Below are 54,360 nucleotides of genomic sequence, written 5' to 3' on the forward strand. Positions count from 1 at the left end.
GAAGGCAAAATGACTATTGATAAAAAGTCCACTGTATGGATTTGTAAGGATTGTGGGTATCAGCTTTCGGCAGATGAATTTGAAGATGATTATGTTTTTTGGTTCTGTGACAAGTGCGGTGCGTATTCGAATAACCAAGAGGGATTTGACCGTGGCGCTGCTCGTCACATTTGCAGAAACTGCGGCTACGAGAACGATACCACCTTGGATAATGTTAAGGGCATCTGCTCTGGCTGCGGAAAGGTTATAACAGACTCGGAAGCAACGCTTTGCCCAGATTGCAAACAGAACCGTGAGCAGAAAGCAAGGGAGTGGCTTGCGAAAGCGGGAAAGGTTGTAGGCGTTGTTACCGCAGTGGCCGGGGCTGCCGCATATCTGGCATCACAAATCAGTAGTGATGACTCAGCCGAAGATGATGCAGATGGCGTTTCCTCTAAAAAGGACTGGCTGAAATCTGCAAGCGTGGATGAACTCCGAGCGAGAAAAAAGGAAATCAGTGACAGCACAGATTGGCGTTCTGGATCAATCTTGGACGGAGACTTTAACGAAGAAATCGAAGCAATGGATGCCATCGATGAGGAAATCAATCAAAGGGCTTGGGATCAGTACAATAGCGAAGACCACTCTAATGAAAGTTACGGGGTTCACCGTGAACACGGTTGGTATTTACCAAATGATGACTAAAGCGAATGGATGGTAAACCATGCCAACGAAGAGATTGCGATATTCAGCGGAGAAAAAGCGGCACAAAAATGATAGATTATTTGGGAAAGGGCGCTGTGCCCTTTATTCGCATTGAGGGATAAATATGTGATGTCATCGCAGAACGGTTGCTCCATATATAATGAGGAGGAACTTTTTATGGACGATAAAACAAAAGCTGATATCGAAGCAGGCGTTCCGATGGTCATCGTTCATTGGGACAAAGACGGTAATGTGACCTCGCAGGAGGCATTCAATTTAGAAAACATATCCCTGACTGAATGGCAGATGCAATCATTGGCTCGGGCGGCATTAGAAGGGTGCAAACGGTTCTATGCTGACCCGGAGAATGTCAAAAAACTTGACGAGTGGAAAGAAAAAAGGATGCCGGGGCAAAACGGCAGAAATAACACCTAAGTGACCATTTCTGCGGGGCATCTCCGTTGCACCTTTTAACGAAAGGCACACCTTTTAACGATTTATCCGAGGGGTGTGCATTTCGTATCAAAATAGGTCACTACTTTCACCAAAAAGTCTTGAAGCCTAACGGTTTCAAGACTTTTTCTTTTTCCTGCCTTTCCTTTTCCCTATTGACATGCCGTATTTCATGTGCTAATATACTATCCGTTGCCGTGCTCCACAAGTGAGCTGGCAGAAAAAGACGCGCGAGTGGTGGAATTGGCAGACTCGCTAGATTCAGGTTCTAGTGTGCATTACGCACGTGCGGGTTCAAGTCCCGCCTCGCGCACCATCGTCGGAGCAAGTTTGTATCGCTTGCTCCGACTTTTTTTACAAAAGTCAGAGCGCGCTCACGCCGCTGCTCCTCCTCTCCAAATCGAACCCGCTTCGCTGGGCTTCGATTTGGTTTTCTTTGACGGAAGGCGCAAGTTCTGTATCGTCATCCGCACCATCAAAAAGTCTTGAAGCCTAATGGTTTCAAGACTTTTCTTTTTTGTCTCTCAATATGCGCCTTATCCTGCCGTTTTATTCATAAGCTCTCTCCTGACATATTGGGTGCGCAAAATATGGGATTCTTCACACTGCATTCACATTTTTCATCTGCCGCTCTTATTTCCGGCTGTTTTCACCATTTTATTTTTCTTTTCCTATTAGAATCGTATAAAATCTCTGTTGTCAACCGCCGGTCAATGTTATATACTTTTTTATACATTAAAATTTCATGATTGTCGTCTGAAAGGAGCTCCACGCTATGAGCGAGACCGGCGTACAGCCCGGGGTCTGGATTGCCCGCCCCTTCGGCACCACCAGCACAGGTGAACCCGTCACCTGTTACCGCATTGAGAATCCCTCCGGCGCTTGGGTAGAAGTTCTGGACTATGGCTGCACGCTGCGTGGGATCGGCGTCCCGGACAAGAAGGGCCAGATTACCGACGTTCTCCTGGGCTATGACTGCATTGAGGACTACGAGGCTGGCGACGCATATCTGGGCGCTGTGATCGGCCGCTGCGCCGGGCGCATCGCAGGCGCCAAGGTGACCCTGGGCGGCAAGACCTATCCCCTCGCCGCCAACTGCGGTGACTACCAGCTCCACGGAGGCCTTCGGGGCTTTGACCGTCATATGTGGACCGCCAAGGTCCGGGGCGGCGAGCTGGTGTTCCGCCGCCGCTCCCCCGACGGCGAAGAGGGCTACCCCGGCAATCTGGAGGTGTCCGTCTCCTTCTCCTGGAGCAGCAGCAACACCCTCGCCTTGGAGTTCACCGCCTTTGCCGACCAGGATACGGTAGTCTCCCTCACCAGCCACCCCTATTTCAACCTCAACGGCGCGGGCACGGGTACCATCGACAAGCATACCCTCCATGTCTTTGCCGACGAGTACACCGAGCTGGATGAGCGGAATCTGATTACGGGCCGTATTCTTCAGGTGGAAAATACCCCGCTGGATTTCCTGCGGGCCAAGCCCCTGGACATCCCCGTGGACTACAATTTCTGCTTCTCCCGCACCGGACTCCACTCCGCCGCCCAGCTCTCCAGCCGTGAGAGCGGCATTTCCCTGGAGGTCAGCACCACCCAGCCCGGCCTGCAGGTCTATACCGGCGACTTCCTCTCGGGCACCGGGAAGGGCGGCGCGGAATACGGTCCCCGCAGCGGCGTAGCGCTGGAGGCCCAGGGCTGGCCCGACGCCGCCGCCTGGCCCGCCTTCCCCTCCAACATCCTGCGTCAGGATGTCCCCTACCAGCAGCGCATTGAGTTCGCCTTCTCTGTCCGGGGCTGAGCACTTTCTTACCAGTAAAAAAACCGCCTTCCGATCTGAGATCGGAAGGCGGTTTTTTGTTGTGTATTTATCGGGCGGCCTGACGGCGCACCGCGTTGTCCTGGAAGCGGAAAATGCTGGGGTGGTGACGGGACTGGGTGTACTCAAACATCACGCCGTCGCTGTTGTACACCTGGTTGCTCACCACGGCCAGGCAGTTGTACTCCCCCAGGGGGAGCCATTTCTCGTCCTGCTCCGTGGCCCGCTCCACCGTGATGGTCCGCTTGCTGGTGACGATGACCATGCCCAGCTCCTCCTCCAGATAGCGGTAGATGGAGCCGCCGGCAATCTGGGCGGTCAGCTGGGGCATGCACGCCGCCCGCAGGTAGCTCAGGTTCAGAATCATGGGGACGCCGTCCAGGTCGTGGATACGGCACAGTGAAAACAGCTCCGTGCCCACAGGAAAGCCGGTCTGGGCGGAAATGGCCTCGTCCGCCGTACAGCGGTCAAAGGCCACCACACGGGTGGTGGTCTGCTGCCCGGTGCGCTGGGCGGTCTCCCGGAAGGACTCGATGGCGCCCATGGTGTAGGAGGACTGCTCAATGGGCTGGAAGATATTGCACACGCCCTTGCCCTGGCTGGTCTGGACGTAGCCGTCCCGCACCAGCTCGGCGATGGCCCGGCGTACTGTGTTCCGGGAACATTCAAACTCCACAATCAGCGTGTTTTCCGAGGGCAGAAGCTGGCCCACCGGGTAGGTTCCCGACTCAATCCGCTCCTTCAGCGCGGCATAAATCTGCACGAATTTCTGGCGGGGCATGGAGACACCACCTTGTTTAAACAACTATGGATTGGTACATTGTATCACCCTCACTGATGTCCGTCAAGCGGTTGGGGAAAAGAAGGGAAAGACCGTCCTCCTGCCCAAAAACAATACCCTATATTTATTGTCTTTCCCAAATTGGCTTGTTTAAACAAGTGTAGTACCATTTGCTTACAGGATAACCGCTGGCTGTCTCGGGCACGGGCACGGACAGCAAAATCAGAACCGAAGGAGGACAATCCCATGGCAAATTACCAGGCCGATGTGCAGGCGCTGCTGGAGTACATCGGGGGCAAGGAAAACATCCGCGCCGTCTCCCACTGCATGACCAGAATGCGCTTTGTTCTGGTTGACCCGTCCAAGGCGGACTCCGCAAAAATTGAGGCCATCCCCGCCGTCAAGGGCACCTTCACCCAGGCTGGACAGTTTCAGGTGATCATCGGCAACGACGTGGCCATCTTCTACAACCAGTTCACCTCCTATGCCGGGATTGAGGGTGTCAGCAAGGACGCGGTGAAGGCCGCTGCCAAGAGCAACCAGTCCCTGATTCAGCGCATTGTGGGCACCCTGGGTGAGATTTTCGCCCCCATCATCCCCGCCCTCATCTGCGGCGGTCTGATTCTGGGCTTCCGCAATATCATCGGTGAGATCAATTTCTTTGCCGACGGCACCATGAGCCTGGCGGATGTGTCCCAGTTCTGGTCGGGCGTGTACAACTTCCTGTGGCTCATCGGCGAGGCCGTGTTCCACCTGCTGCCCGTGGGAATCGTCTGGTCCATCACCAAGAAGATGGGCACCACTCAGATCCTGGGCATTGTCCTGGGCCTGACCCTGGTCTCCCCCCAGCTGCTCAACGGCTTCTCCGTGGCCACCGCGGAGACCATCCCCGTGTGGGACTTCGGCTTTGCCCAGGTCCAGATGATCGGCTATCAGGGCCAGGTTATCTCCGCCATGCTGGCCGGTTTTGTGCTGGTTTACCTGGAGAAATTCTTCAAAAAGCACTGTCCTGAAATGATCAGCATGATTGTGGTCCCCTTCTGCTCCCTGGTACCCGCCGTCATCATCGCCCACACCGTGGTGGGCCCTATCGGCTGGAAGATTGGCGACGCCATCGCCGCCGTGGTGTACATGGGCCTGACCTCCAACGTGAAGTGGCTCTTCGCCGCCGCCTTCGGCCTGTTCTACGCCCCCATCGTCATGACCGGCCTGCACCACATGACCAACGCCATCGACTCCCAGCTGGTCAATCTCTATGACGGCACCATCCTCTGGCCCATGATCGCCCTGTCCAACATCGCCCAGGGCTCCGCCGTGCTGGCCATGTCGGTGCTCCAGAAGAAGAACGAGCGCGCCCAGCAGGTCAACATCCCCGCCTGCATCTCCTGCTACCTGGGCGTCACCGAGCCCGCCCTCTTCGGCGTGAACATGAAGTACGGCTTCCCCCTGGTGTGCGGCATGATTGGATCCGCCGTGGCCGCCGTCATCTCCATCAGCACCGGCGTGGAGGCCTACTCCATCGGCGTGGGCGGTCTGCCCGGCATTCTCTCCATCAAGCCCCAGTTCTGGCTCAGCTTCCTGGCCGCCATGGCCGCGGCCATTGTAATCCCCTTTGTCCTGACCTTTATCATCGGCAAGCGGAAGCTCTCCGCAGCCGACAATGCCCAGAACAGCGCCCCCGCTGTCTCCGCGTCCCAAACTGAGCAGCAGCCCGCTCAGGCCGGCAGCAGCGCCGTCAAGTCCCCCATCACCGGCCGTATCATCCCCCTGGACCAGATCCCCGACCAGGTGTTCTCCCAGGGCATTCTGGGCGAGGGCGTAGGCATTGAGCCCACCGGAAATGTGGTGGTGACCCCTGGCGACGGCACCGTGTGCTCCGTCATGGAGGACAGCAAGCACGCCTGCGGCATCCAGCTGGACAACGGCGTGGAGGTGCTCATCCATGTGGGCATGGACACGGTGGAGATGGCCGGCGACGGCTTCCAGCTCCACGTGCAGGAGGGCGACCGGGTGCGCCTGGGCGACAAGCTCATCACCTTTGACCCGGAGAAGATCCGCAAGGCCGGTCACCCCGTCACCACCGCCTTTGTGGTGACCGAGTCCGCCGGACACACCCTCCGCTTTATCACCGATGTGGACGCCAAGGCGGGAGAGACCGACGTTATCTGCGAAGAGTGAGGTACTGTCATGCAGGATTTTAAGAAAAGCGTGGTATATCAGATCTACCCCAAGTCCTTCCTGGACACCAACGGGGACGGCCTTGGAGACCTCCGGGGCGTCATCAGCAAGCTGGACTACCTCCAGACCCTGGGCGTGGACTACATCTGGCTCACCCCCTTCTTTGTCTCCCCCCAGAACGACAACGGCTATGACGTGGCCGACTACCGCGCCATCGACCCCCGCTACGGCACCATGGCCGACTTTGAGGACCTGGTGGAGGAGGCCGGACGCCGGAATATCCGGGTGATGCTGGACATGGTGTTCAATCACACCTCCACCTATCACCAGTGGTTCCAGAAGGCCCTGGAGGGGGATCCGGTCTATCAGGACTACTACATCTTCCGCCCCGGCAAGGCCGACGGCTCCGCCCCCACCAACTGGGAGAGTAAGTTCGGCGGCAGCGCCTGGGAGTATGTGCCCAGCTTGGGCAAGTACTACCTCCACCTCTTTGACAAGACCCAGGCCGACCTGAACTGGGAGAACCCGGCCGTGCGCCGGGAGGTGGCCGACATTGTCCGTTTCTGGATGTCCAAGGGGGTCAAGGGCTTCCGGTTCGACGTGGTCAACCTGATCAGCAAGGGAGAGTACGCCGACGACTTCCAGGGCGACGGCCGCCGCTTCTACACCGACGGTCCCCGCATCCACGAGTTCCTCAAGGAGCTCAACCGTGAGAGCTTTGGACAGGACAGCGAGATCATCACCGTAGGTGAGATGTCCTCCACCTCCATGGAGAACTGCTTCCAGTACGCGGGCGAGCAGAGCGGCGAGCTGTCCATGGTCTTCTCCTTCCACCACCTGAAGGTGGACTTCATGGGCAATGAGAAGTGGGTCATCGTGCCCACCGATTTTGGTAAGCTGAAGGACATCCTCTTCTCCTGGCAGGAGGGCATGGCGGCCCACAGCGCCTGGAACGCCGTGTTCTGGTGCAACCACGACCAGCCCCGTGTGGTCTCCCGCTTCGGCGACGAGGGGGAGTACTGGCAGCAGTCGGCCAAAATGCTGGCCGCCATTGTCCACGGTATGCGGGGCACCCCCTACGTCTATCAGGGCGAGGAGCTGGGCATGACCAACGCGGGCTTCACCCGGCTGGACCAGTACCGGGACGTGGAGAGCCTGAATCACTTCCGCATCCTGCGGGACAAGGGCCTGAGCGAGGAGAGCGTGTACAACATCCTCAAAATCCACTCTCGGGACAACAGCCGCACCCCCATGCAGTGGGACGCCACGCCCAACGGCGGTTTTACCACCGGGGAGCCCTGGCTGTCGGTGAACCCCAACACCGCCCGTATCAACGCCGCCGCCCAGACCGGCGACCCGGACTCCATCTTCTCCTACTACCAGGCTCTCATCCGCCTGCGCAAGGAGTACGACGTGTTCGCTCTGGGCGACTTTACCCCCCTGACCCCCGAGCACCCCAGCGTGCTGGCCTACCGCCGCCGCTGGAACGGGGAGACCCTGCTGTGCGTCAACAATTTCTTCCGCAAGGAGTGCACCTGGACCTGTCCCGAGTCCCTGGAGGGTTTCCGGGTTCTGCTGTCCAACTACCCCGACAGTACCCCCGCCCAGGTGTGGAACCTGCGTCCCTACGAGTCCGTCCTGCTGCTGAAGCAGAACTGAGAGATTATAAAAGGAGTGTTCAAAATGAAGTCTTTTTCCTACACCGTTCAGGATCCCGTCGGCATCCACGCCCGTCCCGCCGGTCTGCTTGTAAAGGCCGCCAAGGAGTTTGCCGACACGGAAATCACCATCGCCAAGGACGGCAAGGCCGTCAAGGCCACCCAGCTGATGAAGCTGATGGGTCTGGGTGTCAAGAGCGGCGACACCGTGACTGTGACGGCTGAGGGCGCCTCCGAGGATGCCGCCATCGCCGCCATGGAGCAGTTCTTCCAGGCGAATCTCTAATCTTTACAGCGTAAAAGCCCCCGGACGGAGTTTGAAATATCCGTCCGGGGGCTTTCTTATTTACAGATTGAAAAAGCGGGCTGCGGCAGTGCCGCAGCCCTCTGACGCGCTCCGCGCCGGGAAGCCCCCGGCGAAACAGTGCTTAATAATTCTTGGCCAGAAGCTCGAAATAGGCCTGGGGATGAGCACACACCGGGCACACGCCGCATTCACCCCATCCGGAAACCGGATGGGGACCCCGCGGGGATTAAAAGAGGGCTGCGGCAGTGCCGCAGCCCTCTAATGCGCTCCGCGCGGGGAAGCCCCCGGCGGGACAGCGCTTAATAATTCTTGGCCAGGAGCTCAAAATAGGCCTGGGGGTGAGCACACACGGGGCACACGCCGGGGGCTTCCTTGCCCACGTGGATGTGGCCGCAGTTACGGCACTTCCACATATACTCGTCGCCGCGCTTGAAGACCACGCCCTCCTCCAGGTTCTTCAGGAGGGTCAGGTAGCGCTCCTCGTGCTCCTTCTCGATCTTGCCCACGCCGGAGAACAGGAAGGCCAGGCGCTCAAAGCCCTCTTCCTTGGCCGTCTCGGCCATCTCCTTGTACATCTGGGTCCACTCCTCGTTCTCACCGGCGGCGGCGGACTTCAGGTTGGCCATGGTGTCGCCGATGCCGCCCAGCTCCTTGAACCACAGTTTGGCGTGCTCCTTCTCATTGCCGGCGGTCTCCTCGAAGATGGCCGCGATCTGCTCGTAGCCCTCCTTCTTGGCCTTGCTGGCAAAGTAGGTGTACTTATTCCGGGCCATGCTCTCGCCCGCAAATGCCTTCCAGAGATTGGCCTCCGTCTTGCTGCCCTTCAGTTCCATTGTAAAGACTCCTTTCTAATGTGGTTTTTCTGTTTCATCGGACTCAGTCCGCGCTCTTCCAGTAGCCGTGGAGATTGCAGATCTCATAGGCCTTCACCGCGCCGTCGGCGCTGAAGGTCCGCAGCTCCGGCTTGTCGCCGGGCTTGGGGAATTTCATGGTAACGGTGTCGCCGCTGACGGCGGCAATCAGGGGGATATAGTGCTCGGGAAGCATGGGGTGCTCCACCTCACCCACCTTGACGGTGACGGAGTAGCCGTGGCCGTGGGCGGTCTTCTCCACCACGGGGACATGCTTCTCCATGGCACCGTCGGTGGTGTTGGGCACCAGTTCCTCCATCTTCTCGCCGCAGCAGAACAGGGGTACGCCCTTGTCCACCACCTTGAACGCGATGTTGCCGCAGTGAGCACAACGGTACAGCTTCAGCTCCATCTTTTTTCCTCCTTTTCGGTTACAGAATATCAGGTTTTAGGTTTACGTGCAATAAGGAATATTTCCTTTTATTAACAGTAATGATTACTGATATTATACTATCAGACTTTCCTGCAAAATGCAAGCCCTTTCGAAAAAAATTTTTACCGCTTCTAATCTGAGTGTTTCGGTACATACTACGAGACGGATGGAACACCAGCCAGAAACACAAATTACAGGAGGAAAACAATGAAACGAACTTTTGCGCTCTTTGTTCTGAGCCTGACGGTGGTCCTGGGTGCCACCGGCTGTTCTTCGGAAAAAATGCCTGACGTGACCCCCACGCCCACCCCCATCGTGACCCCCGACATGCCCGACGACACCCACAGCCAGATGCCCTCTGAAAGTCCCTCCGTCATGCCCTCACCCTCTGCCGGTGACGCCGACTACTACTCCGATGAGAACGGCCATGTGGAGGGCGACGGCACAGACAATATGGACAACGCCGGCAACGCCATGGAGGACGCGGTAGACAACGCAGGCGACGCGGCCAAGGACGTCATTGACGGCGCCGGCCGGGCTGTGGAGGATATCGGCAAGGGCGTTCAGCGTGCGGTAAAGTAAAATCTGTACGCCCTGAAATCACAATGAGCCGCGCCGGAATGGCGCGGCTCATTGTCTATATGCTACGGCTCCTGCCGGGAGAAACGAAGCACCAGGGCGGTACGGTCGTCCGGGCCCACCTCCTTGCCGTCGCTCTCCTGGATGAGGGCACAGGCCAGGTCCTTGGGGCTGTCCCCCCCAAAGCTTGAGAACATGTCCCGCAGCCACTGGTCCTCGCCGCCGCCAGCCACCCCGTCACTGACCAGCAGCACCATATCCCCCGGTTCCAGCTTCAGGGTCGTCACATCCGGGCTGCCGCCCTCTCCCGCCGAAAGCCCGGCAGGCAGGGACGCGCCGGTAATCCGGGTCACTGCTTTTCCCTTTCGTACATAGGTGGGGGCCGCGCCGTACTTGTAGACCCACATGGAGCCGGTGAACAGGTCCAGCCGCAGCAGGTCGATGGTGGTGAAGCCGCCGGAGCTCTCCCCCCGGAGGGCAAGGGCGGAGCTGAGGGTTTTCAGGGCGGTCTCCGCCGGGATACCCGCCCGGAGGAACTGCTCCAGCAGCCGCACCGCCAGGGAGGAGTCCTCCCCCGCCGCCGGACCGCTGCCCATGCCGTCGCAGAGGAGCACATACAGACTGCCGTCGTCCAGCTTGAACCAGGCCCCCGTGTCCCCGCTGACGGTCTGGCCGTCCTTTTTCCGGGCTGCCACACCGGCCACCGCCATAAAGGGCTCCGCCTGGGTAAACACCAGCTTGTTCAGCCGCTTTCCCTCCTCCTCACCGGCGGTCCGGAGGGGTACGCCCGCCAGCGCTGACAGCTTCTTCCGCTCCTCAGGGGTCCGCAGGGTGTCCAGCCCACGGCCCTCAATCTCAACCCGCAGGCGTCCCGCCTGGTCGTAAAAGGCGGCAATCTCCCCCTCCAGCCCCAGGGCGGTCAGATGCTGGCGGATGCGCTTCTCCCGCACCGGATCGGGTACCAGCTCCCGGCTGAACTCCGCTGCCGCCGTCCCCAGCACCTCGGCCAGGGCGCCGTACTCCCGGCACACCGCCGACCGGTTGTCCCGCAGGCGGGCGGCGTACTGCCGCCGGTAGAGCAGGCCCACCAGCTCCTCGTTGGCCGCCGCCAGAAAGGCGGAAAACCGGAGACACCGGTTGGAGAAGTGGGGCGGAAAGTCCCCCGGCTCCCCCCGGCCCCGGTCCAGCATGGCGGGAAGAGCGTCGTTGAGGGCGTTAAAGGTGGTGATGTAGTCCCGCTGCCAGCAGGCCGACTGGAGGGCACATTTGCGGCACACCCGGTTGGCCGCCCGGTCAAAGATGGTGGCAGCATCATTGTCGTTGGGGCCTCCGCTGCCCAGGCTCTGCCGCAGGGACTCCTGGAGGGACCGGAAGGCCCCCGCCGCCCCGTCCAGCCGCTCCCGCAGATACTCCTGAGCCTTGGCCGCAGTGTCCCGCCGCCGCTCAGGCACCGAGAGGGCCGCCGCCCACCGGAAGGCCCGCTGAGGCAGCACCATAAAGATGACCGAGGCGATAAAGACCTCGTAGAGAATGGCGATCTGGAGTCCGTTGTCCCAGGTCCACAGTACGGCCACCGCGTTGGCAATGACGTAAGCCAGAGCGGCAAAGAGCTTGCCCTGCCGCCGGAACACACCGGTGATCAGCCCGGCAAATCCAAAGGCCATACTGTAAAAGGGCGCGCCTCCGGCGGCCACATCCATGGCCAGCCCGGCGGACACCCCCACCGCCGCCCCCACGCCGATGCCGCACTGATACCCTGCGATCATCACCGCCAGGGCGGCGGAGAACCGGCCCAGGGAGATGGTGCCGTCAAAGAGGGTGATCTTACTCATGGTGATGAGCACCGTGCCCCCCAGGATGAGGAAGCTGACCATCTGCCGCATGGTCAGCTCCTCACCATCCCCCTTCCGCTTCCAGGGGGAGAATACAATGCGGTAGAAATACACCGCTCCGGCGGTGAGAATCAGCTCGGTGGCAAAAAAGATGGTATCCGCTGTGAACCAGCCCCGCTTGGACAGGTACACAAAGCCGGTGACAAAGTTCATGGCCGCCGACACAGCGGGCATAAACCAGGCCGACCGGTATACCTTCACATCATAGAAGGCAAAGGACACGGAGAAGATGAGAATGGCTGCCGCCACATACCGCAGCCCCTGGGTAAAGCCCTGAAAGGAGAGGTACCCAAAGCAGGCCCCCAGCAGGGCGAAAAAGCCGTCCAGTCCGGAGCCGGAGGCTCCCACCATGGCCAGTCCAAAGGGGGCGCAGCCGCCGAAAATCTCCGCCCCCGACAGCATGGCCCCCAGCAGGAACCGAATCAGGCATTCCGCCGTGCGCACCAGCGCCGGGGCCCGGAGCACCAGGCGGCCGGTGTCCCGCATCTCCTCCCTGGCCCGGGCGGCCCGGGTTTTCAGCTTTTCTTTCGTCGCCATGTTCCGCACGTCTCCTTTTTCCTCCCGGCTTGTCCCACTGGGAGGTGCATCGGAGACAGTATAATCCATTATATGGAAAAACTCAGTCGGAAACAGACGGGGTCAAAAATAAACAGGTTGCAAAAAAGCGCCGTTCTCCCCATTTCAGCCGGAGAAAACGGCGCTTTCTGTCACAAATTCCTGGAATAGCTCAGTGGGTTCCCCTGACGGCGGAGATGCCCCGCGCCTCCAGCAGGTCCGCCAGGGCGGTGACGGTGGGACACTCTCCGCCCTCTTTTCCACGGGTACACGCCCCAAAATGGACTGTCTCAACTCCCTCGGCCTTCAGCCGGTCCAGCTTTTCCAGCATGCCGGCGTCCTTCTCCGGCGGCCTGCCGCAGCCGTTGCAGCGGAGAAAGGCCGCCAGCTCCACCTCTGTCCCGGCATAGCGGGCAAAGGCCGCCCGGCGCTGGTAAAACGCGCTGAGACAGGCGCAGCCGGCGCACACCTCGTTGGCCCGCAGGCAGTTGAGCATGGCAATTTTCATCTCCCGCCCGCCTTTCCGCCCCGCTGGGGCTGGTAGAGGATGCGGAGCATGCCGTCCTCATCGGTGAGCACCCGGGCGTCCACCTCGTAGACCGCGCGGATCAGGTCCTCCGTGAGCACCTCCCGGGGCGTTCCGCCCGCCACCACCCTGCCGTCCTTGACGGCGTACAGCCTGTCGCAGTACATGGCGGCGATGTTCAGGTCGTGGATGGCGGCCAGCACCGTCCGTCCCAGGCCCTTCACCAGGTCCATCAGCTCCAGCTGGTATTTGATGTCCAGATGGTTGGTGGGCTCGTCCAGAATCAGGCAGGGGGTCTGCTGGGCCAGGGCACGGGCCAGAATGATCCGCTGCTGCTCTCCTCCGGACAGGGTGGAGAAGCTGCGCTCCTCAAAGTCGGCCATGCCTACATCGGCTATGGCCTTGCGCACAATGCGGTAGTCCTCGGCATTGTCCCGCTGCAAAAATCGCTTGTGGGGAGAGCGGCCCATGAGCACCACCTCCCGCACGGTGAAATCAAAGCTGTAATAGTTGTGCTGGGCCACCACACCCACCTTCTGTGCCGACTCCCGGGGAGACCAGTCCAGCGCCGGCTGCCCGTCCAGATACACCGCGCCGCCGGTGGGCCGGAGAATCCGGCAGATGCACCGGAGCAGCGTGCTCTTTCCGCTGCCGTTGGGGCCGATAATGCCCACAAACTGGCCGTTTTCCGCCCTGATGTCCAGGCCTTTCAGAATTTCCTTTCCGCCCAGCTCGGCCCGCAGGGCCTGCGCTCCAATGTTCATCCTTCCCGCCCCCCAAAGCCGTATTGTTTGCGAATCATCAGATAGATAAAGACCGGTGCGCCCACCATGGCCGTCAGGATACCGATGGGCAGCTCGTTGCCTGGCAGCACCACCCGGCACAGCACATCGGCCCAGAGGAGAAACAGGGCGCCCAGCAGGGCGGAGAGGGGGATGAGCTTCCGGTGGTCGGTGCCGAATACCATGCGCACAACATGGGGAATCACCAGGCCCACAAAGCCGATCATGCCGGCCTTGTACACCACAAAGCCGATGACCGCCGAGGACACCAGCAGATAGAGCAGCCGCCACCGGTGCATGTCGGTGCCCAGGGTGATGGCGGTCTCGTCTCCCAGCAGCATCAGGTTCAGGTTGCGGGCCTGGCTCCAGAAAAAGAGGACGCCCAGGAGCACCACCGCCCCGATGATGCGGTTGCTCTCCCAGTCGGCGGCGGCCATGCTGCCCATGGACCAGTGGACCACCTGGGTGAGGGCGTGGTCGTTGTCGGCGAAGTAGATGATGAAGTTGGAGAGGGCCCCGCACACCGAGGACAGAGCAGTGCCTGCCAGCAGCAGCTTGACCGCGTTTGCCCGGCCGCCGATGTTGGCGATGGCCACCACGGCCAGGGACACGGCAAAGGCCCCCAGGGCGCCCACGATGCCCACATAGCCGCTGCCCAGGGCTGCCCCCACCCCCAGCAGGATGGCGGCGGAGGCCCCCAGGGAGGCGCCGGAGGAGATACCCAGCACATAGGGGTCGGCCAGGGGGTTTTTCACTACCGCCTGCATCACCGCGCCGCACACCGACAGCCCGGCCCCCACCGCCACGGCCAGCACCAGCCGGGGCAGGCGAATGAGCAGCACCACGTCGTGGATGGCGGTGCCCGGTCCCCAGACCGCCGGGTCGCCCACGCCCAGCAGGGCGTACCCGATGACCCGGTACACGTCCCCCACCGGCAGGGCGATGGTGCCAAAGGTCACCGCCGCCACCAGGGACAATCCCAGCAGCACCAGCAGCACTGCCGCCGCGCCCCAGGCGCTCTTTCCGCCCAATATGCCCTGTTTTCTCCTCATGTTGCCCATGCGTGTCTTACTCCCCTGCTTTTAGTTCAGGATACAGCCCCTGGGCCAGCGTCTTCAGGCCGTCGATGGTTCTGGGGCCGCTGGCGTAGATATCCCCCAGCATGACCAGATGGACCCGGCCGTTCTTCACCGCCGACAGGCTGGCCAGAGCGGGGTCTTCGGTGATGGCGGACAGCTGCTGCTCCATGACGGTCTCCGGATCGTCTCCGGCGTAGGCCATGTAGACCACAAAGATCACGTCCGGGTCGCAGGCCACCAGCTCCTCCTTGCTGATGCTGTTGCCCTCGGGCTTTGCCAGTACGCCCCCCAGCTGGGTGACCATGTCACCGGCCAGGGAGGTGGCGGAGTAATTGCTCAGCTCCCCGTTCAGAGGCTCCACCACTGCCGCCGTCATCTTCTCCCGGCCCTGGGCGGCGGCCAGAGTCTCCTCCACCTGGGCCTTCATCTCGTCCACCAGCGCCTGGGCCCTGTCCTCCACGTCGAAAATCTTGCCGATGTTGAGAATATCGGTGTATTCATTTTCCAGGGTGCGGGTGCCGCCCGAGCTGGTGTTGGTGTTGATGTAGGTGTTGGTGCCCTTGGCAATCCAGCCGTCCACATCCCCCAGCTTCTTGTCGCCGAACAGGGAGCCCCAGGAGAAGATCAGGTCCGGCTGGAGCAGTGTGACGGTCTCCTTGTCCGGCGCAAACACGCTCTCGTCGTAGTGCATGCGGGCAAAGCCGTCCTTCCACTCGTCCTTTACCTCGTTGTCCAGGCCGTAGGACGCGACGACGTGGTCCTCCAGCCCCAGGGCGATCATGGTCTCGATGCAGCCCTGGTAGACCGCCACCACCCGCTCGGGCGCCTTCTCGTAGACGGTCTCCACCGGCTCACCGGCGTAGTTGTAGGTGGTGATGGTCACGGGGTAGTGGCTGCTCTCCTCCCCGCCGGTGAGGGTCCCGGTGGGCGCGCTGGCCGTGGGCAGGGCAGAGGGCGAGGGACTGCCCTGAGCGGCGGGTGTGCCGCAGGCGGCCAGGCTCAGGGCCATGGCCAGGCCCAGCATGGTGCATACGAGCCGTTTTGCATACTTCATGTTCTTCTGCTCCTTTTTTCGCGCAGTGCGCAGATTTCATATCACCGCGTAAAGCGCCCGATAAAACAAAAACGCCTGCTTTTTCAAAAAGCAGGCGTCTGTTTTTGGACAGGGAATCCCCTCTCCAACAGTCAGACGGGTTACTTTTCGCGGAAGATACCCCATCGTTCCTGTCAAGCAGGTTTCCTGACTTACGGATCCACGCGCCCCGCGCCTTCTCACCGGCATACGCCCGGCAATGGCCTGAGAGGTCTCCCTCCCTGCGGTTTGCTCCCCGAATACAGTGACCGGATCGCTCGGGATTCTCACCCGATTCCCTTTCACCTCATCCATGATGAGCACTTGACAAGTACACAGTGTTAAATTGTACGGGGAACACCCCGTTTTTATTACATACAGTATACCCTGTATTTTCTCTCCTGTCCAGAGAAAAATCTCACTTCAGGCTGCTCAGCACCGCACCGGCGGCCTCCAGAGTGCGGCTCAGGTCCTCCTGGGTGTGGGCGGCCGAGACGAACATGGCCTCGAACTGGGCGGGTGCCAGGTAGATGCCCCGCTCCAGCATGCCGGCAAAATACCGGGCGTACATGGCCACGTCGCTACCCTTGGCGTCGGTGAAGGTGTTCACGTCGGTGGGCGTAAAGAAGGGGGCCAGCAGGGAGCCCACCTGGTTGATATGCACCGGTGCGCCGGTGCGCTCCGCCGCCTCCCGCAGGCCGCCGGCCAGCAGGGTGGCATGGTCCTCAATCTGGGTGTACACCTCCGGATGGTCCTTCAGGTAGCGCAGCTGGGCAAGGCCCGCGGCCATGGCCACCGGGTTGCCGCTGAGGGTGCCCGCCTGATAGACCGCGCCGCAGGGGGCCACCTGCTCCATCAGCTCCCGGCTGGCGCAGTAGGCGCCCACGGGCATGCCGCCGCCGATGATCTTGCCGAAGGTGACGATGTCCGCCTTCACGCCGTAGTAGGCCTGAGCGCCGCCCAGGGCCAGGCGGAAGCCGGTGATGACCTCGTCAAAGATGAGGAGTGCGCCGTACTTGTCGCACAGGGTACGCAGGCCCTCCAGGAAGCCGGGGGCAGGGCCCACCACGCCCATGTTGGCCGCCACAGGCTCCACGATGACGGCGGCTACCTGACCGGGGTTCTGCTCCAGCAGCTTCTCCACGCTCTTCAGGTCGTTGAACTGGGCAGTGAGGGTGTCCTTCACCACCACCTCCGGCACACCGGCGGAGGTGGGATGTCCTCCCGCCAGAGCGGAGGAGCCGGCCCCCACCAGCAGGCAGTCGGAGTGGCCGTGGTAGCAGCCCTCAAACTTGATGAGCTTGTCCCGGCCGGTGGCGCCACGGGCCAGCCGCAGGGCGGACATGACCGCCTCTGTGCCGGAGTTGACCATGCGCACCATCTCAATGCCGGGCACCAGCTCCACCATCAGCTCTGCAATCTCCACCTCGCGGGCAGTGGGCGCGCCGAAGGACAGGCCGTCCTTCACCGCCTTCTCCACCGCCTCCCGGATGACCGGGTGGTTGTGGCCCAGGATCATGGGGCCCCAGGAGCCCACATAGTCCAGATATTTTCTGCCGTCCTCGTCCCAGAGGTAGGCGCCGTCGGCCCGGGTGATGAACCGGGGGGCCATGCCCACGGCCCGGAAGGCACGCACCGGGGAGTTGACGCCGCCGGGCAGGACTCGTTTCGCCTCTTCAAAGAGCTGTTCGCTGCGGTCCATCAGCCGATATCCCCTTTCTTCATGGCCTGGGCCAGTTCCTTGGCGTAGTAAGTGATGAGGATGTCCGCTCCGGCACGGAACACGGAGACGGCGCTCTCACACATGATGCGGTACTCGTCGATGAGCCCGGCGGCGGCAGCGGCCTTCACCATGGCGTACTCGCCGGACACCGAATAGGCCGCCATGGGCAGGTCAAAGGCGTCCTTGCACTCCCGGATCACGTCCAGGTAGGCCAGGGCGGGCTTGACCATCAGGATGTCCGCTCCCTCGTCCACGTCCAGGGCGCACTCCTTGATGGCCTCCCGGCGGTTGTGGGGGTCCATCTGGTAGCCCTTCCGGTCGCCAAAGGAGGGCGCGGAGCCCGCCGCCTCACGGAAGGGGCCATAGAAGGCGGAGGCGTACTTGGCGGAGTAGGACATGATGGGCACATTCTGGTATCCGGCCTCATCCAGGGCGGTGCGGATGGCGCCGATGCGGCCGTCCATCATGTCGCTGGGGGCCACCATGTCCGCTCCCGCCCGTGCGTGGGAGAGGGCGGTTTTGGCCAGCAGCTCCAGCGTGGCGTCGTTGTCCACCTCGTGGCCGCACAGGGCGCCGCAGTGGCCGTGGTCGGTGTACTCGCACATGCACACGTCGGTGACCACATAGAACTCGGGGAACTCCTTCTTGATGACCCGGATGGCCTCCTGCACCACGCCGTGCTCGTCCCAGGCGGAGGAGCCCAGAGCGTCCTTTTTCGCAGGCAGGCCGAAGAGGATGCACCGGCCCACGCCGGCGTCCAGGCACTCCTGCACCGCCTCACACACGGTGTCCAGACCATAGTGGTACTGGCCCTCCAGGGCGGGGATGGGGCGGCGGCCCTTCAGGGTCTCGTCCACAAAGATGGGGTAGATCAGGCTGTCGGGGGACATGCGGGTCTCCCGGCACATCCGCCGGATGCTGTCGTTCCCCCGCAGACGGCGGGGACGCTGAATGAGTTCCATCATGCTGCTTCCTTTCCATGGGCGGTGTTCCGCCCGGATTGTTCCTTGATTTTAGAACATATGGCTGATTTTCTCCACCATGGAGTCAATGGTGGCCCGCTGGGACACCACTACGGGGATGCCGTAGTCTCTGGCCTGGGCGGCGGTCTGCTCCCCGATGCACACACCGGTGATGCGGTCAAAGGGGAAGTCCTCTCCCACGGTGGACACAAAGCCCTTGACCGTGGAGGCGCTGGTGAAGGTAACCAGGGTGCCCTCCTCCGCCAGCAGCCGGTCCCGCAGCTCCTCAGAGCGGGGGTTATCGTACAGCGTGCGGTAGACGGCAATGTCGTCATAGGAAATTTTAGCCCCATCCAGGGCGTCCGTCAAGGCCTTGGAACCCAGCTCCGCCCGGAGCAGGAGCACCTTGCCCTGGGTCAGACCGGCCAGACCGGCTCCCAGGTGAGCCGCATCGTACACCTCGGGCACATAGTCAGCCCGCAGGCCCCGGGCCAGCAGGGCCTTGGCGGTGCCGGGGCCGATGGCCGCCAGCTTCACGCTCCCAAGCGCCCGGGCATCCTTGCCCATGGACTCCAGGGTGTGCCAGACGGTCTCCACACCGGCAGCGCTGGTGAACACCAGCCACTCATAGCCGGAGATGGCGTTCAGGGCCGCCTCCATGGCGGGACAGGGCAGGATGGGCACCGTCTCAATGCAGGGGTACTCCACCACCTGGGCGCCCATGGCCCGCAGGCGGGGCGCCAGGGTGCCGGAACGCTCCTTGGGCCGGGTCACCACCACGGTGCGGCCCTTGAGGGGCAGGGAATCGAACCAGTCAAACCTGTCCGCCAGACCGCAGACAGGACCGAAGATGCTGATGGCGGGGCTTTCAATGTGGTGCTCCTCCGCCGCCTGGGCCAGGGTGGCCGCAGTGGCGTTGACCCGGCGCTGGCCGGGGGTGGTGCCCCGCTCCACGATGGCGGCGGGGGTGTCCGGGTCCATACCGGCAGCGGTGAGCCCTGTGCAGATGGCGGGCAGGCTGCTCACCCCCATGAGGAACACCAGGGTGCCCTTGGTGCGCACCAGGGCTTCAAAGTCGATGTCCAGGGCCTTGCCCGCCCGGGCATGGCCGGTGATGATGTGGAGAGAGGAGGTAAAGTCCCGGTGGGTCACCGGAATGCCTCCGTAGGCGGGCACGGCAATGGCGGAGGTCACGCCGGGCACCTCCTGGAAGGGGATGCCGTTCTCCTCCAGCAGCTCCAGCTCCTCGCCGCCACGGCCGAAGAGGAAGGGGTCGCCGCCCTTCAGGCGCACCACGTTCTTCCCCTCCTGGGCCTTGCGCAGGAGGATGCGGTTGATCTCGTCCTGGGGCACCGGGTGGCGGGAGGCCTGCTTGCCCACGTCGATGGCCTCGGCCTTCTCCGGGATGAGGGCCAGGATCTCCGGGGCCACCAGCCGGTCGTACACCACCACTTCCGCTTTTTCCAGGGCCTCCAGGCCCTTGCGGGTCAGCAGGCCGGGATCTCCCGGTCCGGCACCCACCAGCGTTACCATGCCGCTCATTCCGCCGCCTCCTTCATCCTGCGGGCCAGGGTCTCGCCCAGCTGCTCCGCCTCCGTCACAGGGCCGGAAATCCGGTCCCGCCGTCCGTTTTCATCCATTCCGGTGAGAATCAGGGTGTCCCCGTCCACCACGCCGTGGGCCGCCACCGGCGAGGAGCAGCCCCCGTCCAGCACCCGGACAAAGGCCCGCTCAGCCAGGGCGCAGACGGTCCCATCACGGTCGGTCACAGCAGCCAGGCAGGGGTAGTCCTCCCCCGCCCGGGTCTGGACGGCCAGGATGCCCTGTCCGGCGGCGGGGATCATCTCCTCCGCCGTAAAGTACCGGGCAATGCGCCCCTCCAGGCCCAGCCGCTTCAGCCCGGCGGAGGCCAGCACCAGGGCGGAGTACTGCCCCTCGTCCAGCTTCCGCAGGCGGGTCTGCACGTTGCCCCGCACCGGGGCCACTTCCATATCGGGATACAGGGCCACCAGCTGGATGGCACGGCGGCGGGAGGCGCAGCCGATGGGCAGGGACGGGTCCAGCTCCGCCTTTCCCACGGGCAGCACCAGGGCGTCCCGGGGGTCCTCCCGCTTGGAGAAGCCCGCCAGAGGCAGCCGGGGGTCGGTCTCCATGGGCAGGTCCTTACAGGAGTGGACGGTGATGTCCACCCGGCCCTCCAGCAGGGCCGCGTCCAGCTCCCGGACAAAGAGGCCCTTGCCGCCCACCTTGTCCAGGGTACGGTCCAGAATTTTATCGCCGGTGGTCTTCATGGTCACCAGCTCCAGCTCAATGCCGGGGTCAAAGGCCCGGATGGCCTCCATCACCAGCTGAGACTGGGTCACAGCCAGGACGCTCTCCCGGCTTCCGATGCGCAGCTTCATCCTTTCCCCTCCTTCAGGGTCTCCCGGATAGCGGCGGCCGCTCTGGCCACCGCCTTGTGGTCGTTATTGGCGGACACGACGCCGGCCACCAGCTCCTCCCCCAGGCACACCGCCGGGAAGAGGAAGGTGCACTCCTCCCGCCGGTCTGCCACGCTGACAGGGATGCCCAGCGCACGGGCGTCCTCCCCCACCTGGCGGTTCACCGCCCGGTCGTCGGTGGCGGCCACGGCCAGGACCGCGCCGTCCAGGTCTCCGGGTTGATAGGGCCGCTGAAGCCAGCTGACGCCCTCTATCTTCTCCTTCCACTCCGGGGCAATGAGGGTCACCTGAGCCCCGAAGGTCTTGAGCACCCCGGCCCGGCGGCAGGCGATGGCCCCGCCCCCCACCACCACGGCCTTGCGGCCGTTGAGGTCGATGAAGAGGGGAAAGCGGATCTCCTTTTGTTCCATGTCACTCCACCCTTCCGCCGTTGCGGGTGCGGATCTTCTCCTCGCACCTGGCCAGTTCCCCGGCGGTGAGCACGTCCTTCAGGCCGCCGGCGAGCAGCTCCACCGCCCGGCACACCGCGTACTCGGCCACCTCGGCCCTGTCCAGCTCCTCCAGGTCGGGCCGCTCCAGCACCCGGTCGGTGATGTCCGCCTTGAGCCGCTCCAGCAGGGGCAGGCTCTCCCGGTAGTCGGCCCACTGGTAGAAGCGGGCGATCTGGCTCTCCAGAATCTCTTCCACCTCGGGGGGCGCCTGCCGCTCAGGTGCGGCGCCCAGAGCATCCACATTGAAGAGCTTCACGCCGGGCAGGTCACCGGCCTCGGGCTGGATGTCCCGGGGAATGGCCAGGTCCACCAGCAGGGCCGGAGGCGTGCTGAGGGCGGAGAGCTCGGCAGCGGATACGGTATAGTGGGGGCTGGTGGTGGCGGAGAGGAGGATATCCCGTCCCTCCATGGCCGCGTAGCGCTCTTCATAGGGGGCCACAGCGCAGCCCGCGGGCACCACGGTCTCCCCGTGGTTGTAGCTCCGCAGGGTGACGGTGACGGCGCAGCCCGCCTCCCGCAGCAGGGAGGCCGCCAGGCGGCCCATCTCACCGTTGCCGATGACCAGCGCCTTCCGTCCGGCCAGACCGCCGGTCTCCCGCTCCAGCACCTCCACGGCCCGGGAGGCGGCGGAGGTGGGCAGGGCGGTGAGCCGCGCCCTGGTCTTGACCGCCTTGGAGGCGGAGACAGCGGTACGGAACAGGGTCTCCAGCACCGGGTCTGCGCCCCCGTTCTCCCGGGAGGCGGCAATGGCCGTCTTGACCTGGGTGACGATCTGGTCCTCGCCCCAGATCTGGGACCGGAGCCCCGCAGCCACCCGGGCCAGATGCCGCACCGCGTCCTCATCCCGCCGGGTGACAAAGGCGTGGGCAAAGGGGGCGTAGTCCTGACCGGCGGCGGCGCACAGCACCGCGCCGGGCTCCGGGTTCACCCCGGGCTGGCAGGAGAGGTAGATCTCCGTCCGGTTGCAGGTGGAGATGATGACGCAGCCCTGTACGCCGGGCACGGTGCGCCGGATCTCCCCCGACAGCTCCCCCGCCTGATTGCGGGTAAAGGAGAGCCGCTCCCGCAGGGCGATGGGGGCCAGGCCGTAGTCCAGGCCGGACATGGATAGGTTCATATGTTGCACTTCCTTACAGGAGCAATCGCCCCGCTTATGTCTCGTTCCGGTGCTCCCTGACCAGCACCACGGAGAAGTAGCCCTCGCCCTCCTCCAGTTCCTCCAGGCTGTGGTACACCCGCTCGCCCGTCATGCCGCAGTTGGCCACCATCTCGCCGTCCAGGCTCCGCTCACGCAGCTTGTCCCGCAGGGCGGGCAGGCTCTTGCCCGCCTTCATGAAGGCCTTGTTGGCCGGGAAGTCCAGGCAGTCGTCCACGCCCTCATAGGAGGCGGGCACCACCAGCAGCCGCTCGGCGCTCTCGCACAGGGAGGTGCCCAGCTTGGCCGCCACGGCACAGATGGAGGGCACACCGGGAATCAGCTCGGCGTCATAGCCCCGGGCCAGCACCTTCTTGTGGACGTAGATATAGGTGGAGTAGAGGGTAGGGTCTCCCAGGGTGATGAAGGCCACGTTTTTCCCCTCGTCCAGCAGGGTACAGATACGCCCGGCAATCTCCTCATAGCAGCCGTCCAGCAGGGCCTTGTCCCGCACCATGGGGGTGGGGCAGGGCAGCAGGTTCTTGCCCTCCACCACGTCCTTGACGATATTCAGGGCGGTCTTCTCCCCGCTGCCCTTGTCGGGCACGGCCACCACGTCGGCCTCCAGCAGAATGCGGCGCGCCTTCAGGGTGAGCAGCTCCGGGTCTCCGGGGCCCACGCCCACGCCGTACAGTTTTCCTCGGTTCATGTTGTCTCCTCCTGTTTCAATAGCCGCAGCAGCTCCCGCCGCACCGCGCTGATGGTGGCGGCGGACACGTCGGCATCCAGTCCGTCCTGCTCCCGCAGTATTTCCATCAGGTGGGCCATACGGGGCAGGCGCAGCTGGTTGGCCCGGAGCACCTCCGGCTTGGAAAAGAGCTCTCCCGGCGTACCCTCCAGCAGGACATGACCTTGCCCCAGCAGATAGGCGTAATCGCAGGAGATGGGCACCACGTCCATGTCGTGGGTGGCCAGCAGAATGGTCATATTCAGGCTGTCCCGCAGCTGGGACAGCAGGTGCATCAGCTCGCTGACCCCGTGGGGGTCCAGTCCGGCGGTGGGCTCGTCCAGAATGAGCACCTCCGGCTCCATCACCAGCACGCCGGCGATGGCCACCCGCTTCTTCTGTCCGAAGGAGAGGGCGTGAGTGGGCTTGTCCCGCAGGGCGGACACGCCGGTGCGCTCCATGGCCTGCTCCACCCGGCGGCGGACCTCTTCCTCAGGCAGGCCCAGATTCACCGCGCCGAAGGAGATGTCCCGGTACACGTCGGCGGAGAAGAGCTGGTCGTCCGGGTCCTGGAACACGATGCCCACCCGGCGGCGCAGCTCGGCGATTCCCTTCCGGTCCCGGCGGACCTCCACTCCGTCCAGCAGCACCTGGCCGGAGGAGGGGTTCAGTACCCCGTTCAGGTTGAGGAACAGGGTGGACTTGCCCGCACCGTTTGCGCCCAGAATGCCGGTAATTTTCCCCTTCTGGGCCTTGAGGGAAATATGGTCCAGGGCTATGGTGCCGTCCTCATAGGTGTAGCACAGGTCCCTGGTCTCAATGGCGGCGTTCATCCCACCACGCTCCTCTCCAAACAGAATACCAGCAGCTGTCCCAGGGCCACCCCCGCCGTAACAGGGTAGAGCCAGCGTCCCGGCCGGTAGCCGCTGGACAGGGTGGTCAGGTGGTTGGCGTAGCCCCGGGATTCCAGGGCAGTGTATACCCGGTCCGCCTTCCGCCAGGCCCGCAGAAACACCATGGAGATCAGCGTGCCCAGGGAGGAGATGGACCGGCGCAGGCCCTGGTACCCCAGCCGGGACTCCTGGGCGATGCGGATATTGGCGGCCGTCTCGGCCAGCACAAAGATAAAGCGGTAGATGAGCTCCATCAGCTCCACCAGCAGGCGGGGTACATGGAGCTTCTCCAGGGCCATGGTCACGTCGGTGACCGGGGTGTTCAGCGTGAGAAAATACATGCACGCCACCGCCCCCATGGCCTTGCAGAACAGGGTGGACGCCTGCCGGAGGGCGGCGGCGTCAAAGCCCCACAGACGGCTGCCCACAGGGACCGCCGCCAGAACGGCGGTCCCTGCCGGGTAGCTGTGAAACAGCACGGTAATGCTGCCGATGAGCAGAAATGCCAGGGGAATCTTCAGAAAGTGGAGATAGACCCGGAGCGACAGTCCGCCCAGCAGCCGTGTCAGCAGCCCCATGCCCACCAGGGTGGCCAGCCCCACCGCGATGCTGTCGCAGCACAGGCAGAGCAGCAGACTCACCGCCGTCAGCAGCAGCTTGGGCATGGGGGATACCCGCCGCAGCTTGGACTGATAGGCGTAACGGTCGGTTCCCATGGTCAGTTTGCCTCCTCGTTCCGCTTCCCTTCTCCGGGCCGCTTGGTGATCCGGCCCAGCACAAAGCCCACCACACCGGCGCCGATGGCCGCCTGGAGGGCAAAGAGCAGGGACTCAATTTCACCGCTGGCAGGCTCCAGGATGGGCTCAAACCAGGGCTCGTAGTCGGGGTTGAGCTCCTCGACGGCCTCCTGAGCCTGGCCGTCGGCGCCGCCGAACTCGGCGTTGGGCAGGAGCCACAGGGGAAGGGCCGCCAGCAGCACGGCCAGCGCAATCAAAATCAGATTTTTCTGCCAAACCTTCATCTCATTCCCCTCCTTACACCACATGGAGCGCCTGGAGCTCGTTCTTGCTGTACTTCTCCAGCACGTTGAATACCACCACGGTCAGCAGTCCCTCGGCGATGGCCAGGGGGATCTGTGTGACGGCGAAGATGGTGAGGAACTTGAGCATACCGTCCCCGGTGGCCAGAGCCAGCTGGACGGAGGTGACCACGTAGGTCAGCAGGTCGCCCAGAGCGGCGGCGGCAAAGACCGCCACAGCGGCGGGAGCGCCCACCTTGCGCAGCAGCTTGTACACCACCCAGGACACAATGGGACCGGCCACCGCCATGGAGAAGGTGTTGGCGCCCAGGGTGGTCAGGCCGCCGTGGGCCAGCAGCAGAGCCTGGAACAGCAGCACGATGAGGCCCAGCACAGCCATGGTGGTAGGCCCGAAGAGGATGGCGCCCAGGCCCACGCCGGTGGGGTGGGAGCAGGAGCCGTTGAAGGAGGGCAGCTTCAGGGCGGAGAGCACAAAGGCAAAGGCGCCGCACATGGCCAGCAGGATCTTGGTTCTGGGGGCCTCCTCAATTTTCTTTCGGATGGAGATAAGGCCGGCGGCCACAAAGGGCACGCACACCACGCCCCAGCCGATGGCCCAGCCAACCGGCAGGTAACCCTCGGCGATGTGCATGGCGGAGGCCCCTACAGTGAGGGCGGCCATCAGCACGGCCAGAACGGCGCACGTTCTAATCCATTGGTTCATTGTACATGATTTCATACGATTTTTCATCCTTTCCTATCGTCCGTAGGTTGGTGAATTGGGGACCGGCCAGGTTTTCCGGCTTGAGCCTCTTCGCCTCCGGACGCCTTCCCAGGCGCACCCAGTGGCCGTTGTCCGGCGGCTCTTCTCTTACGGCAGCGGGACTGCGCGGGATTCTCACCCGACTTCCCTCTGCCGGCCCACGCTTCTATCTATATGAACGGGATCAGTCCCGATTGTCTGCCGCCTGTCTGGCGTGCTCGGCAAACAACCGCTGGATGCCGGGGAACTCCCCCAGACCTCTCAGGTCGCACTCCACCTGGTAGCCCGCCCCCTCCAGGGCACTCTTCCAGGAGTCGGGCTCCTCACCGGCCAGATCGTTGCGGGCGTGGTCGCCCGCCACCACCATCAGGGGGTGCAGCTGGGCTTTCTTCACCTCAGGCCGCTCGGAGAGCCGCCGCAGCACCTGCTCCAGACCGGGATAGCCCTCCACCGTGCCGATGATGATGTCCTTCCGGCCCATGTCGTGGAAGAGGTACTCCAGCTGGGTGTAGGACGGGTTCACATAGTGCTCAGTGCCGTGGCCCATGAACACCTGGGCGGTGTCCGCCTGCTGCTCAGGCAGCTGCTCCAGAATGGCGTCAGCCACCGCCTCGTAGTCCTCAATGGAGGTGAGCAGGGGCGCGCCCACGGTCAGCCGGGCGAATTTGCCCCGGAAGGGCTCGGCCTGGGCCATGAGCTTGTCGTACTCCGCGCCGTTGATGACGTGGGTGGGCTGAATGACCACGTCGGTCACCCCCTCCGCCAGCAGCTGCTCCAGAGCCTGGGCAGGGCTGGGGATGACGATGCCGTCCCGTTCCTTCAGTTTACGGCAGATCATGCCGCTGGTAAAGGCCCGGAGGAGAATCCGGTCGGGAAACACAGCGGCAAGCTCCTTCTCAATGGCCGCGATGGTCCGCTCCAGGGTGTCCTGGTAGCTGGTGCCGAAGGAGACGGCCAGAATGGCTTTCTTGTCCATGGATATCCTCCTCACTCCCGGGCGTTGCCGGAGGCCTGATAGATGAGGGCGTTGCAGATGGCGGCGGCCACGTTGCTGCCGCCCTTCCGGCCCCGGGCCACGATGTGGGGCGCATCCATGGTGAGCATCAGCTCCTTGGACTCCACCACGTTCACAAAGCCCACGGGCACGCCGATGACCAGAGCGGGATTCACCTTGCCCTCGTCAATGAGCTGGCACAGACGCACCAGGGCGGTGGGGGCGTTGCCAATGGCGAACACCAGGGGGCCCTCCAGCTCCGCCGCACGCTCCATGGACACGGTGGCCCGGGTCTCCCCACGGGCCTTGGCCTCAGCGGCCACCTCCGGGTCGGACATGAAGCACACCGCCTTGCCGCCGAACTTCTCCAGCACCCGCTTGTTCACGCCGGACCAGGCCATCTGGGTGTCGGTGACGATGGTGCAGCCGTTTCTGATGGCCTCGATGCCCTTGGCCACCGCGTCGGGGGAAAAGACCAGATTGTCGGCGTAGTCAAAGTCGGCGCTGGTGTGGATGACCCGCTTCACCACCGGCAGCACCTCCGCCGGGAAGGAACGCTCCCCCAGCTCGGCGGTGATAATCTCCATGCTCCGCTTCTCGATCTCCGCGGGGGCCACCCGCTGCAGCTCCACCTTCATGCTCATTCCTCCCCGTTCAGGATGCGGTAAATCCGCTCCATATCCAGTGCAGCGCGCACCCCGTCGGCCAGGGCGTCATACTGCTGTTCTTTGTATTCCTTCCAGTCCACCGCTGCGGCGGATTCCTCCAGCCCCCGGCGGCGGCGCAGGCAGTTGACCAGGGCTGCGGCGCACTCCGCCCGGTCAAAAATGCCGTGGATGTAGCAGCCCCACACATTGCCCGCCGCCGCGCCGTCGGCGTGGGCATCTCCGTCCAGCGTGCGGAAGGAGAGAATGTGGCTGCTCCCGTCCAGATGGGTGGTGCGGCCCATGTGGATTTCGTAGCCCTCAAAGGGCACCTCCGCCATGGCGGCGAAGTCCCCGCCCATGGCGTCAAACTGTCCGCTGACCCGGGTGCGGGTCTTTTCGCCGAAGAACACCGTCTCGGTGGGCAGCAGGCCCAGACCGGCCAGGCTGCCGCCACCCTCCACCCCGTCGGGATCGGAGATACTGCGGCCCAGCATCTGATAGCCGCCGCAGATACCCACCACGCACCCGCCGGCAGCGGCGTGCTTGAGGATGGCATTTTCCAGCCCGCTCTGGCGGAGCCAGCGCAGGTCGCCCATGGTGTTCTTGGTGCCGGGGAGGATAATCAAATCCGGACTGCCCAGCTCCCGGGGAGAGGACACATACCGGAGGGTGACCTCCTCCAGCCGCTCCAGGGGGTTGAAGTCGGTGAAGTTGGACAGACGTGGCAGGCGGATCACCGCGATGTCGATAAGGCCCACCTTTTTTCCCAGCTCCAGCCGCTGAGAGAGGGAGTCCTCGTCGTCCACGTCCACCTTCAGCATGGGCACCACGCCCAGCACCGGCTTGCCCGCCAAATCCTCCAGCTGCTTCAGGCCGGGCCGGAGAATCTCCACATCACCGCGGAACTTGTTGATGACAAAGCCCTTGATCCGCTCCTGCTCGTCGGGCTCCAGCAGGGCCACCGTGCCGTACAGAGAGGCGAACACGCCGCCCCGGTCGATGTCACCCACCAGCAGCACCGGCGCGTCGGCCAGCCTGGCCATGCCCATGTTGACGAAGTCGTCCTTCCGCAGGTTGATCTCCGCCGGGCTGCCCGCCCCCTCGATGACGATGATGTCGTACTCGTCCGACAGGGACTGATAGGCCGCCATGACCTCGGGAATCAGTTTTTTCTTATACCGGTAGTATTCCGAAGCCCGCATAGTACCCCGTGGAATCCCGTTGACGATGACCTGGGAGCCGGTATCGTTGGTGGGCTTGAGGAGCACCGGGTTCATCCGCACCGACGGGGCCACCCCCGCCGCCTCGGCCTGGACCACCTGAGCCCGGCCCATCTCCAGCCCCTCCTCGGTGATAAAGGAGTTGAGGGCCATGTTCTGGGCCTTGAAGGGGGCCACCCGGTAGCCGTCCTGCCGGAACACCCGGCACAGCCCCGCCGCCAGCAGGCTCTTGCCCGCATTGGAGGCGGTGCCCTGAATCATAATCGCCTTTGCCATTCCAGTCGTATCCTCCCTGTACCGTCAGTTTTCCACCAGAACCGCCCGGAGTGTGGAAATCAGCTGCTCGTTCTCCTCGGGCAGACGCACCGCCGCCCGGTAGTAATCGGGGCCCAGGCCGTCGTAGTTGGCGCAGGAGCGGAGGAGGATGCCCCGCGCCGCCATACGCTCCTTCAGGTCACACTGTCCGAGGGCCCGGAAGAGCAGATAGTTGGCCTGACCGGGCCACACCTCCAGCCCCAGCCCGCGCAGCTCCGCAAGGAGCCGTTCCCGGGCCGGACCGATGACCGCTCTGGCCTGCTCCGGCCAGCCGGGCTGCTCCAGGGCCGCCAGACCCGCCGCCTGGGCGGGCACGGATACCGCCCAGGCCGGAGCACATGCCTCCATCCGCTCCAGCAGAGCCCGGTCGGCGGTGAGGCAGTACCCCAGCCGCAGGCCGGGGATGGCGTAGCTCTTGGTGAAGGCCCGCAGAAGGAAGAGGGTGGGAAACTCCTCCAGCCGTCCGGCCATGCCCTGGGTGCCGTCGGTCAGCTCCAGAAAGCACTCGTCCACCACCAGCCGGACCCCCATCTCCCCGCACCGTCTGGCGATGGTCTCCAGCAGCTGGGTGGGGATGGTCCTACCGGTGGGATTGTTGGGGGTGCAGAGGAAGAGCATATCCAGGTCATGGTCGATGTGCCGGAGGATGTCCTCCGTCAGGTCAAAGCCGTCCTCCTTGCGCAGGCGGTGGGAGATGACCTCCGCCCCGGCGGCCCGCAGGGCCTGTCCGTACTCGGAGAAGGTGGGGGCGGTGATCATAGCCCGGCGGGGCCGCTCCGCCCATACCAACCGGAAAATGAGGTCAGCGGCCCCCGCGCCGCAGAGCACCTGCTCCGGCTTCACGCCGTCCCGGGCGGCAATGCCGGCGGTGAGTCTGCGGCAGGCCGGGTCGGGGTAGTGGACGGCATCGGTGATGGACGCCTCCGCCGCCTGTCTGACCTGGGGCGGCATGCCCAGGGGATTGAGATTGGCGGAGAAGTCCAGCACCGGCGCGGGACAGCTCCAGATATCGCCGCCGTGGGTGTACTGCATGGCGGAAGATTCCTCCTCTGCTCAAAGGTTGGCCTTTACAGCGCCAGGGTCACCAGCAGCGGCACGCCGCAGCACAGCACCAGCGCGAGAAAGGCGGTGGCATACATGAGCCGGTTCACCCGGACAATGTCCAGGGGCTCCACCGGGTGATCGGCGTCGCCGATGGTGGGCTTCTCCACCAGCTTGCCGAAGTAGTAGTTGGACCCGCCCAGCTGGATGTGGAGGGCGCCGGCAGCGGCGGCCTCGGTGTGGGCGGAATTGGGGGACTTGTGGTTTTTCCGGTCCCGGCGGAAGATCCGCAGGGCGTTGGGGGCGTCAAAGCCGGAGAAGCCCGCCCCCAGACACATGAGCAGTCCCGCCAGCCGGGCGGGGATGAAGTTCACCACGTCGTCCAGCCGTGCAGCGCAGCGGCCGAACCAGAGGTACGGGTCGTTCTTGTAGCCCACCATGGAGTCCATGGTGTTGACCGCCTTGTAGACCATGCCCAGGGGCGCGCCGCCGATGGCCAGGAAGATGAGGGGGGCGATGACGCCGTCGGAGGCGTTCTCCGCCACGGTCTCCACCGCTGCCCTGGCCACACCGGCCTCGTCCAGGCACTGGGTGTCACGGCCCACAATCATGGACACCGCGTAGCGGGCGCCCTCCAGGTCGCCGGCCTTCAGGGCCTTGTATACCTTCATGCTCTCCCCCTTGAGGGAGCGGGTGGCCAGCAGCTGGAAGCAGAGGATGGTCTCCGCCAGGAACCGGAGCCACAGCCCCACCTTCCCGCACAGCCACAGCACCAGCAGGGTAAAGCCGCCGGACAGGGCTAGCACCAGAATCACCAGTGCCACGCCTCCGGCCATCTCTCCGCCCTGATTTTTGGGAAAAATCTTGCGGAGCAGCTTCTCCAGCCCGGCGATGAGGGCGCCGATGGCCCGGATGGGGTGGGGGAGCCAGCGGGGGTCTCCCAGCAACAGGTCCAGGAGAAAGCCCAGCAGCAAGGCAAACAGACGCAGGGTTATCGTCATACCTTGGCCCTCCCCACGGCTGCAAAGACCCGCAGCGTCAGAGGGTCTGTCTCCAGCTCCGCCCGGTAGCCGCTGCAGTTGGGCAGCAGCCAGTCGTAGTAGGACCGCTCCGGCAGGCCGAACCTGGCCAGCATGCTCATGAAAATGCCCCCGTGGGCCACGATGCCAGCTCTTTTCCAGCCCTTTTCGGCCACGTCGGCGGCGATGTCCCGGAGGGCCTGGGCCGCCCGGGCGTTGCAGTTCTCAATGGGCTCACCAATCTCCAGCTCCCCGTTGAGCCACCGCTGGTACACTGGGTCTCCGTCCAGCTCGGCGTGGCACTTGCCCTCGTAGGGGCCGAAGTCGGTTTCCTTCAGGTTGTCCACCACGGTCTGCTCTACCCCGGGCCACAGAATATCCGCCGTCTGACGGCAGCGGAGCAGGGGGCTGCGGTAGATGTGCTCCACCGGCGGCAGCGTGGGGGCCACCTCACGGGCCAGCGCCTCCCCCTCCGGGGCCAGAGGCTGGTCCAGCCGCCCCACAAAGCGCCGCTCCAGATTGCCCGGCGTAATGCCGTGGCGCACCAGTATCAGTTCCATGCCGAGTCCCCCTTCAATGTCATTGGAATGCCGCAGAAAATCCGCTCCACGGTGTCCGCCCGCTGGGCCAGGGTGCAGCAGAGGCGGCCCACCGCCTCCCGCCAAACTCGCTCCTCCCGGGCGATGGGCACCACGCCGCAGCCCACCTCGTCGCAGAGAATCACGATGCCGGGGTTGAGCGCCAGCAGCTCCTCCAGTACGGCGAGATGGTCAACCTCCGGATTGGCCTTCACCCAGGCCTCCAGGCGGTACAGGATGGGCTTGTCCCCCGCCTGTGCCGGGTCAAGGACCACAGCGGAGTGGTCCATCCCCGTTTTCTTCAGCGCATAGTCCAGCTTTCCCTGGCCCGCGCCGCCGATGATCAGCCTCACAACAGCACCTCCACCCGCTGGGCCAGAGCCGCCAGCAGCACCATGGAGCACTCGCAGATCTGGAGGAAAAAGCCCTCCAAATCGCCGGTGATGCCGCCGAACTGCCGGTTGGACATCACGGCATAGTAGATAAAGCTGATGGCCGCGGCCGCCACTGCTCCGCCGCCGACCCAGGGGTCCAGCATTACCATGGCCATGCCGGTCAGGCACATCCACGCCGTCAGCACGCCGTGGGCCTTCTGCCGGTCCATGGGGGCGGTGAAGGTGGCCAGCAGGCCGCTGCCACGGGCGTTGGGCATGGTGACCGCCGCAATGCCGGACAGGCTGCGGGAGAGCACCGGCGTCAGGGCCAGGACACCCATGGTCTCGAGAGAGGCCGTCTCCACCTGGCACCAGGCGGCGAAGAAGAGTATCAGATACACCCCACAGCAGAACACAGCGAAGGCGCCGGTGTGGGAGTCCTTGAGAATCTCCAGCTTCTTCTCTCTGGTCTGGTGGGAGCCCAGGGCGTCGGCGGTGTCGCAGAAGCCGTCTACGTGGATACCGCCGCTGATGGCGATAGGGATGAGCAGGGCCACTGCCGCCCTCAGGGGCGCGCCCAGGCCCAGCACCCCGGCCAGCCACAGCCAGCCAAACAGCAGCGCACCCGCCGCGATACCCACCGCCGGGAACCAGCACAGCGCCCAGGACAGGCTCTTTTTGTCCCACTCCACCCGCTTGGCGGGCAGCTTGGAGTACATGGCCAGGGCGATCCAAAAGCTCTTCATTCCGCTTCCCCCTTCCAGCGCACCGGGATGCCGCACACAACCTCGTACACCCGGTCCGCCATCTGAGCCGCCGCCCGGTTGAGCCGAGCCAGGCAGGCCAGATAGTCCGCTGTCTCCTTATCATACTCGATGCCGTCGGAGAACAGCTCATTGGCCACCACCACCGTCAGGGCGGCACAGTCTTTCAATTTACTCAGCCCGGCGAGCACCCGCTCCTCTGCTCCGGAGCGGTCCCCGCCGAACCACTCGTTGGCCGCCAGATTGGTCAGGTCTTCCAGCAGCAGGGCGCACCCCTGGGGCACATCAGCCTCCGCCAGATTCACCGGACACTCCAGGGTGGCAAAGCCCTTGCCTGCCCGCATGGCCCGGTGCCGGTCCACCCGGGCCTGACCCTCGGCGTCCCACACCTGCATGGTGGCCACATATATCTTTGTTTCCAGGCCTGAGGAGACGATCAGGTCCTCGGCAAAGGCCGATTTTCCGCTGCCGCTCCCGCCGGAGACCAGAATCAGCATTGCCATCTCCTCCGTTCCCCTCATGAAATCAAAATCCGTGCGCAGCAGGACATGCGCCTGCGGAGCACACCTTAACTTGTGGCCGCAGCGGCCACAACCACCCCCGCTGTGCGGGGGTGAGGGGGGTATCAAAACCGTTGTGCCGCCCAAGGCGGCGCGGCGGTTTTGTATCTAGGGGGGAATTTCCCCCCCTGGAGTTACGTCAAAGGCTGATACGCCTCAATCTGCTCGTCGGCAAAGGTGGTCATACCGTCGTACACCGCCAGCGCCATGTCCAGCAGGGGCATGACCGCCGCCGCGCCGGTACCCTCGCCCAGGCACATGTTGGCGTAGAGGAAGGGCTTCAGGCCCAGGTCCTCCAGCACCATGCGTCCGGCGGGCTCGTTGGAGGCGTGGCTGCCCAGCATGTAGTCCACCGCATTGGGGCACAGCCGTGCGGCGGTGAGGGCCGCGGCGGAGGAGATGAAGCCATCCACCAGCACGGGGATGTGGCAGGCCGCGCCGCCCAGGAACACGCCGCACAGTCCGGCCAGGTCCAGGCCGCCCACCTTGCTCAGCACGTCGATGGGGTCGGCGGGATCGGGCTGGTTGAGCCGGATGGCAGTCTCAATGGCTTTAATTTTCCGCTCCAGACCGGCGCTGGACAGACCTGCGCCCCGGCCTGTCACCTTCTCAGCCGGGCAGTTCAGGAACACGGAGACCAGCGCGCTGGAGGTGGTGGTGTTGCCGATACCCATCTCGCCGGTGCCGATAAGGCCGTAGCCCTTGTCCTTCAGCTCCCGCACCAGCTGAATGCCGGTCTCAACCGCCTTGACCGCCTCTTCCCGGGTCATGGCAGGACCCTGGGTCATGTCGGCGGTACCCCGGCGGATGTTGTACTGGCGGATGCGCTCCCCCACCACCGGGCGGGCCACGCCGATGTCCACGGGGATGACCTCCGCTCCGGCGGCGGCGGCCATATGGCACACGCTGGTGTCGCCGGTGGACATGTTCTCGGTGACAATGGCGGTTACCTCCTGGCCGGTCTGGGTGACCCCCTGGGCCACCACGCCGTTGTCGGCGCACATGGCGATGACGGCCCGCTTACCCAGCTTCACAGCGGGGGTACCGGTCATGCCGGCGATACGGACCACCGATTCCTCCAGCAGACCCAGGCTGCGCAGAGGCTTGGCGATGGAATCCCAGCGCTGCCAGGCGGCGTCCATGGCCGCCTGATCGGCAGGGACAATGGCTGCAAGTGTCTCCTCCAGAATGCTCATACACGCTCCTCCTGATATCTGGCGCATGCCGACACGAAGCGGCGGGCCGCCTCGGGGCAGGCGCGGAAATGAAAATGTGGAAATCCGGCGTACATGGTGGGTGTGTGCCAGGCGCAGTCCCAGCTCCGGCTGCTGCCGGGCTTCCGGGCGTGGAAATCCGCGCCGGGCTGCTGGCTGTCCCAGTAGTGGAACTCGTGGGCGGGGAAGCCCTCCCCCGCCCGGCACAGCAGGCCGTCCTTCTGAGCCGTCAGGGTCACATAGCCGAAGCGGCCCAGCTTTCCGGTGTTGCGGGCCGACCAGGGGAACACCCCGACCAGGGGCTGGTCCACACCCTCGCTGTCCTGCAGGTGCTCATGTAAATAGAGGAATCCGCCGCACTCGGCCACGGTGGGCATGCCGCCCTCCACAGTGTAGCGGATTGCTTTTAACATCTCGGTATTTCGGGCCAGCTCACCGGCGAAAATCTCCGGGTAGCCGCCCCCCAGATAGAGGCCGGAGCAGCCCTCCGGCAGCCCCTTGTCCTCCAGGGGAGAGAAGGGCACCAGCTCCGCCCCCAGCCGCTCCAGAGCGTCCAGACCGTCGGCGTAGTAGAAGCAGAAGGCCTTGTCTTTCGCCACGGCGATGCGGGGTCTGCCGGGTACGGGGGCCGGAAGAGGCTCTTCCTCAAATTCCAGGGCAGGTGCTGATTTGGCCAGGGCCAGCAGGCCGTCCAGGTCCACCGTCTCCTCGGCCTGAGCGGCCAGGGCGGACAGCTTCTCCTTCAGGTTGGCCACCTCCGCCGCGGTGACCAGACCCAGGTGGCGGCTCTCCAGTGCGCAGTCCTTCCGCTCCGGAAGAAAGCCATATGCCTTTACACCTGTTTCCTTTTCTATAACGTCTCTCAGCCTGGGGTAGAGCATGGGAGAGATGCGGTTGAGGAGCACACCGGCGATGCCGCTGTCGCTGCGGAAGTCCTTGATCCCCTTCACCGCGGCAGCCGCCGACAGTCCCATCCCCCGGCCGTCCAGCACCAGCACGGCGGGCGTGCCTGTGGCCTTGGAGAGGTGGTAGGCGCTGGCCTGGGTGCCCATGGCCACGCCGTCGTAGTACCCCATGACCCCCTCGATGACCGAGACGCCGCAGTCCTTGCCGTTCTCCCACAGAAGCTGGCGTGCCAGATTCTCCCCGCAGAAGAACAGGTCCAGGTTGCGGCTCTTGGCCCCGATGATCTCACTGTGGAACATGGGGTCGATGTAGTCCGGGCCGCACTTGAAGGAGGCGGGGGACAGGCCCCGGTTCACCAGTGCCTGGAGCACGGCGCAGGTAACGGTGGTCTTACCGCCGCCGCTGGACGGGGCGCAGAGCAGGAGCCGGGGCAGCGCCCCGCCGCTCATCCCTGTCCCTCCCCGGAGATCAGGAACACCGGGTTCTGGGCGTTCATCATGTGGTAGGGGCCCACAGTTCTGGCCTTGCTGACGGAAATCTGGGCGATCTCCACATTGGCCAGACCCATGCCCTCAAAGCACCGCATGGCCTCCCCCAGGGTCTCCAGGGTGATGGCGGCTGCCACCACACGGGCGGCGGGGTTCTTGCGCAGCACAATGCCCAGAATCTCCCCCAGGCTGCCTGAGGTCCCCCCCAGGAACACCCGGTCGGGGGCAGGCAGTCCCTCCAGAGCACCGGGTGCCTCTCCGGCCACCAGGTGGAGGTTGGACACGCCGAATCTGGCCTTGTTCTTGGACAGGAGCTCCAGGGCCTCCTGCTTTTTCTCAATGGCGAACACGTCGCCGTCGGGGATGGACCGGGCGCACTCCACCGACACCGAGCCGGTGCCGGCGCCCACGTCCCACACCTTCTGGCCCGGCTCCAGGCGGAGCTTGACCAGGGCCAGGGCCCGGACCTCCTCCTTGGTCATAGGCACGTCGCCCCGGATAAAGTCCTCATCGGTGAGGGTGGGGATGTAGGCCCTGCCCTTGTCAGGGCTGGAGTTGACCGCCAGCATCACGGCCAGGGGGTCGAACTCCTCCTCCGCCAGCTCTTCGGCCGTGCCGTAGGTGATGCGCTCGTCCTCATAGGACAGCCGCTCGCCCACCCAGACACTGACCTTGCCCAGGCCCCTATCCCGCAGGCGGGCGCACAGCTCGGCGGGGCCGCTGCTCCCGCCGGTGAGGAAGAAGGTCTTGGCGTTGCGGCCCACCTCGGCGGCGGCGTCACAGCTGCGGCCGTGGGCGCTGACCAGGTGGACGTCCTGCCAGGTGGTGTGAATCCGGGCGCAGAAGTACACCAGACTGCTGATACCGGGGATGGCGATGACCTCCCGCTCCTCCTCCAGAAGGGGGTAGAGGTTCTTGGCGCCGCTGTAAAAGCCCACGTCGCCGGACAACAGCACACCCACGGTGCAGCGGTTGTCCTGGCTGAGGATGCAGTCGGCAATCTCCTGGGCGGGGATAATGGCCTGCGTCTCCTTGCCCTTGTCCTGCCAGGGCTCCAGCAGACGGGGTGCGCCGATGAGCAGGTCGCAGGCGTCAATGGCGTCGGCGGCATCGGCGGTCAGGGTGCCGCCGTCTCCCATGCCCACGCCGATCAGATAAACCGGGCTCTTCATGGTTCTTTCTCTCCTTTATTTCTCCGTCCAGGGCCGGTTCAGGAAGGATTTCATCTCCAGCATAGTCAGTCCGTCCTCCGGACAGGGGCGGTCGATGAGGAGCAGATCCGCCCGTACCTCGGCGGCAGCCGCGGCCTTCTGCCAGAAGCCGCCGTTCTTTCCGCTGGCCTTGGTGACCATCACGCTGATGTTGAATTGCTCCATCATGGCAATGTTGAGCTCCTTGGAAAAGGGGCCCTGCATGCAGATGATGTGTGCCGGGGGGAATCCCAGCTCCAGGCAGCGGTTCAGGGAGTCCAGAGCGGGCAGCACACGGGGAAATACCCGCTCCCGCAGACCGGGAACTGCATAGCAGTCCAGCTCCTTGCTGCCGGTGGTGAGGAGGATGTTGCCCTCCATGCCCAGCAGCATCTCCGCCGCTGTTTTGGCGTCGGGGGCGTGGAACCAGCTCTCATCGTCGGGCACGTCCTCCCGCACCAGCCGGAGATAGGGCACGCCGGCCTCTCCCGCCGCCGCTTTCAGATTGGCACTGACCACGGAAGCGTAGGGGTGGGTAGCGTCCACCGCGTAGTCAAAATGGCCCGCCGCCAGCAGGGCGGCCATGCCATTCTGGTCCAGCCGTCCCACATGGACGGTGACACCCGCTCCCTCCGGGACCAGGGTCCCGCCGTACTCGGTGGCGGCGCAGTAGGTCACCTTGTCTCCCCGCTCATCCAGCCACTGGGCCAGCATGCGGCCCTCGGTGGTGCCGCCGAAGAGCAGAATTTCCACGCTGATTCCTCCTTTTTCCGGGATGCTTACTCCTCCCGGGAACCCACACCCCGGTAGCCACGGGAGGTGACCATCTTGCCGTTCAGGTTCATGGTGGCGCTGCTGCCCACAAACACAGTGGTGAACATGTCCACCTTCTCGTCTCTCAGCTCAGCCAGGGTGAGGAGCCTGCTCTCCTCGCCCTCACGGCCGATATTGCGCACCCAGCCGCACACGGTGCCCGGGTCCTTGACCTTCAGCAGGATGTCGCAGGCACGGCGCAGGTGGTCGGGACGGCTGTGGCTCATGGGGTTGTAGATGCACAGGACAAAGTCCGCCTCAGCGGCGCAGGTGAGCCGCTTCTCAATGAGCTCCCAGGGGGTGAGCAGGTCGGACAGGGACACCACGGCGAAGTCGTGGGTCAGGGGCGCACCCAGAACGGCGGCGCCGCCGCAGGCGGCGGTAATGCCGGGCACCACCTCGATGTCCACCGGCGGATAGTCCTGGGCTACCTCATAGATGAGGCCCGCCATACCGTACACGCCGGAGTCGCCGGAGCACACCATGGCCACATCATGACCCTCCACGGCGGCCTCCACGGCAGCCCGGCACCGGTCCACTTCCTTGCGCATGCCGGTGGAGCGGTACTCCTTGTCGGGGAACCCGTCCTTAATCAGGGCCACATAGGCGGTGTAGCCCACCACCAGGTCGCAGGCGGCCAGGGCCTCTCTGGCCCGGCCGGTCAGGTCGGCGCCCGCGCCGGGGCCCAGACCGATTACGGTCACTTTCATCCAAAAACCTCCATACGCGCCATAAGGCACGGCATTTTCTTTTTATTCAAAGGTGAGCCGCAGGGGCAGCAGGGCTGCCGCCACGGTGACGCCACCCGCCGCCCGCTTGCGGATGACCAGCTGTCCACCGCCCGTCACAGCGGAGCGCTCGCAAACATTGTCCACCCCGGTGACCCCTTTCACGAAGTCAGAGGGAGTAAAGTCCCCCTCGGCCCGGAGCAGCTCCTCCGCGCTGTAACAGTTCAGGTTCCAGCCCCGGTGGGCACAGAAGGCAAGCAGCCCTGCCTCGTCCTTTTTCAAGTCGATGGTGCCCACTCCATCCACCGCCTTTGTGGAAAACCCGTGTTCCGCCAGAGCGGCGTCCACGGTGGCGGCAATGGCCTCCTCGGTTGTGCCCCGGCGGCAGCCGACACCCAGCCGGAGCACCCGGGGCACCAGACGCAGCCCGGTCTCAAAGGGCAGCGGTTCCGTCTTTGCGGTGACGGAAAAGCCGATGTTTGCTTCTCCTGCCGTCACTCCCTTGGGCAAAACGCCCTCCACCGGGAATTCACTGGCAAAGCCCACAGTTTCCCCGGCAAGCAGGGCGGCAGAAATGGCCTTGGCGGCTGTTCTGTCCTCAATGGCGAAGCCCTGCCGGGCGGCCCACTGGTCCACGGCGAAGAGGCCGTTGACGTCGGTGGCCGTGGAGACCGCCGCCTGTCCGCCGGTGAGGGCGGCAATGCGGCGGGCCAGGTCGTTGGCGCCCCCCACGTGGCCGGACAGAAGAGGCACCACCCAGCGCCCCGCCTCGTCCACCGCCGCCACGGCGGGGTCGGTGAGCTTGTCCTTCACATGGGGCGCGATAGCCCGGACGGCAATACCGCAGGCCCCCACGAAGATAAGGCCGTCCGCCCGTGCAAATTCCCGGGCTGTCCAGTCCGCCAGGCTGTCCATGGCGGGCAGGTCCAGCTCCGCAGCCAGCCGGGCAGGGACGGCCAGGGAGCACGCCTCCCCCTCCGCCGTCAGGGCCACCGCCAGCCGCCGCCCCAGCGCCGCCCCACGGGCGGTGAAGGCGGCCATGGCCAGCTTCATCCCTCGGTCCCCTTCCGGCAGCCGTGGGTGAAGGTGGGGTCGTAGAGCTTGGAGCGCTCATACTCGGTACCCAGGAAGCCGCCCACGGTGATGAGGGCGGTCTTGGTGACGTGGTTGTCCCTGGCGGTCTGGGCCAGGGTGGACACGGTGCAGCGGTACACCCTCTGGTCGGGCCAGGTGGCCTTGTACACAATGGCCGCCGGGGTGTCGGGGGAATAGCCGCCCTTCATCAGCTCCTTCTCCACATCCTCCAGCAGACCGGTGGACAGGAAGAGCACCATGGTGCAGCCGTGGGAGGCCATCTTGGCCAGGGCCTCGCCCTCGGGCACAGGGGTACGGCCCGCCATGCGGGTGATGATAACAGACTGAGATACATCAGGCAGAGTATACTCTGCGTTGAGGGCTGCGGCGGCTCCGGAGAAGGAGGACACGCCGGGGGTCACGTCATAGGACACGCCCATCTTGTCCAGCTCGTCCATCTGCTCCCGGATGGCGCCGTAAAGAGAGGGGTCGCCGGTGTGGAGCCGGACGGTGGTCTTGCCCTCCTGCTCGGCCTTCTCCATGACAGCCAGCACTTCCTCCAGGGTCATGGACGCGCTGTCGTACACGGCGCAGCCCTCCTTGCGCCCCTCCAGCAGGGCCGGGTTCACCAGGGAACCGGCATAGATAATCACGTCGGCCTCAGCCAGCAGCCGGGCGCCCCGCAGGGTGATGAGATCAGGTGCGCCAGGACCGGCGCCGATAAAGTGTACCATATCAGTGAGCCTCCGTTTTTATGTTCTGTCGTTATATTCCGTCCGGTGGCGCTCCAGCAGCCGCGCCGCACCGGGGGTCTGTCCCAAAATTCCAAACCGGTTGGAGAAGAAGAGGGCCTCAATCTCCATGTCCGCCCCCGCTCTTGCCTTGAGCCGCCGGTCCAGAGACGTTGCCAAGGAGGCCATCACGGCCTCCTTCAGGCCGGCCTCCTCCAGCAGCTCCACCGCGCCGTCGGTGGTGGGGGCGTCAAAGACCCGCTCCACCAGCGCCCGGTCACCGCCGCACAGGGCGGTGTGGGCGGCCATGGTCTCTCCCCGGCCGTCGGCGGTGCGGGAGTGGGTGTTCATGATGCCAGCCGCCACCTTCACCAGCTTGCCCAGATGGCCCACCAGCAGCAGGGACCGGAACCCCAGTCCCCGGGCGTGGTCGATGGCCTCGCCCACATAGTTGCTGCACAGAGCCCAGCGGTCCAGCCGCAGGCCCAGCACATCCCGGGAAAAGTCCTCACCGTAGTTGCCGGGAGTGACCAGCACGTCCTCCGCTCCGCTTGCCCGCACCAGGTCCAGCTCCAGGTGGACTGAGCGGATCAGGGCCTCCTCGCTCATGGGGCGAACAATGCCGCTGGTACCCAGAATGGAGATGCCTCCCTCAATGCCCAGCCGTGGGTTAAAGGTCCCCCCTGCCAGCCGCTGGCCCTCAGGCACGGAGATGACGGCCCGCAGGCCACCGGACACGCCCGACTCCTTCAGCACAGCCTCGGCCTGCTCCCGGATCATCCGCCTGGGGGTGGAGTTGATGGCCGCCGCGCCCACAGGCTGATCCAGGCCGGGCCTGGTCACCCGGCCCACGCCCTCGCCGCCGTCAATCTCCACACCGGGTGTATCCGTCCGCTCTACTCTGGCGAAAATCAGGGTACCGTCGGTGACATCCGGGTCGTCGCCCCCGTCCTTCCGGACGGCGCAGCACGCCCAGCCCGGCCCGGCGGAGAACTCCAGCAGCTCGGCCTCCACCTGGATGCCCGCCGGGGTGTCCACCCGGACGGCGCTCAGCCGCCGCCCCAGGAGCAGCAGCTCCGCCGCCCCCCGGACCGCAGCCGCAGCGCAGGTGCCGGTGGTATAGCCGCAGCGCAGCTTCTTGTCCCCCACGTCGATATAGTGTTCCAGCTTTGCCATAGCGCCTCCCAGAGCTGACAGACGAAAAACGGGCCCTTTCCAATGGAAAGGGCCCGCGTTTTTACGTATGCCAGTACCCTCCACCTCAGAGTACGTACCGAACTGCGGCAGGTCTCCTGGCTTGCGCTTCATCCTCCAGCGTCCCTTCTCGGCCCCTGGCCAATGGACTGACGCTCTCGTCTGCGCTTACAGTAGAGGTAAGACTGCGCCGGATTTTCACCGGTCTTCCCTGTTAGGCGGCTTTCCGCCGCACCGCGTCCGCACTTTTGTATATTCAGCTCAATCGAAGTATGTCGTGTCCATTTATCACGGACGCTTTACTCATTTTCGTTTTCTTGTAAAAGACTACCCAGGAAATTGTGCCATCCGATTTGTGCATGATATCCGTTTCCCGGTACGGTTTCCAGCATAGCACAACTGTCCTTCCAAGGCAAGCCGTTCGGCGATTTTTCTATCATCGAAAAATAATATGAATCCGCCCTGTTTCATACCAAAAAAAGGGGGAACCCGCTGCCTGCGGGCTCCCCTCTCTCCGGCATGCTTCAGTCATCGTGCTCGATGGGGATGGTGCGGAGGCGCTTGCTCTTGGCCTTGCCGTCATCCTCACTCAGAATGGCCCACCGGGCCACCTCCAGCTGGGTGCGGTTCTTCCCCACCTCCAGCAGGACATGATCCCCGTCCAGCGCCGCCACGGTGCCGTGGATACCGGCCTTGGTGTACACTTTCTCGCCCACCTTCAGGCCGCGCTGAACGCTCTCCTTCTCCTTTTTCGCCTTACGGTCCGGAATAATAAAGAAAACAACCAGAACCGCTATGAGCACAACCAGAAGAATGGCATACATGATTGTTGTCTGGGTCTGTTCGGGCATTTGCTCCTCCGCCTTTCTCTGGTCAGTCCATGTGCTCCAGGACGTACTGAATACTTTGCTCCAGCATACCACAATCAGACAGATAACGCAAGATGGTATACCGCTTTTCCGGCGCGCTGGAAGCTCTGATCATATTGGCCAGCGCCTCCTTGCCGGGCAGATGGTCGGTCACGGCGGCGCCGATGCCCGCCTTCACCAGCATCTCCCGCACGGCGTCCGAGGCGGGCAGATACTTCTTCAGCTCCTCCCGGATGGGAGAGAGCTCCTCCGGCATGGCCGGGCCCAGCAGGTATTCGTACAGCAGGGCGGAGATCAGTGTGCCGAAGGCCACGGTTGTGCCGTGGGAGGGGGCCGGACGGCCCTGGTCGATGGCAGACTCCACTAGGTAGTGGGAGAAGATGTGCTCGCTGCCCGAGGCGGGGCGGGTATCGGAGCAGAGGGCCATGTTCACGCCGGTGAGGGCCAGGGCGTCAATCAGGGTGCGGATGGCCTCCTGATCACGCTCCACAATGCCGTCCAGGCAGTCCAGACAGGCCTGGGAGGTCTTGTCCACAATGTCGGCAATCAGCGGGCAGTAGTAGGCGCCGTCCACATGCCGGGCCAGAATCCAGTCGGGCAGGGCGGTACGCTTGCCCAGCATGTCGCCGAAGCCGGACTTGATCAGGTCCCAGGGTGCGGTACGCAGCACCTCCAGGTCGGCAAAGAGGCCCTGGGGGAAGGTGCAGTCCTTGAGCACCTTCTTCTTGCCGCCGATGAGCATACCGGCCACGTCGGAGCCGTAGCCGTCCATGGAGGGGCAGGTCATCACCAGCACAAAGGGCTTGCCCATCCGGCTGCCCACAAAACGGCCCAGATCGGTGATGGTGCCGCCGCCCACAGCGATGATGCCGTCTGTCTTGGGGGTCACAGCAAAAACCGCCGTGCCCACCACGGTCTCATCGTTGAAGAGGGTCCCCTGGCTGTCGTACTCCCGGACCGTCAGCTCCCAGCCCTGTTCTTTGAGATAGGCGGCCAGGCGGTCGTTGATGGCCTCTTTGGTGTGGACGTCGCAGAGCATGACCGCCCGCTTGCCCCCCAGCAGGGCCTCAAACTCGGCAGACAGGTCGGTGCGCCACATATCAGTGCAGATTCTGCGCATGGGCACAAAGTGGGTGCGCCCACAGCTGCATTCAAAGGGGTGGTTCAGGTATTGTTCCAGCAATTCCATATGGTTTTCCCCCTGTTATTCCAGTTTTCCCTGGCAGTTCCGGTATTTTCCCGGTGAAATGCCCACAATTTTACGAAAGCATTTTGTAAAATAGCTCTGGTCTACAAAGCCCACCAGGTAGGCCACGTCGGCCAGCTTCACGCTGCTGTCCAGCAGGAGCTGCTTGCTCTTCTCAATCCGCACCTGGATGACATAGTTGGAAAAGGTGGTACCTGTCTCCTCCGCAAAGAGCTTGGAGAAGTAGGAGCGGCTGAGATAGACCATTTTGGCGGTGCCCTCCAGGGTAATTTTGGAGGCGTAGTTCTGCCGGATATAGTTGATGGCCTTGGACACGGCGTAGGAGTGCTTTGTGGCGGCGGCGTCCTGTACATAGGAGGCGTATCCGCTGGCCGCGGTAGACAGCCAGACACCCATATCCGCTACCGCGGAGCAGGCGGACAGCTCATGAAAATAGGTCTCATTGAGCACGAAGATAGTATCCACTTCCGCGCCCCCGTCGATAGCCGCCCGGCTCATCATCACCAGCAGTTCCATACACCTGGCTCTTGCCGCCTCCACATTCCCGTTGGTGGAAAAGGAGATATAGCTGAGAACCTGGTTGATCTGCTGGCGGGCGCCTTCGTTGTCACCGTCTGAAATCAAATGGACCAGGCGCCGTTCCATTTCAATGGAATAGCCTGTCTGCGTACCATCTGTGCCGTTGGTGGCAAACCTGAACATCTTGTTGATGAGCTCCCACCGGTTTTCCGTGGGGGAAAAGCCTCTGTCTCTGATGCCGCAGCAGGTGAGCAGCGCGGCCAGGGTTTCGCCGAAGTGATAGCCCTTACTGGTGCTCATGACAGGAATACGAGCCAACGCGGCGATGGCCTTCTCATCCAGCCCCGGGAAGGAATCCCGATCAAACTCGTCCAGCAGGAAGGGTCCGGCCACCACACCGGTGGGAATCCCCATACGGGTGGTGCAGTAGGCGGCCACAAAGATGAAATTGAGCGGGCAGTAGTAGGTATATCGTCCATCCCACCGCTCTGCCTCCAGGCAGTTGCGCAGGTGGACCTGGAAGCAGTCGCAGTCTCCGTCCCGGCAGGGACAGTTCTCCTGGCAGAAGGAGGGCGGTCCCTCATAAAACTTTCGCTCCCGGAGATTGAGTACGCAGGTATCCACGCCGCTGATCTCCTTAAAATGGTTGGCGTACTTCTTTACGCGTTTAAGCAGACTCTCATCCATCCGGGCCTTGTCCTTTCCGCTAAACTAACAAGCAGGAGACCTGCGCAGGGCGCAGACCTCCTGCCTGATATGAAATCGGCTGTAGTAGTTGTGCGATGCTTAGTAGCTATTCTTGACAATGGTGCAGGCGCCGGTGGGACACTGGGTCTTGCAGGCGCCGCAGTTGATGCACTGATGGTCACCGGTGGAACCGGAGGGGCCGGCAATGATCTTGATGCCCGCGCTGGCGCCCAGACGGTTGGCGCCGGCCTTGATCATGGCCACAGCGTCCTCATAGGTACGGATGCCGCCGGAGGCCTTCACGCCCATCTCGGGGCCAACAGTGGCCCGCATGAGCTGCACGTCCTCCACAGTGGCGCCGCCCTTGGAGTAGCCGGTAGAGGTCTTGACGAAGGCTGCACCGGCCAGCTTGCTGATGGTGCAGGCCTTCACCTTCTCCTCGTCGGTGAGCAGGCAGGTCTCCAGAATGACCTTCACGCCGGCCCGGCCGCGGGTAGCCTCCACCACGCCCTCGATGTCCCGCTTCACCAGCTGCCAGTCCTTGGACTTGATGGCGCCCACGTTGATGACCATGTCCACCTCACGGGCGCCGTTGGTCACAGCGTCCTGAGCCTCAAAGCGCTTGGCCTCGGGGGTCTGGGTGCCGAAGGGGAAGCCGATGACGCAGCAGGGCGTCACATCGCTGCCGGAGAGCTGCTCGGCCACATAGCGGATATAGGAGGGGTTGACGCAGACGCTGGCGAAGTGATACTTCTTGGCCTCGTCACACACCTTCTTGATATCCTCCACGGAAGCCTCGGGCTTGAGCAGAGTGTGGTCAATATACTTTCCCAGAGAGGCGGGGTCCATTGCGCCGCCGGCCGCGGGGGCGGCAGGCGCGCCGGAGATGCCGTACCGGCTGCACACCTCTTCCGTTACCTTTCGGATGATTTCATTGAGTTCATTCATTTCCAATGCCATATTCATTCCTTTCCTGGCGCGGCGGGGCTGCCGCCGCGGTAGGGATCAGGGGCGTCTCACCGGGCCCGTTCCATGGCCTCGGCGGCCACCTTGGCGGTGGCAGTGAGGCCAATCCGGTCGGCGCCGGCGGTAAAGAGCTCCAGCGCCTTGTCCAGGGTCTTGACGCCGCCGTCAATTTTTATCTTCACGTTGCGGCCCAGGATCTGCCGCACAAGGAAGATCTCCTCCACCCGGGCACCCACGCCGCTGGTCATATTCTGAACTTTTACATAGTCCACGCCGCAGCGCTTGGCCAGAAGAAGGACCTGTTCTTTCTCAGATTCATTGTAGGACCCGTGCTCAAAGACCGCCTTCACCAGCGCTCTGCCCCGGGCCGCGTCCACAGCCGCGCCGAAGTCCCGGGTCACCTTGTTCCAGTTTCCCGACTTGACCGCTGCGATATCCACGGCGATGTCCAACTCCGTGGCACCGGCGTTGGTGCAGGCCCGCACGTCGGCCACCTTGGCCTCAGTGCTCATAAAGGCGCTGGGGAAGCCGATGGCGGCACACACCGCCACATTGGTTCCCGCCAGAGCCTGGGCTGCCTCTTCCACATAGTAGGGCGCCACGCACACCGCGCCCACGCCCCACTGCCGGGCCACCTGACATTCAGCCAGCAGCTTCTCACGGGTCATGTCCGCCACAAGAAGGGAGTGCTCCAGCTTGCGGGGCACCTCGGCACAGGTCACATCCCGCACGCGGGCGCCCTGGCCCTGGATGGGACAGGGACGGGGGGACGCCTTTTCCTGGGCCTCCAGCTCCCGCAGGACCTCTTCCGAAATTTTCTTGATGTCAACCATGGCTTAATCCTTTCTCGAAGGGGCCGGCACCGTATGTCCCATGATATTTTCCCCGTTAAAGGTGCAGTAATCCACAACACCGCAGATGGTGATGTCGGCGATGCACTGCTTGCCGAGGAACATGTTGGCCGCTCCGCCGTCGGTATTCACGATGACAATATCGCCCACGCCGGCGTCGGCGCAGTCAAAGGCGATCTGCCGCGCGCCCTCAGGCTGGCCATGCTCATTGAGATACTCCACGATCATCAGCTTCTGGCCCATATAGCCCTCGTCCTTGATGGTGGAGACCACGTTTCCCACGACCCGCGCCAGTCTCATGTCAGGCACCGTCCTTTCCCGGAGTATTCATGGCACAGGGGCGGATTGCCGCCCCGGCAGGGCTGCCCCTCCCCGCGCCGTATCAGGCGCGGAGAGGGACGGCCCGCGGATTGGTTACGCCTGAGGCAGAATGGCCTCCACGTCGCCGTGGGGAGAGGGGATGACGTGCACGCCGTACAGGTCGCCCACCCGCTTGGCAGCGGCGGCGCCGGCCTCGACGGCAGCCTTCACGGCGCCAACGTCGCCGCGGACCATGACGGTCACCAGGCCGGAGCCGATCTGCTCCTTGCCCACCAGATGGACGTTGGCGGCCTTCACCATGGAATCCGCAGCCTCGATAGCGCCGATCAAACCTCTGGTCTCAACCATACCCAAAGCCTGTCTCTCCATAACTTAATTCCTCCATTTTATCATAATTTTTTCGGTCTTATTGATTCGTCGGCGGCCCCGCCGCCTGGGTCTGCATGGGATTTACAGCTCTTCCCGATAGGAGTCGATAAAGCCTACAATGGCCGCGTCCGCCGGGGTGAGCTTCTTGCGGAACACCCGGGCCGCCTCCTTGGAGCCGATGAGGTACACAAAGTCCCCATAGCCCGCCTGGCGGGTGGAGTCCGCCGCGATCACCTTTCTGGTTCGCTTTCCGTTCTCGATGACCTGGACCACCAGCAGAGGGATTCCCTCCAGGTTTTCCTCCTTCACGGTGGCCACCACCGAGCCGATCACCTCGCCGGTATACATGGGACCTTACGCCTTGGCCGCGGGGGCCTTCTTGGCGGCGGGCTTCTCGTAGCCGGGGAGAATGGTCTCCACATCGTCGTGGGGGCTGGGGATGACGTGGGTACCGTACAGGTCGCCCACCCGCTTGGCAGCGGCGGCGCCAGCCTCAACGGCGGCCTTCACCGCGCCCACATCGCCGCGGACCATGACGGTCACCAGGCCGGACCCGATGCGCTCCTTGCCGATGAGATGCACGTCGGCCGCCTTCACCATAGCGTCGGCCGCCTCGATGGAGCCAACCAGGCCCCGGGTCTCTACCATACCTAACGCAAGCTTCATAATTATGTGCCTCCTGTCAGTGTCCTTGGTTTTTATGGGCAATCTGTATTACAGCAGTGCTTTGACCAGATCGGGGTGGGGAGAGGGAACCACGGTGCAGTCGGACACCAGGCCCTTCTCCCGGGCGGCGGTCCGCCCGGACTCCACAGCGGCGCGGACCGAAGCCACATCGCCGGTGAGTACCACAAAGGATTTTCCGCCCAGGCCTCGGCCCAGCCGGACCTCAATCAGGTCCACAGTGGCCGCCTTGACGGCTGCGTCGGCCGCCTGAATGGCGGCGCAGACGGAGAAGAGCTCCATGGTGCCCACGGCCTGGACGCTGCCCACATCGGTGCAGGCGTTGATGGCCCTGGGAACCTGGGGATGGATGCGGGGAATGAGCAGGCTGTCGATGAGCTTGCCGCCCGCCATGGCGGCGCCGGCCTGGACGCTGGCGTTGACCGCGTCCACCTCACCGGCTACCACCACCACGTACTTGCCGGCGCAGACCGTACCGGCGGAGATGAGCTCCACATGGGCCGCCTTGAGCATGGCGTCCCCCGCCTCAATGCCCTTGGGGATGCTCTGAACTTCAATGGCTCCTAATGCTGTCCTCATGCTCTCACCTCCACATAGGTCTGAGTGACCTCGGTCACTGTACCGTCAATACTGGCGTGGATTTTCGCGCCCAGCCCCTTCTCCGGCAGGTCCAGAATCAGCTGGCCCCGGATGACCCGGTCGCCCGGCTTCACCACCGGCCGTCCCGGAGCCCCGGTGTGCATCTTGGTGGGGATGCGCACCACGGGGACAGGCAGCAGCCCGGTCTCCATGGGGGCAGGCACATCGTAGTCCTCAATTCCCAGACGGGCGATAAGCCGCCCGGTGGGAAGGCGCTTGTCTTCAATGTACCGGTCCGGCTCGCCCATCCGGTCCCGGTTGGCCCGCAGGCCCTTCTGCATCAGGCTGCCCTTGAGCATCTTCATGATGTGGGAGGGTTTCAGGCCGAAATTACAGGCGTAGTAAGTACAAAGTCCGCAGTCGCAGCAGGAGAGAATACCGGCCACGTCGCCCACCAGATCGGCGCCGCAGGCCACCGCCCGCATGGCCTTGTGGGGACTGGTCCCCAGGCCCAGGGCGTGCCGGGGGCACATCTGGGTGCACATGGTGCACTGGCAGCACACCGACTGCATCACCTTCAGGTTGATTTCCGGGTTCTTCCGCTCCAGAAGGGGATGGCTGCGGGGAATCACCAGCACGCCGCCGGTGGTCTTGGTGACGCTCTGCTCCCAGTTCTCCGTCACGGCGCCCATGCAGGGGCCGCCCACGATGAGCACGCTGTCCTCCTCCAGAGGGCCGCCGGCGTACTCCACCAGCGCGGAGAGGGGGGTGCCGATGGGCACCCGGATGGTGCAGGGGGCCTTGACCGCCCCGCCCACGGTGACGTACTTGTCGGTCACCGGCTCACCCCGGACCGCCTTTGCCACGTTGACCAGTGTGCTCACGTTGTTGACCACACAGCCCACGTCCTTGGGCAGTCCTCCCGGGGGAACCACCCGGCGGGTAACCTCGTAGATGATCTGCTGCTCGTCGCCGGCGGGATAGAAGCTGTCCACAATGTGGAGCCGGATCTTCTTCTCGTGCTTGAGCACGTCCCGCAGGGCCCGGATAGCGCCGGTATAGTGCTCCTTGAGGAAGATAATTCCCTCCTTGGCGCCTACCAGCTCCATCTCGATCCGCAGGCCCTCCACAACGTCCCGGGCCTCAAACTCCATGACCTGCTGGTCCACCCGCAGCAGAGGCTCGCACTCAGCGCCGTTGGCGATGACGAACTCCGCCTGGCAGTCCAGCTTCACATGGGTGGGGAACCCGGCGCCGCCGGCGCCTACCACGCCCGCGTCGCGAATCATTGCCAGCTTATCCATAGGCTCAGATAATCCGGAGATCGCCCTTGAGCACGCAGCGGCGGGCACGGGTAAAGGTGCGGGCGCTGGTGAGTCCCTCACCGGTGGGGGTGGCGATGGTCAGGGTGGCGAAGCCCTGGCCGCCGAAGCCCAGGCCGGAGTAAGACGGGGCGTTCTTGACGAAAATGGTGGTGTCCAGGGCGGCTGCCGCCTGGGTCATGTGCTTGATGTTGGTGGAGTGAATCATGGCGGAGTGGTGGCAGCCCCGCTCGGCCCGCACCGCCTCAGCCACGGCCTCGTCGATGTCCTTCACCCGGACAATGCCCAGGACAGGCATCAGCATCTCCACCATGACAAAGGGATGGTACTTGTCCACCTCGGCGATGACCAGCCGGGGATTGCCCTGGTAGGACACGCCGCTCTCCTGAAGGATGTAGGTGGCGTCCCGGCCCACGAACTTCCGGTTGATGACGTGCTTGCCGTCCTTCTCCAGCAGCACGGTGCGCACCACCTTGTCGATGTCGGCGCCGGAGATCCGCCAAGCGCCGCAGCGCTGGACCATCTCGTTCATCAGCGCGTCGGCGATGTTCTCAAAGGCGAACACCTCTTTTTCCGCCACGCAGAGGACGTTGTTGTCAAAGCTGGCGCCGTCCACAATGGTCTTGGCCGCATAGGGGATGTCCACGGTGTCATCCACAATGACGGGCGGGTTGCCAGGTCCGGCGGCCACCACCCGCTTGGGGTACTTCATGGCCGCGGCCACAACCGCCTCGCCGCCGGTGATGGAGAGCAGCCGGATGTCCTTGGAGGCCATGATGGCCTCGCCGGTCTGCAGGGTGGGCACCTTCACGGTGGCGATGAGGGCAGGCGGGCCGCCTGCCTCCACAATGGCCTCATTGAGGATACGCATGGCCTCCTGGGAGGCGTGCTTGGCTGCCGGGTGGGGGTTGAACACCACGGCATTGCCGGCGGCGATCATGCTGATGGAGTTGTTGATGATGGTCGCCGTGGGGTTGGTGGAGGGGGTGATGGAGCCGATGACCCCCCAGGGGGCGCCCTCCACGATGGTCAGGCCGTCGTCCCCGCTGAAAGCCTGGGTCACCAGGTCCTCAATGCCGGGGGTCTTGTTGGCGGCCAGCTGGTTTTTCAGGATCTTGTGGGCCACGCTGCCGTACTTGGTCTCGCTGTGGGCCAGCTCAGCCAGGTACTCAGCGTTTTTCAGGGCCGCGGCGCGCATGGCGGCGATAAACCGTCCCCGCTCTTCCAGACCCATGGCATGGAGCCTCTGCTGGGACGCTTTCGCGTTGGCGATGGCCTCCTCGGCAGTATCGCACATCCAGCAGCCGGAAGCAGGCGTACATCCGCCGCCCCCTGCCAGCTCCGCCGCAGTCTCCCGGGCAATTCGCTCGATCTCGCTTCTGTTGAGCACGTTCTCACTACCTCTCTGCTGTCGGCAGTTTTAGTTGGGACTGAACTGCTGCTTACTGAAACTTCTGGAATACCCGCTTGTTGTCGATATCGATGTGGTCGATGATGGCCACAATGGACTGATCCACCGGCTTGTTCTCCGTGGCTGCGGTCTGACGGGAGGAGCTGCCTCCCACCAGCATGACCACTTCGCCTTCACCGGCGCCCACTGCGTCCACCACCACGATGGGGCTTCCCTTCTCCTCCATGGTCTCCAGGTCAATGGGCTTGACCACCAGGAGCTTCAGTCCCATCAGCTTTTCCGCTTTGTTGGTGCTGACCACTGTTCCCTTGACTCTCGCGATCTGCATGTCAATCCTCCCATCTGCTAAACACGGACGATTCGGATATTCAGCTCCGCGGCCTTGTCCAGGGCCGAGGGGGTGATAATGGCGTTGGAGGCACAGCGCAGCTCCTGCGCGCCCGCCTGTCCGGCGTCCATCATGTCCCGCTCGGTGACCAGCGTCAGGAGGGGTTTGCTTCCCAGCTCCGCCGTCCAGTCAAAGGCTGTGACGGTGACGCCCATATCCTCCAGCGCCTCGATGGCGTCCAGCACCTTTTCGAAAAATGTGTTTCGTTTGAACCGCATAGGCTGGAAATCCAGCCAGATGTGTACGTCCTTCCCCCACAGGAGGGTGCGGAGCACCAGGTCCTCCAGCAGCCCCTCATCCTCCCCTTTTGCCAGACGGCTGAGGGTGGAGGTGCGGGGCGAGAGGAGCAGCACGGTCTCCACACCGGCGGCCTCCTCAATGTAGTCCTGCTCTCCCTCGGGCGTCCCCTGCACCGCAGGGACCTGCTCGTAGTGGAGATGGTCTCCAAAGAGGAGATAGCGTACATTGCCGCCGAAGGTCTCCCGCACCTGCTTGAAAATTCTGTCCGGCAGGGCCAGCGGCGCGGATATGATGGCCAGTGTGTCCGGCGCCTCGGGCTTCGCCGCCTGAGCGGCGTCCACCGCTCTGCACACCTCCGCCGTAATCCGCGCAATCAGTGCCTGCCGTTCCAGACTGTCCAATCCATCGCCCCCTTTCGGCACAGCCGCCTCGCTCAGATGATCTCCAGCAGGTCGCCGTTCTTCATCTGCGCGCAGTTGGCCTCGTCAAAATCGATGTGGACCTCCAGGTCGTGTCCTGTCCCGGACCGGACCGCCACATGCTCAAACACCACGGCCCTGGGTCCCTCGCTTCTCAGCCGGACCTGGTCGCCGCTCTTGAGGCCGTAGACCGCGGCCTGTTCGGGGGAGATGTGGAGGTGCCTTGCGGCCACGATGACGCCCTCCTTCAGCTCCAGGCTCCCGCAGGGGCCCGTCAGGCGGCAGCCCGGTGTGCCCGCGATGTCTCCCGACATGCGCACCACCGGCTTGATGCCCGCCGCGAAGGCGTCGGTCACCGACAGCTCCACCTGGGTGTCCTTCCGGACAGGGCCCAGGACCCGGAGACCGCTCAGCTTTCCCTTGGGGCCCTCCACCGTCACCTTCTCCTCGCAGGCGAACTGTCCCGGCTGGGACAGGGCCTTCATGGGGGTGAGCTGGTGGCCGGGACCAAAGAGGGCCTCCACTGCCGCCTGAGTCAGGTGGACATGCCGGTTGGAGATCCCCACGGGGACAAATCCCCGGCCCGTGTTCTTCCGGGCGGAGAGCAGGGTGTCCTTGGTGACCTGCCGCTTAATCTCTTCCCGGGTCATAGGCAACCCTCGCTTTCTCAGCAGCTGGACTGCTGGTCAGGACCAGCGCAGCCGTACCGCTCTTTTATATAAAGATACCATACAGCCCACCGCTGTTGCAAGACCAGCAGTCCAATTGATACAAATTACTCCTTGAAGCTGGCGATGAGATCGGCCAGAGTCTCGACGGCCTCCTTCTCATCCTCGCCGTCGGCGTAGAGCACGGCCTCTTCGCCCTGGGCCAGGCCCAGAGAGAGCAGCATGATGATGGACTTGGCGTTGTACTTGTCCTCCTCGCCTACGCGCTGGAGCTCGATCTTGGACTTGAACTTACCCGCCTGGCTGACAAACTCGGAGGCAGGGCGGGCGTGAAGACCGGTCTTGTTCTGGATCTTAATCTGCTTGGAATACATAGCAACTGTCCCCTTTCTTATCGGGCCGCGAAGGCCTCCAGACGGGCGCGGATCTCCGTCTCCGTCTTCATGTTCTTGACCTCTTCCGCCAGGGCTCTGGCCTCATCCATGTTCAGCCCGCGGATGACCCGCTTGGCCGCCGCCATGGAGGCAAGACCCATAGAGAGCTTGTCGATGCCCAGGCCCACCAGCACGGGGATGGCCAGGGTGTCGCCGCCCAGCTCGCCGCAGACGCTCACCGGCTTGCCGGCCGCGCCGAAGGTCTTGGCGATGTGGCCCAGCATGCGGAACACGCCGGGATGGTAGTCCTGATAGTAGGGCTTTACCGCCGGGTTCATCCGGTCGGCAGCGCAGAGGTACTGGGTCAGGTCGTTGGTGCCCACGCTGACAAAGTCCACCTCATCGGCCACCAGGTCGGCGATGAGGGCCACGGAGGGCACCTCAATCATAATGCCTACCGGCACCTCGTGGTTCCAGGGGATACCCTCGGCGTCCAGGGCGGCGCCCTGCTCGGCGATGAAGGCCTTGGCCTTGCGGATTTCATCCAGGGCGCCCACCATGGGCATCATGATGCGCAGGTTGCCGTGGACGGAGGCGCGCAGAGCCGCCCGGATCTGGGCCCGGAAGAGCTCCGGCCGGACCAGGGACAGCCGCAGGCCGCGGATGCCCAGGAAGGGATTGTCCTCCTTGGGCAGCTCCAGACGGTCCAGCTGCTTGTCGCCGCCGATATCCATGGTGCGGAGAATCACCGGCTTGTCGCCGAAGGCCTCCAGCACCTTCTTATAGGTCTCGTACTGCTCATCCTCAGTGGGAAGATGGTCGCCGTTGAGATAGAGG

General features: G+C 63.8%; 59 protein-coding genes, 1 tRNA gene, 1 pseudogene and 3 riboswitches (1 of these 64 only partly in view). Of the genes and pseudogenes, 8 read left to right on the forward strand and 53 right to left on the reverse strand.

The window, feature by feature from the left end:
• From ACOX7T_RS05290 to ACOX7T_RS05305, 4 genes are all read left to right on the forward strand, one after another.
• Positions 1-684: hypothetical protein (locus tag ACOX7T_RS05290; protein ID WP_433440595.1), on the forward strand; the 684-nt coding region annotated here is incomplete at its 5' end.
• A 177-nt stretch (positions 685-861) separates the two neighbouring features.
• A complete protein-coding gene (locus ACOX7T_RS05295; protein ID WP_433440597.1) occupies positions 862-1,119 on the forward strand; it encodes a hypothetical protein in 258 nt (85 codons plus the stop codon).
• A gap of 246 nt (positions 1,120-1,365) precedes the next feature.
• A tRNA-Leu gene (locus tag ACOX7T_RS05300) sits at positions 1,366-1,453 on the forward strand.
• Between the two features lie 459 nt (positions 1,454-1,912).
• A complete protein-coding gene (locus tag ACOX7T_RS05305) occupies positions 1,913-2,935 on the forward strand; it encodes an aldose epimerase family protein (RefSeq protein WP_433440599.1) in 1,023 nt (340 codons plus the stop codon).
• Between the two features lie 67 nt (positions 2,936-3,002).
• Here the strand turns inward: ACOX7T_RS05305 and ACOX7T_RS05310 are convergent, their stop codons facing one another.
• Entirely contained in the window at positions 3,003-3,734 is a 732-nt protein-coding gene (locus ACOX7T_RS05310) for a GntR family transcriptional regulator (protein WP_433440601.1), read from the reverse strand.
• Between the two features lie 246 nt (positions 3,735-3,980).
• Between ACOX7T_RS05310 and treP the strand changes: the two genes are divergently transcribed.
• From treP to ACOX7T_RS05325, 3 genes are read left to right on the forward strand one after another with little or no spacing between them, the layout of a single operon-like run.
• Entirely contained in the window at positions 3,981-5,912 is a 1,932-nt protein-coding gene (treP, locus tag ACOX7T_RS05315) for a PTS system trehalose-specific EIIBC component (protein WP_433440603.1), read from the forward strand.
• A gap of 9 nt (positions 5,913-5,921) precedes the next feature.
• Entirely contained in the window at positions 5,922-7,571 is a 1,650-nt protein-coding gene (treC, locus tag ACOX7T_RS05320) for an alpha,alpha-phosphotrehalase (RefSeq protein ID WP_433440605.1), read from the forward strand.
• A 24-nt stretch (positions 7,572-7,595) separates the two neighbouring features.
• Entirely contained in the window at positions 7,596-7,856 is a 261-nt protein-coding gene (locus ACOX7T_RS05325) for an HPr family phosphocarrier protein (RefSeq protein ID WP_433440607.1), read from the forward strand.
• A gap of 320 nt (positions 7,857-8,176) precedes the next feature.
• On the opposite strand, the gene rbr is transcribed toward ACOX7T_RS05325, so the two are convergent.
• Together rbr and ACOX7T_RS05335 are read right to left on the reverse strand one after the other, a co-directional pair.
• Complete coding sequence (gene rbr / locus ACOX7T_RS05330) at positions 8,177-8,710, reverse strand: rubrerythrin (RefSeq protein WP_148320412.1); 534 nt, start codon at positions 8,708-8,710, stop codon at positions 8,177-8,179.
• A 43-nt stretch (positions 8,711-8,753) separates the two neighbouring features.
• Entirely contained in the window at positions 8,754-9,140 is a 387-nt protein-coding gene (locus tag ACOX7T_RS05335) for a desulfoferrodoxin family protein (RefSeq protein WP_433440610.1), read from the reverse strand.
• A 228-nt stretch (positions 9,141-9,368) separates the two neighbouring features.
• On the opposite strand from ACOX7T_RS05335, the gene ACOX7T_RS05340 reads away from it, so the two are divergent.
• On the forward strand, positions 9,369-9,743 hold the full coding sequence (locus tag ACOX7T_RS05340; protein ID WP_433440612.1) for a hypothetical protein: 375 nt from the start codon (positions 9,369-9,371) through the stop codon (positions 9,741-9,743).
• A gap of 62 nt (positions 9,744-9,805) precedes the next feature.
• Here the strand turns inward: ACOX7T_RS05340 and ACOX7T_RS05345 are convergent, their stop codons facing one another.
• The 50 genes and pseudogenes from ACOX7T_RS05345 to ptsP all read right to left on the reverse strand — a co-directional run.
• Complete coding sequence (locus ACOX7T_RS05345) at positions 9,806-12,169, reverse strand: SpoIIE family protein phosphatase (protein ID WP_433440614.1); 2,364 nt, start codon at positions 12,167-12,169, stop codon at positions 9,806-9,808.
• 190 nt (positions 12,170-12,359) lie between these two features.
• Positions 12,360-12,695, reverse strand: a complete 336-nt coding sequence (locus ACOX7T_RS05350) for a CGGC domain-containing protein (RefSeq protein ID WP_433440616.1) — start codon at positions 12,693-12,695, stop codon at positions 12,360-12,362.
• Positions 12,692-13,477 (reverse strand): ABC transporter ATP-binding protein, encoded by a 786-nt coding sequence (locus ACOX7T_RS05355; protein ID WP_433440618.1) that lies wholly within the window; start codon positions 13,475-13,477, stop codon positions 12,692-12,694. Before ACOX7T_RS05355 ends, ACOX7T_RS05350 begins: the two co-directional genes overlap by 4 nt.
• A complete protein-coding gene (locus ACOX7T_RS05360; RefSeq protein ID WP_433440620.1) occupies positions 13,474-14,556 on the reverse strand; it encodes a FecCD family ABC transporter permease in 1,083 nt (360 codons plus the stop codon). The genes ACOX7T_RS05355 and ACOX7T_RS05360 overlap by 4 nt, the downstream gene beginning before the upstream one ends.
• A gap of 7 nt (positions 14,557-14,563) precedes the next feature.
• On the reverse strand, positions 14,564-15,628 hold the full coding sequence (locus ACOX7T_RS05365; protein WP_433440622.1) for an ABC transporter substrate-binding protein: 1,065 nt from the start codon (positions 15,626-15,628) through the stop codon (positions 14,564-14,566).
• Positions 15,629-15,787: 159 nt separating this feature from the next.
• Positions 15,788-15,989, reverse strand: a riboswitch (cobalamin riboswitch).
• Between the two features lie 75 nt (positions 15,990-16,064).
• Positions 16,065-17,348 carry a glutamate-1-semialdehyde 2,1-aminomutase gene (hemL, locus tag ACOX7T_RS05370; RefSeq protein WP_433440624.1) on the reverse strand — a complete coding sequence of 428 codons (1,284 nt, stop codon included), beginning with the start codon at positions 17,346-17,348 and terminating at the stop codon, positions 16,065-16,067.
• Positions 17,348-18,331, reverse strand: a complete 984-nt coding sequence (gene hemB, locus ACOX7T_RS05375) for a porphobilinogen synthase (RefSeq protein ID WP_433441006.1) — start codon at positions 18,329-18,331, stop codon at positions 17,348-17,350. The genes hemL and hemB overlap by 1 nt, the downstream gene beginning before the upstream one ends.
• A gap of 51 nt (positions 18,332-18,382) precedes the next feature.
• Positions 18,383-19,873, reverse strand: a complete 1,491-nt coding sequence (gene cobA / locus ACOX7T_RS05380; RefSeq protein WP_433440626.1) for a uroporphyrinogen-III C-methyltransferase — start codon at positions 19,871-19,873, stop codon at positions 18,383-18,385.
• Positions 19,870-20,733: a hydroxymethylbilane synthase gene (gene hemC, locus ACOX7T_RS05385; RefSeq protein WP_433440628.1), complete on the reverse strand. Its 864-nt coding sequence runs from the start codon at positions 20,731-20,733 to the stop codon at positions 19,870-19,872. The genes cobA and hemC overlap by 4 nt, the downstream gene beginning before the upstream one ends.
• The gene (locus ACOX7T_RS05390; RefSeq protein ID WP_433440630.1) at positions 20,730-21,182 is read right to left on the reverse strand and encodes a precorrin-2 dehydrogenase/sirohydrochlorin ferrochelatase family protein; all 453 of its coding nucleotides are present in this window, start codon (positions 21,180-21,182) and stop codon (positions 20,730-20,732) included. Before ACOX7T_RS05390 ends, hemC begins: the two co-directional genes overlap by 4 nt.
• Position 21,183: 1 nt before the next feature.
• Complete coding sequence (hemA, locus tag ACOX7T_RS05395; protein WP_433440632.1) at positions 21,184-22,380, reverse strand: glutamyl-tRNA reductase; 1,197 nt, start codon at positions 22,378-22,380, stop codon at positions 21,184-21,186.
• Positions 22,381-22,414: 34 nt separating this feature from the next.
• Positions 22,415-23,107, reverse strand: coding sequence for a precorrin-2 C(20)-methyltransferase (cobI, locus tag ACOX7T_RS05400; RefSeq protein WP_433440634.1), 693 nt, complete (start codon positions 23,105-23,107; stop codon positions 22,415-22,417).
• Positions 23,104-23,958: an ATP-binding cassette domain-containing protein gene (locus tag ACOX7T_RS05405; RefSeq protein WP_433440636.1), complete on the reverse strand. Its 855-nt coding sequence runs from the start codon at positions 23,956-23,958 to the stop codon at positions 23,104-23,106. Before ACOX7T_RS05405 ends, cobI begins: the two co-directional genes overlap by 4 nt.
• Complete coding sequence (cbiQ, locus tag ACOX7T_RS05410) at positions 23,955-24,734, reverse strand: cobalt ECF transporter T component CbiQ (protein ID WP_433440638.1); 780 nt, start codon at positions 24,732-24,734, stop codon at positions 23,955-23,957. The genes ACOX7T_RS05405 and cbiQ overlap by 4 nt, the downstream gene beginning before the upstream one ends.
• Before the next feature lie 2 nt (positions 24,735-24,736).
• The gene (locus ACOX7T_RS05415) at positions 24,737-25,039 is read right to left on the reverse strand and encodes an energy-coupling factor ABC transporter substrate-binding protein (protein ID WP_277215692.1); all 303 of its coding nucleotides are present in this window, start codon (positions 25,037-25,039) and stop codon (positions 24,737-24,739) included.
• 13 nt (positions 25,040-25,052) lie between these two features.
• Positions 25,053-25,760, reverse strand: a complete 708-nt coding sequence (locus ACOX7T_RS05420; protein ID WP_433441008.1) for an energy-coupling factor ABC transporter permease — start codon at positions 25,758-25,760, stop codon at positions 25,053-25,055.
• A gap of 47 nt (positions 25,761-25,807) precedes the next feature.
• A riboswitch (cobalamin riboswitch) is annotated at positions 25,808-26,003 on the reverse strand.
• Entirely contained in the window at positions 25,984-26,775 is a 792-nt protein-coding gene (locus ACOX7T_RS05425) for a sirohydrochlorin cobaltochelatase (protein WP_433440640.1), read from the reverse strand. (Overlaps the previous riboswitch by 20 nt.)
• An 11-nt stretch (positions 26,776-26,786) precedes the next feature.
• Complete coding sequence (locus ACOX7T_RS05430) at positions 26,787-27,437, reverse strand: precorrin-8X methylmutase (RefSeq protein ID WP_433440642.1); 651 nt, start codon at positions 27,435-27,437, stop codon at positions 26,787-26,789.
• Positions 27,434-28,936 (reverse strand): cobyric acid synthase, encoded by a 1,503-nt coding sequence (locus ACOX7T_RS05435; RefSeq protein ID WP_433440644.1) that lies wholly within the window; start codon positions 28,934-28,936, stop codon positions 27,434-27,436. Before ACOX7T_RS05435 ends, ACOX7T_RS05430 begins: the two co-directional genes overlap by 4 nt.
• Before the next feature lie 24 nt (positions 28,937-28,960).
• Positions 28,961-30,007, reverse strand: a complete 1,047-nt coding sequence (gene cobD, locus ACOX7T_RS05440) for a threonine-phosphate decarboxylase CobD (RefSeq protein ID WP_433440646.1) — start codon at positions 30,005-30,007, stop codon at positions 28,961-28,963.
• Between the two features lie 35 nt (positions 30,008-30,042).
• Positions 30,043-31,017: an adenosylcobinamide-phosphate synthase CbiB gene (gene cbiB, locus ACOX7T_RS05445; protein WP_433440648.1), complete on the reverse strand. Its 975-nt coding sequence runs from the start codon at positions 31,015-31,017 to the stop codon at positions 30,043-30,045.
• On the reverse strand, positions 31,014-31,595 hold the full coding sequence (locus ACOX7T_RS05450; RefSeq protein WP_433440649.1) for a histidine phosphatase family protein: 582 nt from the start codon (positions 31,593-31,595) through the stop codon (positions 31,014-31,016). The genes cbiB and ACOX7T_RS05450 overlap by 4 nt, the downstream gene beginning before the upstream one ends.
• Complete coding sequence (locus ACOX7T_RS05455; protein ID WP_433440651.1) at positions 31,586-31,966, reverse strand: bifunctional adenosylcobinamide kinase/adenosylcobinamide-phosphate guanylyltransferase; 381 nt, start codon at positions 31,964-31,966, stop codon at positions 31,586-31,588. Before ACOX7T_RS05455 ends, ACOX7T_RS05450 begins: the two co-directional genes overlap by 10 nt.
• Positions 31,963-32,733 (reverse strand): adenosylcobinamide-GDP ribazoletransferase, encoded by a 771-nt coding sequence (locus tag ACOX7T_RS05460; protein ID WP_433440653.1) that lies wholly within the window; start codon positions 32,731-32,733, stop codon positions 31,963-31,965. The genes ACOX7T_RS05455 and ACOX7T_RS05460 overlap by 4 nt, the downstream gene beginning before the upstream one ends.
• The gene (locus tag ACOX7T_RS05465) at positions 32,730-33,254 is read right to left on the reverse strand and encodes a bifunctional adenosylcobinamide kinase/adenosylcobinamide-phosphate guanylyltransferase (RefSeq protein WP_433440655.1); all 525 of its coding nucleotides are present in this window, start codon (positions 33,252-33,254) and stop codon (positions 32,730-32,732) included. Before ACOX7T_RS05465 ends, ACOX7T_RS05460 begins: the two co-directional genes overlap by 4 nt.
• A 191-nt stretch (positions 33,255-33,445) precedes the next feature.
• Positions 33,446-34,507 (reverse strand): nicotinate-nucleotide--dimethylbenzimidazole phosphoribosyltransferase, encoded by a 1,062-nt coding sequence (gene cobT / locus ACOX7T_RS05470; protein ID WP_433440657.1) that lies wholly within the window; start codon positions 34,505-34,507, stop codon positions 33,446-33,448.
• Entirely contained in the window at positions 34,504-35,880 is a 1,377-nt protein-coding gene (locus tag ACOX7T_RS05475) for a cobyrinate a,c-diamide synthase (RefSeq protein WP_433440659.1), read from the reverse strand. Before ACOX7T_RS05475 ends, cobT begins: the two co-directional genes overlap by 4 nt.
• Positions 35,877-37,091, reverse strand: coding sequence for a precorrin-6y C5,15-methyltransferase (decarboxylating) subunit CbiE (gene cbiE / locus ACOX7T_RS05480; RefSeq protein WP_433440661.1), 1,215 nt, complete (start codon positions 37,089-37,091; stop codon positions 35,877-35,879). Before cbiE ends, ACOX7T_RS05475 begins: the two co-directional genes overlap by 4 nt.
• 15 nt (positions 37,092-37,106) lie before the next feature.
• Positions 37,107-37,862 carry a precorrin-6A reductase gene (cobK, locus tag ACOX7T_RS05485; RefSeq protein ID WP_433440663.1) on the reverse strand — a complete coding sequence of 252 codons (756 nt, stop codon included), beginning with the start codon at positions 37,860-37,862 and terminating at the stop codon, positions 37,107-37,109.
• Positions 37,863-37,888: 26 nt separating this feature from the next.
• The gene (cobJ, locus tag ACOX7T_RS05490; RefSeq protein WP_433440665.1) at positions 37,889-38,632 is read right to left on the reverse strand and encodes a precorrin-3B C(17)-methyltransferase; all 744 of its coding nucleotides are present in this window, start codon (positions 38,630-38,632) and stop codon (positions 37,889-37,891) included.
• 42 nt (positions 38,633-38,674) lie between these two features.
• On the reverse strand, positions 38,675-39,703 hold the full coding sequence (locus tag ACOX7T_RS05495) for a cobalt-precorrin 5A hydrolase (RefSeq protein ID WP_433440667.1): 1,029 nt from the start codon (positions 39,701-39,703) through the stop codon (positions 38,675-38,677).
• The gene (cobM, locus tag ACOX7T_RS05500) at positions 39,700-40,458 is read right to left on the reverse strand and encodes a precorrin-4 C(11)-methyltransferase (protein ID WP_433440669.1); all 759 of its coding nucleotides are present in this window, start codon (positions 40,456-40,458) and stop codon (positions 39,700-39,702) included. The genes ACOX7T_RS05495 and cobM overlap by 4 nt, the downstream gene beginning before the upstream one ends.
• An 18-nt stretch (positions 40,459-40,476) precedes the next feature.
• A complete protein-coding gene (cbiD, locus tag ACOX7T_RS05505; protein ID WP_433440671.1) occupies positions 40,477-41,631 on the reverse strand; it encodes a cobalt-precorrin-5B (C(1))-methyltransferase CbiD in 1,155 nt (384 codons plus the stop codon).
• An 89-nt stretch (positions 41,632-41,720) separates the two neighbouring features.
• Positions 41,721-41,903: riboswitch (cobalamin riboswitch) on the reverse strand.
• Between the two features lie 270 nt (positions 41,904-42,173).
• Positions 42,174-42,500, reverse strand: a complete 327-nt coding sequence (gene yajC, locus ACOX7T_RS05510) for a preprotein translocase subunit YajC (protein ID WP_433440673.1) — start codon at positions 42,498-42,500, stop codon at positions 42,174-42,176.
• A gap of 22 nt (positions 42,501-42,522) precedes the next feature.
• Positions 42,523-43,707: a sn-glycerol-1-phosphate dehydrogenase gene (locus tag ACOX7T_RS05515; RefSeq protein ID WP_433440675.1), complete on the reverse strand. Its 1,185-nt coding sequence runs from the start codon at positions 43,705-43,707 to the stop codon at positions 42,523-42,525.
• Positions 43,708-43,722: 15 nt separating this feature from the next.
• Positions 43,723-44,931: a helix-turn-helix domain-containing protein gene (locus ACOX7T_RS05520; protein ID WP_433440677.1), complete on the reverse strand. Its 1,209-nt coding sequence runs from the start codon at positions 44,929-44,931 to the stop codon at positions 43,723-43,725.
• Between the two features lie 201 nt (positions 44,932-45,132).
• Positions 45,133-45,780, reverse strand: a pseudogene (deoC, locus tag ACOX7T_RS05525) (deoxyribose-phosphate aldolase); the annotation flags it as partial.
• 167 nt (positions 45,781-45,947) lie between these two features.
• Positions 45,948-46,730, reverse strand: a complete 783-nt coding sequence (gene deoC / locus ACOX7T_RS05530) for a deoxyribose-phosphate aldolase (RefSeq protein ID WP_433440679.1) — start codon at positions 46,728-46,730, stop codon at positions 45,948-45,950.
• Between the two features lie 3 nt (positions 46,731-46,733).
• Positions 46,734-47,048 carry a EutN/CcmL family microcompartment protein gene (locus ACOX7T_RS05535; protein ID WP_433440681.1) on the reverse strand — a complete coding sequence of 105 codons (315 nt, stop codon included), beginning with the start codon at positions 47,046-47,048 and terminating at the stop codon, positions 46,734-46,736.
• 114 nt (positions 47,049-47,162) lie between these two features.
• A complete protein-coding gene (locus tag ACOX7T_RS05540; protein ID WP_294547622.1) occupies positions 47,163-47,438 on the reverse strand; it encodes a BMC domain-containing protein in 276 nt (91 codons plus the stop codon).
• An 81-nt stretch (positions 47,439-47,519) separates the two neighbouring features.
• Positions 47,520-47,786 carry a EutN/CcmL family microcompartment protein gene (locus ACOX7T_RS05545; protein WP_433440683.1) on the reverse strand — a complete coding sequence of 89 codons (267 nt, stop codon included), beginning with the start codon at positions 47,784-47,786 and terminating at the stop codon, positions 47,520-47,522.
• A gap of 6 nt (positions 47,787-47,792) precedes the next feature.
• Positions 47,793-48,104 carry a BMC domain-containing protein gene (locus ACOX7T_RS05550; RefSeq protein WP_294547617.1) on the reverse strand — a complete coding sequence of 104 codons (312 nt, stop codon included), beginning with the start codon at positions 48,102-48,104 and terminating at the stop codon, positions 47,793-47,795.
• Positions 48,105-48,152: 48 nt separating this feature from the next.
• A complete protein-coding gene (locus tag ACOX7T_RS05555; RefSeq protein WP_433440685.1) occupies positions 48,153-48,701 on the reverse strand; it encodes a BMC domain-containing protein in 549 nt (182 codons plus the stop codon).
• Positions 48,698-50,005, reverse strand: a complete 1,308-nt coding sequence (locus ACOX7T_RS05560) for an SLBB domain-containing protein (RefSeq protein WP_433440687.1) — start codon at positions 50,003-50,005, stop codon at positions 48,698-48,700. Before ACOX7T_RS05560 ends, ACOX7T_RS05555 begins: the two co-directional genes overlap by 4 nt.
• A gap of 4 nt (positions 50,006-50,009) precedes the next feature.
• A complete protein-coding gene (locus tag ACOX7T_RS05565; RefSeq protein ID WP_294547608.1) occupies positions 50,010-51,413 on the reverse strand; it encodes an aldehyde dehydrogenase family protein in 1,404 nt (467 codons plus the stop codon).
• 52 nt (positions 51,414-51,465) lie between these two features.
• Positions 51,466-51,762 carry a EutN/CcmL family microcompartment protein gene (locus ACOX7T_RS05570; protein ID WP_294547606.1) on the reverse strand — a complete coding sequence of 99 codons (297 nt, stop codon included), beginning with the start codon at positions 51,760-51,762 and terminating at the stop codon, positions 51,466-51,468.
• Between the two features lie 17 nt (positions 51,763-51,779).
• Positions 51,780-52,463: a hypothetical protein gene (locus tag ACOX7T_RS05575; protein ID WP_294547604.1), complete on the reverse strand. Its 684-nt coding sequence runs from the start codon at positions 52,461-52,463 to the stop codon at positions 51,780-51,782.
• Between the two features lie 32 nt (positions 52,464-52,495).
• The gene (gene pduL, locus ACOX7T_RS05580; protein WP_433440690.1) at positions 52,496-53,131 is read right to left on the reverse strand and encodes a phosphate propanoyltransferase; all 636 of its coding nucleotides are present in this window, start codon (positions 53,129-53,131) and stop codon (positions 52,496-52,498) included.
• Positions 53,132-53,256: 125 nt separating this feature from the next.
• Positions 53,257-53,523 (reverse strand): HPr family phosphocarrier protein, encoded by a 267-nt coding sequence (locus tag ACOX7T_RS05585; RefSeq protein ID WP_294547601.1) that lies wholly within the window; start codon positions 53,521-53,523, stop codon positions 53,257-53,259.
• Positions 53,524-53,540: 17 nt separating this feature from the next.
• Positions 53,541-54,360, reverse strand: partial view of a phosphoenolpyruvate--protein phosphotransferase gene (gene ptsP, locus ACOX7T_RS05590; protein ID WP_294547598.1) — the end only. 896 nt of this gene lie beyond the right edge of the window; the window shows 820 of its 1,716 coding nt (coding positions 897-1,716); the start codon falls outside the window, past its right edge; its stop codon occupies positions 53,541-53,543.

The organism is Pseudoflavonifractor sp. (assembly GCF_050943825.1).
In the GTDB taxonomy this organism is placed as follows: Bacteria; Bacillota; Clostridia; order Oscillospirales; family Oscillospiraceae; genus Pseudoflavonifractor.

Excerpts from the sequence above, each read along its gene's own strand:
- cobA (WP_433440626.1), bottom strand. The coding sequence starts at position 19,873 with ATGAGCGGCATGGTAACGCTGGTGGGTGCCGGACCGGGAGATCCCGGC.
- ACOX7T_RS05450 (WP_433440649.1), bottom strand. The coding sequence starts at position 31,595 with ATGGAACTGATACTGGTGCGCCACGGCATTACGCCGGGCAATCTGGAG.
- rbr (WP_148320412.1), bottom strand. The coding sequence starts at position 8,710 with ATGGAACTGAAGGGCAGCAAGACGGAGGCCAATCTCTGGAAGGCATTT.
- ACOX7T_RS05550 (WP_294547617.1), bottom strand. The coding sequence starts at position 48,104 with ATGAAGCTTGCGTTAGGTATGGTAGAGACCCGGGGCCTGGTTGGCTCC.
- ACOX7T_RS05355 (WP_433440618.1), bottom strand. The coding sequence starts at position 13,477 with ATGAACATTGGAGCGCAGGCCCTGCGGGCCGAGCTGGGCGGAAAGGAA.
- ACOX7T_RS05365 (WP_433440622.1), bottom strand. The coding sequence starts at position 15,628 with ATGAAGTATGCAAAACGGCTCGTATGCACCATGCTGGGCCTGGCCATG.
- ACOX7T_RS05435 (WP_433440644.1), bottom strand. The coding sequence starts at position 28,936 with ATGGCAAAGGCGATTATGATTCAGGGCACCGCCTCCAATGCGGGCAAG.
- cbiQ (WP_433440638.1), bottom strand. The coding sequence starts at position 24,734 with ATGGGAACCGACCGTTACGCCTATCAGTCCAAGCTGCGGCGGGTATCC.
- ACOX7T_RS05340 (WP_433440612.1), top strand. The coding sequence starts at position 9,369 with ATGAAACGAACTTTTGCGCTCTTTGTTCTGAGCCTGACGGTGGTCCTG.
- pduL (WP_433440690.1), bottom strand. The coding sequence starts at position 53,131 with ATGACCCGGGAAGAGATTAAGCGGCAGGTCACCAAGGACACCCTGCTC.
- ACOX7T_RS05535 (WP_433440681.1), bottom strand. The coding sequence starts at position 47,048 with ATGAGACTGGCGCGGGTCGTGGGAAACGTGGTCTCCACCATCAAGGAC.
- ACOX7T_RS05515 (WP_433440675.1), bottom strand. The coding sequence starts at position 43,707 with ATGGAATTGCTGGAACAATACCTGAACCACCCCTTTGAATGCAGCTGT.
- ACOX7T_RS05585 (WP_294547601.1), bottom strand. The coding sequence starts at position 53,523 with ATGTATTCCAAGCAGATTAAGATCCAGAACAAGACCGGTCTTCACGCC.
- ACOX7T_RS05520 (WP_433440677.1), bottom strand. The coding sequence starts at position 44,931 with ATGGATGAGAGTCTGCTTAAACGCGTAAAGAAGTACGCCAACCATTTT.
- ACOX7T_RS05295 (WP_433440597.1), top strand. The coding sequence starts at position 862 with ATGGACGATAAAACAAAAGCTGATATCGAAGCAGGCGTTCCGATGGTC.
- ACOX7T_RS05475 (WP_433440659.1), bottom strand. The coding sequence starts at position 35,880 with ATGAGCGGCGGGGCGCTGCCCCGGCTCCTGCTCTGCGCCCCGTCCAGC.
- ACOX7T_RS05305 (WP_433440599.1), top strand. The coding sequence starts at position 1,913 with ATGAGCGAGACCGGCGTACAGCCCGGGGTCTGGATTGCCCGCCCCTTC.
- ACOX7T_RS05310 (WP_433440601.1), bottom strand. The coding sequence starts at position 3,734 with ATGCCCCGCCAGAAATTCGTGCAGATTTATGCCGCGCTGAAGGAGCGG.
- ACOX7T_RS05390 (WP_433440630.1), bottom strand. The coding sequence starts at position 21,182 with ATGGAACAAAAGGAGATCCGCTTTCCCCTCTTCATCGACCTCAACGGC.
- ACOX7T_RS05420 (WP_433441008.1), bottom strand. The coding sequence starts at position 25,760 with ATGAACCAATGGATTAGAACGTGCGCCGTTCTGGCCGTGCTGATGGCC.
- hemA (WP_433440632.1), bottom strand. The coding sequence starts at position 22,380 with ATGAACCTATCCATGTCCGGCCTGGACTACGGCCTGGCCCCCATCGCC.
- treP (WP_433440603.1), top strand. The coding sequence starts at position 3,981 with ATGGCAAATTACCAGGCCGATGTGCAGGCGCTGCTGGAGTACATCGGG.
- ACOX7T_RS05425 (WP_433440640.1), bottom strand. The coding sequence starts at position 26,775 with ATGGACAAGAAAGCCATTCTGGCCGTCTCCTTCGGCACCAGCTACCAG.
- ACOX7T_RS05540 (WP_294547622.1), bottom strand. The coding sequence starts at position 47,438 with ATGGAGAGACAGGCTTTGGGTATGGTTGAGACCAGAGGTTTGATCGGC.
- treC (WP_433440605.1), top strand. The coding sequence starts at position 5,922 with ATGCAGGATTTTAAGAAAAGCGTGGTATATCAGATCTACCCCAAGTCC.
- cbiB (WP_433440648.1), bottom strand. The coding sequence starts at position 31,017 with ATGACGATAACCCTGCGTCTGTTTGCCTTGCTGCTGGGCTTTCTCCTG.
- cobM (WP_433440669.1), bottom strand. The coding sequence starts at position 40,458 with ATGGTACACTTTATCGGCGCCGGTCCTGGCGCACCTGATCTCATCACC.
- ACOX7T_RS05350 (WP_433440616.1), bottom strand. The coding sequence starts at position 12,695 with ATGAAAATTGCCATGCTCAACTGCCTGCGGGCCAACGAGGTGTGCGCC.
- ACOX7T_RS05405 (WP_433440636.1), bottom strand. The coding sequence starts at position 23,958 with ATGAACGCCGCCATTGAGACCAGGGACCTGTGCTACACCTATGAGGAC.
- cbiE (WP_433440661.1), bottom strand. The coding sequence starts at position 37,091 with ATGAAGAGCCCGGTTTATCTGATCGGCGTGGGCATGGGAGACGGCGGC.
- cobT (WP_433440657.1), bottom strand. The coding sequence starts at position 34,507 with ATGAGCATTCTGGAGGAGACACTTGCAGCCATTGTCCCTGCCGATCAG.
- yajC (WP_433440673.1), bottom strand. The coding sequence starts at position 42,500 with ATGCCCGAACAGACCCAGACAACAATCATGTATGCCATTCTTCTGGTT.
- ACOX7T_RS05415 (WP_277215692.1), bottom strand. The coding sequence starts at position 25,039 with ATGAAGGTTTGGCAGAAAAATCTGATTTTGATTGCGCTGGCCGTGCTG.
- ACOX7T_RS05325 (WP_433440607.1), top strand. The coding sequence starts at position 7,596 with ATGAAGTCTTTTTCCTACACCGTTCAGGATCCCGTCGGCATCCACGCC.
- hemB (WP_433441006.1), bottom strand. The coding sequence starts at position 18,331 with ATGGAACTCATTCAGCGTCCCCGCCGTCTGCGGGGGAACGACAGCATC.
- hemC (WP_433440628.1), bottom strand. The coding sequence starts at position 20,733 with ATGAAGCTGCGCATCGGAAGCCGGGAGAGCGTCCTGGCTGTGACCCAG.
- ACOX7T_RS05465 (WP_433440655.1), bottom strand. The coding sequence starts at position 33,254 with ATGGCAATGCTGATTCTGGTCTCCGGCGGGAGCGGCAGCGGAAAATCG.
- cbiD (WP_433440671.1), bottom strand. The coding sequence starts at position 41,631 with ATGGCAAAGCTGGAACACTATATCGACGTGGGGGACAAGAAGCTGCGC.
- ACOX7T_RS05460 (WP_433440653.1), bottom strand. The coding sequence starts at position 32,733 with ATGAAGAGCTTTTGGATCGCCCTGGCCATGTACTCCAAGCTGCCCGCC.
- ACOX7T_RS05335 (WP_433440610.1), bottom strand. The coding sequence starts at position 9,140 with ATGGAGCTGAAGCTGTACCGTTGTGCTCACTGCGGCAACATCGCGTTC.
- hemL (WP_433440624.1), bottom strand. The coding sequence starts at position 17,348 with ATGGACCGCAGCGAACAGCTCTTTGAAGAGGCGAAACGAGTCCTGCCC.
- ACOX7T_RS05560 (WP_433440687.1), bottom strand. The coding sequence starts at position 50,005 with ATGGATAAGCTGGCAATGATTCGCGACGCGGGCGTGGTAGGCGCCGGC.
- deoC (WP_433440679.1), bottom strand. The coding sequence starts at position 46,730 with ATGGTTGACATCAAGAAAATTTCGGAAGAGGTCCTGCGGGAGCTGGAG.
- ACOX7T_RS05555 (WP_433440685.1), bottom strand. The coding sequence starts at position 48,701 with ATGAGGACAGCATTAGGAGCCATTGAAGTTCAGAGCATCCCCAAGGGC.
- cobI (WP_433440634.1), bottom strand. The coding sequence starts at position 23,107 with ATGAACCGAGGAAAACTGTACGGCGTGGGCGTGGGCCCCGGAGACCCG.
- ACOX7T_RS05345 (WP_433440614.1), bottom strand. The coding sequence starts at position 12,169 with ATGGCGACGAAAGAAAAGCTGAAAACCCGGGCCGCCCGGGCCAGGGAG.
- cobD (WP_433440646.1), bottom strand. The coding sequence starts at position 30,007 with ATGCAGTACACCCACGGCGGCGATATCTGGAGCTGTCCCGCGCCGGTG.
- ACOX7T_RS05495 (WP_433440667.1), bottom strand. The coding sequence starts at position 39,703 with ATGAAGCTGGCCATGGCCGCCTTCACCGCCCGTGGGGCGGCGCTGGGG.
- ACOX7T_RS05430 (WP_433440642.1), bottom strand. The coding sequence starts at position 27,437 with ATGAGCATGAAGGTGGAGCTGCAGCGGGTGGCCCCCGCGGAGATCGAG.
- ACOX7T_RS05360 (WP_433440620.1), bottom strand. The coding sequence starts at position 14,556 with ATGGGCAACATGAGGAGAAAACAGGGCATATTGGGCGGAAAGAGCGCC.
- cobJ (WP_433440665.1), bottom strand. The coding sequence starts at position 38,632 with ATGAAAGTGACCGTAATCGGTCTGGGCCCCGGCGCGGGCGCCGACCTG.
- ACOX7T_RS05545 (WP_433440683.1), bottom strand. The coding sequence starts at position 47,786 with ATGTATACCGGCGAGGTGATCGGCTCGGTGGTGGCCACCGTGAAGGAG.
- ACOX7T_RS05570 (WP_294547606.1), bottom strand. The coding sequence starts at position 51,762 with ATGCAGATCGCGAGAGTCAAGGGAACAGTGGTCAGCACCAACAAAGCG.